Source organism: Dehalococcoidia bacterium (assembly GCA_035310145.1).
Classification (GTDB): Bacteria; Chloroflexota; Dehalococcoidia; order CAUJGQ01; family CAUJGQ01; genus CALFMN01.
The window spans coordinates 1-54,406 of record DATGEL010000115.1; the positions used below are offsets into that span (position 1 = coordinate 1).

49 protein-coding genes and 1 pseudogene are annotated in these 54,406 nt (G+C 69.6%); 32 read left to right on the plus strand and 18 right to left on the minus strand.

The genetic code is table 11. The features are described from left to right. Window positions 1-72: 72 nt before the first annotated feature. The 4 genes from VKV26_21500 to VKV26_21515 form a co-directional block, all read right to left on the minus strand. On the minus strand, window positions 73-2,418 hold the full coding sequence (locus VKV26_21500) for a xanthine dehydrogenase family protein molybdopterin-binding subunit (GenBank protein HLZ72490.1): 2,346 nt from the start codon (window positions 2,416-2,418) through the stop codon (window positions 73-75). A gap of 148 nt (window positions 2,419-2,566) precedes the next feature. After that, window positions 2,567-3,508, minus strand: coding sequence for an alpha/beta hydrolase (locus tag VKV26_21505; GenBank protein ID HLZ72491.1), 942 nt, complete (start codon window positions 3,506-3,508; stop codon window positions 2,567-2,569). A gap of 157 nt (window positions 3,509-3,665) precedes the next feature. Continuing rightward, window positions 3,666-5,201, minus strand: a complete 1,536-nt coding sequence (locus tag VKV26_21510) for a sulfatase-like hydrolase/transferase (protein HLZ72492.1) — start codon at window positions 5,199-5,201, stop codon at window positions 3,666-3,668. A gap of 47 nt (window positions 5,202-5,248) precedes the next feature. After that, on the minus strand, window positions 5,249-6,658 hold the full coding sequence (locus tag VKV26_21515) for an amidase (protein HLZ72493.1): 1,410 nt from the start codon (window positions 6,656-6,658) through the stop codon (window positions 5,249-5,251). A 205-nt stretch (window positions 6,659-6,863) separates the two neighbouring features. On the opposite strand from VKV26_21515, the gene VKV26_21520 reads away from it, so the two are divergent. The 3 genes from VKV26_21520 (at window position 6,864) to VKV26_21530 (ending at window position 11,203) form a co-directional block, all read left to right on the plus strand. Continuing rightward, entirely contained in the window at window positions 6,864-7,268 is a 405-nt protein-coding gene (locus VKV26_21520; protein ID HLZ72494.1) for a hypothetical protein, read from the plus strand. 116 nt (window positions 7,269-7,384) lie between these two features. After that, window positions 7,385-9,703, plus strand: coding sequence for a DEAD/DEAH box helicase (locus VKV26_21525; GenBank protein ID HLZ72495.1), 2,319 nt, complete (start codon window positions 7,385-7,387; stop codon window positions 9,701-9,703). A 126-nt stretch (window positions 9,704-9,829) separates the two neighbouring features. Further along, window positions 9,830-11,203 carry a ribonuclease H-like domain-containing protein gene (locus VKV26_21530; GenBank protein ID HLZ72496.1) on the plus strand — a complete coding sequence of 458 codons (1,374 nt, stop codon included), beginning with the start codon at window positions 9,830-9,832 and terminating at the stop codon, window positions 11,201-11,203. 24 nt (window positions 11,204-11,227) lie between these two features. Here the strand turns inward: VKV26_21530 and VKV26_21535 are convergent, their stop codons facing one another. Next, window positions 11,228-11,647 carry a nitroreductase family deazaflavin-dependent oxidoreductase gene (locus tag VKV26_21535; GenBank protein ID HLZ72497.1) on the minus strand — a complete coding sequence of 140 codons (420 nt, stop codon included), beginning with the start codon at window positions 11,645-11,647 and terminating at the stop codon, window positions 11,228-11,230. Between the two features lie 202 nt (window positions 11,648-11,849). Between VKV26_21535 and tmk the strand changes: the two genes are divergently transcribed. Then, complete coding sequence (gene tmk / locus VKV26_21540; protein ID HLZ72498.1) at window positions 11,850-12,551, plus strand: dTMP kinase; 702 nt, start codon at window positions 11,850-11,852, stop codon at window positions 12,549-12,551. 3 nt (window positions 12,552-12,554) lie between these two features. On the opposite strand, the gene VKV26_21545 is transcribed toward tmk, so the two are convergent. Then, window positions 12,555-13,526: a DMT family transporter gene (locus VKV26_21545; protein ID HLZ72499.1), complete on the minus strand. Its 972-nt coding sequence runs from the start codon at window positions 13,524-13,526 to the stop codon at window positions 12,555-12,557. Between the two features lie 307 nt (window positions 13,527-13,833). Here VKV26_21545 and VKV26_21550 point away from each other — a divergent pair, with 307 nt between their 5' ends. Beyond that, window positions 13,834-13,974 carry a hypothetical protein gene (locus VKV26_21550; GenBank protein HLZ72500.1) on the plus strand — a complete coding sequence of 47 codons (141 nt, stop codon included), beginning with the start codon at window positions 13,834-13,836 and terminating at the stop codon, window positions 13,972-13,974. A 38-nt stretch (window positions 13,975-14,012) separates the two neighbouring features. Here the strand turns inward: VKV26_21550 and VKV26_21555 are convergent, their stop codons facing one another. Further along, a complete protein-coding gene (locus tag VKV26_21555; GenBank protein ID HLZ72501.1) occupies window positions 14,013-14,546 on the minus strand; it encodes a DinB family protein in 534 nt (177 codons plus the stop codon). A 217-nt stretch (window positions 14,547-14,763) separates the two neighbouring features. Here VKV26_21555 and VKV26_21560 point away from each other — a divergent pair, with 217 nt between their 5' ends. Together VKV26_21560 and VKV26_21565 are read left to right on the plus strand one after the other, a co-directional pair. After that, a complete protein-coding gene (locus VKV26_21560; GenBank protein HLZ72502.1) occupies window positions 14,764-15,951 on the plus strand; it encodes an acyl-CoA dehydrogenase family protein in 1,188 nt (395 codons plus the stop codon). A gap of 123 nt (window positions 15,952-16,074) precedes the next feature. Further along, on the plus strand, window positions 16,075-16,338 hold the full coding sequence (locus VKV26_21565) for a DUF3303 family protein (protein ID HLZ72503.1): 264 nt from the start codon (window positions 16,075-16,077) through the stop codon (window positions 16,336-16,338). 46 nt (window positions 16,339-16,384) lie between these two features. Here the strand turns inward: VKV26_21565 and VKV26_21570 are convergent, their stop codons facing one another. Continuing rightward, complete coding sequence (locus VKV26_21570; GenBank protein HLZ72504.1) at window positions 16,385-17,341, minus strand: hypothetical protein; 957 nt, start codon at window positions 17,339-17,341, stop codon at window positions 16,385-16,387. A 67-nt stretch (window positions 17,342-17,408) separates the two neighbouring features. On the opposite strand from VKV26_21570, the gene VKV26_21575 reads away from it, so the two are divergent. The 10 genes and pseudogenes from VKV26_21575 (at window position 17,409) to VKV26_21620 (ending at window position 25,590) form a co-directional block, all read left to right on the plus strand. After that, entirely contained in the window at window positions 17,409-17,648 is a 240-nt protein-coding gene (locus VKV26_21575) for a hypothetical protein (protein ID HLZ72505.1), read from the plus strand. 127 nt (window positions 17,649-17,775) lie between these two features. Further along, complete coding sequence (locus VKV26_21580) at window positions 17,776-18,300, plus strand: DUF3090 family protein (protein ID HLZ72506.1); 525 nt, start codon at window positions 17,776-17,778, stop codon at window positions 18,298-18,300. 39 nt (window positions 18,301-18,339) lie between these two features. Further along, window positions 18,340-19,137, plus strand: a complete 798-nt coding sequence (locus tag VKV26_21585; GenBank protein ID HLZ72507.1) for an alpha/beta hydrolase — start codon at window positions 18,340-18,342, stop codon at window positions 19,135-19,137. A gap of 36 nt (window positions 19,138-19,173) precedes the next feature. After that, window positions 19,174-19,695, plus strand: a pseudogene (locus VKV26_21590) (NAD(P)-binding domain-containing protein). After that, entirely contained in the window at window positions 19,681-20,112 is a 432-nt protein-coding gene (locus VKV26_21595; protein ID HLZ72508.1) for an NAD(P)-dependent oxidoreductase, read from the plus strand. Before VKV26_21590 ends, VKV26_21595 begins: the two are co-directional and overlap by 15 nt. Before the next feature lie 368 nt (window positions 20,113-20,480). Next, complete coding sequence (locus tag VKV26_21600; GenBank protein ID HLZ72509.1) at window positions 20,481-21,206, plus strand: sugar transferase; 726 nt, start codon at window positions 20,481-20,483, stop codon at window positions 21,204-21,206. A gap of 130 nt (window positions 21,207-21,336) precedes the next feature. Then, window positions 21,337-22,170, plus strand: a complete 834-nt coding sequence (locus VKV26_21605) for an ABC transporter permease (protein HLZ72510.1) — start codon at window positions 21,337-21,339, stop codon at window positions 22,168-22,170. Beyond that, window positions 22,160-23,470: a polysaccharide ABC transporter ATP-binding protein gene (locus tag VKV26_21610; GenBank protein ID HLZ72511.1), complete on the plus strand. Its 1,311-nt coding sequence runs from the start codon at window positions 22,160-22,162 to the stop codon at window positions 23,468-23,470. Before VKV26_21605 ends, VKV26_21610 begins: the two co-directional genes overlap by 11 nt. Window positions 23,471-23,534: 64 nt before the next feature. Beyond that, window positions 23,535-24,815 carry a glycosyltransferase family 1 protein gene (locus VKV26_21615; GenBank protein ID HLZ72512.1) on the plus strand — a complete coding sequence of 427 codons (1,281 nt, stop codon included), beginning with the start codon at window positions 23,535-23,537 and terminating at the stop codon, window positions 24,813-24,815. An 85-nt stretch (window positions 24,816-24,900) separates the two neighbouring features. Next, the gene (locus tag VKV26_21620) at window positions 24,901-25,590 is read left to right on the plus strand and encodes a DUF1698 domain-containing protein (GenBank protein HLZ72513.1); all 690 of its coding nucleotides are present in this window, start codon (window positions 24,901-24,903) and stop codon (window positions 25,588-25,590) included. Between the two features lie 105 nt (window positions 25,591-25,695). Here the strand turns inward: VKV26_21620 and VKV26_21625 are convergent, their stop codons facing one another. Together VKV26_21625 and VKV26_21630 are read right to left on the minus strand one after the other, a co-directional pair. After that, window positions 25,696-27,519 (minus strand): hypothetical protein, encoded by a 1,824-nt coding sequence (locus VKV26_21625; GenBank protein HLZ72514.1) that lies wholly within the window; start codon window positions 27,517-27,519, stop codon window positions 25,696-25,698. Between the two features lie 126 nt (window positions 27,520-27,645). Then, entirely contained in the window at window positions 27,646-28,797 is a 1,152-nt protein-coding gene (locus tag VKV26_21630; GenBank protein ID HLZ72515.1) for a hypothetical protein, read from the minus strand. 219 nt (window positions 28,798-29,016) lie between these two features. On the opposite strand from VKV26_21630, the gene VKV26_21635 reads away from it, so the two are divergent. Next, window positions 29,017-29,907 carry a hypothetical protein gene (locus tag VKV26_21635; GenBank protein HLZ72516.1) on the plus strand — a complete coding sequence of 297 codons (891 nt, stop codon included), beginning with the start codon at window positions 29,017-29,019 and terminating at the stop codon, window positions 29,905-29,907. Window positions 29,908-29,913: 6 nt separating this feature from the next. On the opposite strand, the gene VKV26_21640 is transcribed toward VKV26_21635, so the two are convergent. Genes VKV26_21640 through VKV26_21655 form a run of 4 tightly spaced genes read right to left on the minus strand, consistent with a single transcriptional unit; the run spans window position 29,914 to window position 33,461 of the window. Next, window positions 29,914-30,465 (minus strand): dTDP-4-dehydrorhamnose 3,5-epimerase family protein, encoded by a 552-nt coding sequence (locus VKV26_21640; GenBank protein ID HLZ72517.1) that lies wholly within the window; start codon window positions 30,463-30,465, stop codon window positions 29,914-29,916. Between the two features lie 16 nt (window positions 30,466-30,481). Then, complete coding sequence (gene rfbD / locus VKV26_21645; GenBank protein HLZ72518.1) at window positions 30,482-31,360, minus strand: dTDP-4-dehydrorhamnose reductase; 879 nt, start codon at window positions 31,358-31,360, stop codon at window positions 30,482-30,484. Beyond that, on the minus strand, window positions 31,353-32,372 hold the full coding sequence (gene rfbB, locus VKV26_21650) for a dTDP-glucose 4,6-dehydratase (GenBank protein HLZ72519.1): 1,020 nt from the start codon (window positions 32,370-32,372) through the stop codon (window positions 31,353-31,355). The genes rfbD and rfbB overlap by 8 nt, the downstream gene beginning before the upstream one ends. A gap of 21 nt (window positions 32,373-32,393) precedes the next feature. Beyond that, a complete protein-coding gene (locus VKV26_21655; GenBank protein HLZ72520.1) occupies window positions 32,394-33,461 on the minus strand; it encodes a glucose-1-phosphate thymidylyltransferase in 1,068 nt (355 codons plus the stop codon). 145 nt (window positions 33,462-33,606) lie between these two features. Between VKV26_21655 and VKV26_21660 the strand changes: the two genes are divergently transcribed. From VKV26_21660 to VKV26_21715, 12 genes are all read left to right on the plus strand, one after another. Continuing rightward, entirely contained in the window at window positions 33,607-34,764 is a 1,158-nt protein-coding gene (locus VKV26_21660) for a glycosyltransferase (protein HLZ72521.1), read from the plus strand. A gap of 140 nt (window positions 34,765-34,904) precedes the next feature. Then, window positions 34,905-37,742, plus strand: a complete 2,838-nt coding sequence (locus VKV26_21665; protein HLZ72522.1) for a glycosyltransferase family 2 protein — start codon at window positions 34,905-34,907, stop codon at window positions 37,740-37,742. A gap of 105 nt (window positions 37,743-37,847) precedes the next feature. Then, window positions 37,848-39,107 carry a methyltransferase domain-containing protein gene (locus VKV26_21670; GenBank protein ID HLZ72523.1) on the plus strand — a complete coding sequence of 420 codons (1,260 nt, stop codon included), beginning with the start codon at window positions 37,848-37,850 and terminating at the stop codon, window positions 39,105-39,107. A gap of 69 nt (window positions 39,108-39,176) precedes the next feature. Beyond that, entirely contained in the window at window positions 39,177-39,398 is a 222-nt protein-coding gene (locus VKV26_21675) for a hypothetical protein (protein HLZ72524.1), read from the plus strand. A 4-nt stretch (window positions 39,399-39,402) separates the two neighbouring features. Next, window positions 39,403-42,408: a YfhO family protein gene (locus VKV26_21680; GenBank protein HLZ72525.1), complete on the plus strand. Its 3,006-nt coding sequence runs from the start codon at window positions 39,403-39,405 to the stop codon at window positions 42,406-42,408. Window positions 42,409-42,488: 80 nt separating this feature from the next. Beyond that, on the plus strand, window positions 42,489-43,235 hold the full coding sequence (locus VKV26_21685; protein HLZ72526.1) for a class I SAM-dependent methyltransferase: 747 nt from the start codon (window positions 42,489-42,491) through the stop codon (window positions 43,233-43,235). A 164-nt stretch (window positions 43,236-43,399) separates the two neighbouring features. After that, complete coding sequence (locus tag VKV26_21690) at window positions 43,400-44,329, plus strand: glycosyltransferase family 2 protein (GenBank protein ID HLZ72527.1); 930 nt, start codon at window positions 43,400-43,402, stop codon at window positions 44,327-44,329. A 31-nt stretch (window positions 44,330-44,360) separates the two neighbouring features. Beyond that, window positions 44,361-44,846 carry a GtrA family protein gene (locus VKV26_21695; protein ID HLZ72528.1) on the plus strand — a complete coding sequence of 162 codons (486 nt, stop codon included), beginning with the start codon at window positions 44,361-44,363 and terminating at the stop codon, window positions 44,844-44,846. 124 nt (window positions 44,847-44,970) lie between these two features. Beyond that, window positions 44,971-46,971: a DUF4012 domain-containing protein gene (locus VKV26_21700; protein HLZ72529.1), complete on the plus strand. Its 2,001-nt coding sequence runs from the start codon at window positions 44,971-44,973 to the stop codon at window positions 46,969-46,971. 67 nt (window positions 46,972-47,038) lie between these two features. Continuing rightward, window positions 47,039-47,803 carry a hypothetical protein gene (locus tag VKV26_21705; GenBank protein HLZ72530.1) on the plus strand — a complete coding sequence of 255 codons (765 nt, stop codon included), beginning with the start codon at window positions 47,039-47,041 and terminating at the stop codon, window positions 47,801-47,803. Further along, window positions 47,800-48,966, plus strand: coding sequence for a methyltransferase domain-containing protein (locus VKV26_21710; protein ID HLZ72531.1), 1,167 nt, complete (start codon window positions 47,800-47,802; stop codon window positions 48,964-48,966). Before VKV26_21705 ends, VKV26_21710 begins: the two co-directional genes overlap by 4 nt. A 255-nt stretch (window positions 48,967-49,221) precedes the next feature. Then, a complete protein-coding gene (locus VKV26_21715) occupies window positions 49,222-50,223 on the plus strand; it encodes a glycosyl hydrolase (GenBank protein HLZ72532.1) in 1,002 nt (333 codons plus the stop codon). A gap of 156 nt (window positions 50,224-50,379) precedes the next feature. On the opposite strand, the gene VKV26_21720 is transcribed toward VKV26_21715, so the two are convergent. From VKV26_21720 to VKV26_21735, 4 genes are all read right to left on the minus strand, one after another. After that, on the minus strand, window positions 50,380-51,168 hold the full coding sequence (locus VKV26_21720) for a short-chain dehydrogenase/reductase (protein ID HLZ72533.1): 789 nt from the start codon (window positions 51,166-51,168) through the stop codon (window positions 50,380-50,382). A gap of 91 nt (window positions 51,169-51,259) precedes the next feature. Continuing rightward, window positions 51,260-51,526, minus strand: a complete 267-nt coding sequence (locus VKV26_21725) for a hypothetical protein (protein ID HLZ72534.1) — start codon at window positions 51,524-51,526, stop codon at window positions 51,260-51,262. A 6-nt stretch (window positions 51,527-51,532) separates the two neighbouring features. Then, window positions 51,533-52,549, minus strand: coding sequence for an LLM class flavin-dependent oxidoreductase (locus VKV26_21730; protein HLZ72535.1), 1,017 nt, complete (start codon window positions 52,547-52,549; stop codon window positions 51,533-51,535). Between the two features lie 53 nt (window positions 52,550-52,602). Next, entirely contained in the window at window positions 52,603-53,040 is a 438-nt protein-coding gene (locus tag VKV26_21735) for a thioesterase family protein (protein ID HLZ72536.1), read from the minus strand. Window positions 53,041-53,296: 256 nt separating this feature from the next. On the opposite strand from VKV26_21735, the gene VKV26_21740 reads away from it, so the two are divergent. Continuing rightward, window positions 53,297-53,857 carry a hypothetical protein gene (locus tag VKV26_21740; protein ID HLZ72537.1) on the plus strand — a complete coding sequence of 187 codons (561 nt, stop codon included), beginning with the start codon at window positions 53,297-53,299 and terminating at the stop codon, window positions 53,855-53,857. A 10-nt stretch (window positions 53,858-53,867) separates the two neighbouring features. After that, a partial coding sequence (locus VKV26_21745; GenBank protein HLZ72538.1) for a hypothetical protein occupies window positions 53,868-54,406 on the plus strand: 539 nt, incomplete at its 3' end.

Genomic DNA, 54,406 nt, shown 5'->3' on the forward strand with positions numbered 1-54,406 from the left:
AAATCGGGACGAGGAAATAGAAAAGAGGGGTACGAGCGCGAGGTCCGCCGGCTATTTCCTATTTCCTTCATTCTATTTCCTGTCTCCTCCTATTTCCTCGTTCCTCCCCGCCAGCGCGTTCCAGACCCGCAGCGGCGTGAGCGGCAGGTCGATGTGGCGGATGCCCAGCGGCGCCAGCGCGTCCATCACCGCGTTGGCGATCGCCGGCACGCTGCCGATCGTGCCCGCCTCGCCCACGCCCTTGATGCCCAGCGGATTGATCGGCGAGGGCGTGACCGTGTGGCCGATCGAGAGGCGCGGCAGGTCTTCGCTGTGCGGGATGGCGTAGTCCAGGAAGCTGCCGGCGATCGGTTGGCCGCTCTCGTCGTAGACCGCTTCTTCGAAGAGCGCCTGGCCCACGCCCTGGGCGATGCCGCCGTGCACCTGGCCGGCGACGATCAGCGGGTTGATCACCGGGCCGCAGTCGTCCACGCCGTCGAAGCGCAGGAACTGAATCGCGCCCGTGTCGCGGTCGACTTCGACCATCGCCAGATACGCGCCGAAGGGGAAGGTTGTGCCCTCGCCCTGGTAAAACGTCTCGGCCGCCAGCCCCGGTTCGACGCCGGCCGCGCCGCCGTAGGCCCGCGCCGCGACCTGGGCGAAGCGCAGGCCGCGGTCCGGCGCGTCCACCGGCTCAATGCGGCTGTTGACGAAGCGCAGATCGTCGGGGCTGGCGTCGAGCATGTCGGCGGCGATGCGGCGCATCTTCTCCTCGACCTGGCGCAGCGCCAGGTAGACGGCGGAGCCGCCCATCACCATGCTGCGGCTGCCCATCGTGCCGGTGCCTTCGGCGACGAGGGCCGTGTCGCCCTCGTGGATCGTGACGCTGTCCATGGATACGCCCAGCACCTCGGCCGCGATCTGCGAGAGGGTGGTCTGGTGGCCCTGGCCGTGCGCCGAGATGCCGGTGGCGATCGCGACCGCGCCCGTGCGGTCCACGCGCACGGAGGCATACTCCCAGCCGCCCACCTGGCCGCCGGTGCTCTCCACGTAGCAGGAGAGGCCGAGGCCGACCAGCCGCCCCGCGGCGCGGGCCGCGTCACGCTCGCGCAGCAGCGCCGCGTAGTCGCACTGCTCCAGCAGCGTATCCAGCGCCTTGCGGTAGTCGCCGCTGTCGTAGGTGAGGCCGGTGACGGTCGTGAAGGGGAAGGCGTCGGCGGGGATGAAGTTCTTGCGGCGCAGCTCGACCGGGTCCATCGGCAGCTCGCGCGCCAGCAGGTCGATCGCGCGCTCCATAAAGTAGACGGCTTCGGGCCGGCCGGCGCCGCGATAGGGGCCGGTCGGCGGCTTGTTGGTGAAGACCTCGGTGAGCAGCACGTGTGCCGCGTCGAAGCGGTAGACGTTCGGCGCGAGGCGCACGGTCTGGTGCGGCCAGCCGGCGGTGATCATATTGCAGGTGTAGCCCAGATCCGCGATCACGCGCAGCCTGAAGCCGAGCAGCGTGCCGTCGCGCTTCGCCGCCAGCTCGACGTAGCCGACCTGGCCGCGGCCGTGCTGCGTGGTGGAGAAGGACTCGCTGCGCGTCTCGATCCACTTGATCGGCCGGCCCAGCCGCTGGCTCAGCAGGCAGGCGATCGTCTCTTCGTTGTAGGTGTTGCCCTTGGCGCCGAAGCCGCCGCCCATCTCCGGCACGATCACGCGGATGCGGCCTTCGGGCAGCTCGGTCAGGCGCGAGAGCACCCAGCGCATGCGGTGCGGCGCCTGCGTCGTGCTCCAGACGGTGAGCGAGTTCTCCCAGGGCTGGAAGGCGGCCACGACGCCGCGCGTCTCGATCGCACAGATCGCCAGGCGCGGGCAGGTCATGCGCTGGCGCACGATCACGTCGGCCCCGGAAAAGGCGGCGTCGATCTCGCCGCTGCCCGCCGGCTGGTCGCGGATCAGTGTGTTGCCGGGGAAGTCGGGCCAGAGCTGCGGCGCGTCCGGCGCGAGCGCCGCCTCGGCGTCGACCAGCGCCGGCAGCGGATCGTAGTCGATCGCGATCGTGTCGGCGGCGTCGACGGCCTGGGCGCGGGTTTCGGCCAGCACCACGGCCACCGGCTCGCCCACCATGCGCACGATGTCGCGGGCGATCAGGTAGCGCGGCGGCTGCTTCGGGCCGGGGTTGGGCGGGAAGGGCGGGATCGTGGTTTTGGCTTCGTCCGCGGTGATCACCTCGACCACACCGGGCATCGCCCGTGCGGCCGCGGCGTCGAACGCGGTGATGTGCGCGTGGGCGTAGGGCGAGCGCACGACGGCCATGTGCAGCATGCCCGGCAGGGTGATGTCGTCCACGAAGATCCCGTGGCCGGTGATCAGCTTCGGGTCTTCGCGCCGCTTGATCGGCGTGCCGTACCAGCGGGCGTGCAGGAAGGGGCCGGCCGCGTGCTCGGCTGTGGTCACGATGTAGACCTCTCCGTGGTGTGCAGTAGCGCGGTAGTGGTTCGAGCCTCGGGGCAGGGAACCAGGAAGTAGGAACGAGAAAATAGGAAATAGGGAGCACCTGGCCGCGCCATCGTCCCCCTATTTTCCATTTCCTTCATGCTATTTCCTAGTTCCTCGTTCCTATTTCCTCTCTCGTCTCCTCGTCCACCCTCAGCGGCTCCAGCGTCGCGTCGCCGGTGAGGAAGCGCAGGACGACGCGGTTGTGTTCGTTGGCGTGCTCGAACTGCGCCCAGTGGCCCGTGTCTTCCGCGCAGTAGTAGCAGGCGCCGGGAATCGCGGCGGCCAGCCGCTCGCCCATCGCCGGCGGCACCATGTTGTGGTCGCCCCAGTAGACGAGTGTGGGCGCCGTGATCCGGCCCAGCTCCTTCTCGGTCATCAGGTACTTTTGCGAGGGCAGCTCCGGCCCGCCGCCGTAGTGCGCTACGACCTGGCGCAGGGAGGCGTTGGTGGCGGGGTTGCTGTAGAGCTTCTGGCGCAGGGCGATCAGCTCGTCGGTCAGCCGGTCGGGGTTGGCGAGCAAGGGCAGCATGCGCCTGCGGATGTTCTCCCAGCTCGGGTCATCCAGGTAGGCAAGCTGGCGTGTGCCGGCGGTGCGCGATGGAGTGGCTGCCGCCGGCTCGCTGCCCGGCGCCGGCGCCAGCTTGAACCCCTGGGCCGTGGTCAGCACCAGCTTGCGCAGCCGATCGGGGTGCTCGTAGGCGAGGCGCTGCGCCGTCCAGCCGCCCATCGACTGGCCCTCGATGTTGGCCGCGGCGATGCCCTGCCAGTCAAGGAAGTCCACGACCTGGTCGACGTAGGTGGGGATCAGCTCCGGGTTGAAGGGCGGCTGCGGGCCGAGGCCGTGCCAGACGCAGTCGAGCGCGAAGACGTGGAAGTGCTGGGCGTAGGGCATCAAGTTGCGGCTGAAGTTCTCGACGTGGCCGCCGCCGCCGTGCAGCAGCAGCAGCGGCTCGGCCCTGGGCGAACCGGCCTCAAGGAAGCGGCCGGGATACTTGCGGCCGTCGAAGCGCACCCGCGCCCCCAGCAAATCGACCCAGATCGAGGCCATGCTGCACCTCTCTGCGGCTCAAGCGATGCGCCCGCGCTACGGCGTCGTAGCGCGGGTGCGACGATCATCTCTGCAGCGCAGCATGCAACGCATCGGTGGCCCGCCACAACTTGCGCCGGCCGGATATGTGGCCGGCGCGCGCGGCCGGCTGGCGTCTTCAGGCGAGGCCCAGGCGCACGAGCTGGTCGTCCGGCGCCTCGATCGCCTGCAGCGCCTGGCGCAGGCGGTCGGCGTAGTCGCGCTCCAGCGGCGTGCCGGCGAGGTTTTCCTCCTGGGCGGGGTCGTTGCCGAGATGATAGAGCTGGTTGCCGCTGAACGGCCCGGCCGCCCAGTAGGGCAGCAGGTCGCCGGCCTGAAACGGCTGGCGGATCACCGGGATGCGCGTGCCCGGCATGTGATCGAGCGCGGCGCGTTCGTCGGGCGGCGGCAGGCGCAGCCGCGGCTGCGAGGGCACCGGCATCGTCGTCCAGCGGTTCGACCAGAGCGAGAGCGGCGCGTTGGCGCCCGCCGGCGCCCGGCCGTACGTCAGCTCGCCGTCGATCAGGTTCACCTCGCGCCCCCAGACGCCGGCGAGGGCGTAGTCACGCACCTGCCGCGCCCGGCCCTCGATCAGCGGCAGCAGCGAGACGCCGTGCGTGCGCTGTGCGGGCGTGACCCCGAAGATCGCACAGAGGGTGGCGAAGATGTCGGCCGTGGTGGTGAGGGCGGCGACGTCGTGCGGCGCCACGCCCGGCCAGGCGATCAGCAGGGGGATGTGCCCCAGCGGCTCGTAGAGCGGCGAGCGCGGCTTGCCCCAGATGTCCTTCTCGCCCAGGTAGTGGCCGTGGTCGGTGAGCACGATCACGGCGGTGTCTTCCCACAGCGCCCGCCGGTCGATGGCGTCGAGCATGCGGCCGAACCAGGCGTCGATCAGCGTCAGCTTGGCGCCGTACTGGGCGCGGAGCTGCCGCGCCTGGCGGTCGTTGATGATGCCCTTCGCGACGGCGCCGACGGCGTAGGGCGGCCAGATCAGGTGCGGCCCCTGCCAGCTCTCGTCGTAGCGGCGGGCGTAGGACTCGGGCGTGTCGAAGGGCTCGTGCGGGTCGAACTCATCCACGAAGAGGAAGAAGCGATCGTGGGGCGGCGCGTGCTGGTCCAGCCAGCGGGCAGCGGCGCGCATCGTGCGCGGGCCGGGGAAGTCGTCCTCGTCGCGGAAGTAGCCGCGCGAGTTGTCGTAGGGCATGAAGCTGCGGCCGAACAGCGGCGCGCCCAGCCAGGAGGGATCGGGCCGCGTCTTCCAGGGGTCGGACTCGTGCCCGCGCTCGTACTCCCAGGCGGAGAAGTCGGTGTGGTAGTTCTCGCCGCCGACTTCGAAAAGGTGCGGGTGGTCGGAGATCAGCAGGCTCGTCACGCCCGCCTCGCGCAGCGAGAGCGTGATCGCCTGCTCCCAGACTTCGATCGAGCCCCAGGGTTTCCAGAGGAAGTCGAGGGCGCCGCAGAGCAGGTCGTGGCGCGCGGGAATGCAGGGCAGCGAGCCGGTGTAGTGCTTCGTGAAGGTCAGCGCCCGCCGGGCGAAGCGGTCGAGGTTCGGCGTCGCGAACTCTGTGCCGCCGTAGGCGCCGAGCATGTGCCGGTTGAGGCTGTCGAGCAGGATCACGATCGCGCGCGCGGGCAGCGCCGCCTGTGTCTCGTTCCCGCTGCCGTTCGTGGCCATCGCCGTCCTCGCGCTTCGTTCTCTGGCAGCCGCGCCGGGCGTTCCGCTCAGCCGCGCGGGTCGATCGGCGTGCGCGGCGGCTCGTGCGCCTCGATGATCTCGCCGGCGTCGAGGCAGAGGTCCTCGCGGTAGCGGCGGGAGGCGATCTGCACGCCCAGCGGCTGTCCCCCGTGCTCCCCGACCGGCACGGCAAGGCCGGGCAGACCGAGCACGGGCAGCGTGAGCTGGAAGAGCAGCGCGTCGAGCATGCGCAGAGCGCCGGCAGTGCCCTGGGTGTCGGCGTCGGCCGGCAGGCCGACTTCGCCGCAGGCGGGCATGACGATGAGCGGATAGGTCTCCATGAAGAGCTGCCAGCGCCGCAGCAGCGTGTCGCGTTCGGCCAGTGCCAGCAGATACTCATCGAGGCCGGCACCACCCTTCAGCTCGCACCAGTTGGTGATGAACTGCGTCAGGCCGGGGTCGTCGATCTCCGCCAGCAGCGGCCGCAGCGAGGCGTTCAGGTCGGAGAGGCCGATCGGGTGCCAGAGGTCCGCCACGCGTTTCAGGTCGGGCGGCTCGATCTCCTCGACCTGCCAGCCGGCGGCGGCGAGACAGGCGCCCGCCCGGCGCACGGCCGCGGCGACGGGCGGCTGCACCGCGATGCCGGCCGGCTCGGCCACGATCGCGACGCGCAGTGGCCGGGACAGCGGCTCACCTGTAAGCGGCGCCGGCGTCCACAGCGGATCGCGCGGATCGCGCACCGCCATCGCCGCCAGGGCGAGGCGCAGGTCGCGCACGCTGCGCGCCAGCGGCCCGTTCACCGCCATCAGCTGGCCGGACATGCGCCGCGGCGCCGTGGCCGTGGCGTTGAAGGAAGCGACGCGGCCTGGACTGGGGCGCAGGCCGGCGACGCCGTTGCAGTAGGCCGGCCAGCGGATCGAGCCGCCGATGTCGTTGCCCTGGGCGATGGCGCCGATGCCGGCGGCGAGCGCAGCGCCGGCGCCGCCGCTGGAGCCGCCGCAGGTGACCGCCGGGTTCCAGGGGTTCAGCGTGCGGCCGTGCAGGCGGTTCTCGGTCATGCCGCGCATCGACATCGCCGGCGCGTTCGTGCGGCCGATCACGATCGCGCCGGCGCGGCGCAGGCTGCCCACCTGTGGGCTGTCCTCCGTGGCGATCAGGTCCTTGAATTTCACCACGCCGTTGTCGGTGGGGCAGCCGGCCTGGTCTGAGTTGATCTTGGTGGTGACGGGCACGCCGTGGAGCGGGCCGAGCGCCTCGCCGGCCCGCCGGCGGGCGTCCGCCTGATCGGCCTGCGCCAGCGCCTCGTCGGTGAGCACGCGCACCACGGCGTTGATGTGCGGATTCACCGCCTGCAGGCGTTCCAGGTGCGAGGCGACGGCCTCGCGGGCGCTGACGCGGCCGCCGCGAATCAGCGCGGCGAGCGCGGTGGCGTCGAGCCGCCAGAGTTCGTCCGTCATGCTGCACCTCGCTCGGGCGGAGGGCCGAGGCGGGTGGCGCTTGCCCCGCCGGTCAGCCGGCCCGCGGCTGGAGCATACACCGCGCGGCCCCGGCCGCGCAGCCGGCGCATGTCGGGCCAATATGTCAAGTCGCGTTCGTCGTGTCGATGCTCATCGCGGGCGCAATCCGGTGACATGGTCTCCGCGCGGGCGTAGTCTGAACGGCATGGACGCGATAGAGGAGGGGCTGATCGAAGAACTGCGGGACGAGGTCGCCTTCCTGCGTCGACTCACCGAACACCAGGCCGAGGTGATCGCCCAGCTTACGGCGCGGGTGCCGCCGTTGCCGCAGCAGGATCCGCCCGCCGGTCATCCCAACGGTGCCAGGGCTGACGAGAAGCGGTCTGCGACGGCGCAGAGGATCCCACCGTCGGCGTGGCAGCGCTGGCGCGAGGCGCGTGCCGGGCTCGGCGCCAGCTTAACGATCACGGGAGTAGTCGCGGGCCTTGCCGGCCTGTTGCTTCACGTCGCCCTGCGGAATCAGGTCATCGACACCTCCGTTCACCTGGGCTACATCATCGGACTCAGCGGCCTGCTGCTGCTGCTGGCCGGGCTGTTCATCATCTTCTGAATGCGCCCGCGCCCTTCGCCGTATGCCCTCGCATTGACATCCCATAACAGCCGCTCGTACGATGCGGAGCGAATGGCGAACAGGTGTGCGCCTTTGCGGGAGGCTGCGCGGTGGCGCTGCTCGAGACGCTGCAACGCCTGCGCACCGGCCGCGAGCACGCCGGCAACTTCGCCGCCTGGCGCACGCTGCCCGCCCGCGCCGCCGAGTTTGCCGGCTTTCCCGACTGGCTCGACGCCCGGCTGGCCGAGGCGCTGCGCTCGCGCGGCATCGCCTCGCTCTACAGCCACCAGCGCGCCGCGGCCGAGGCGGCGCACGCCGGCCGCAACCTCGTCGTCGTCACGCCCACCGCCTCCGGCAAGACGCTCTGCTACAACCTGCCCGTCCTGCAGGCCATGCTCGACGACCCGGAGGCGCGGGCGCTCTATCTCTTCCCCACCAAGGCGCTCTCGCAGGACCAGTACGCCGAGCTGCACAGCCTGATCGACGCCCTGGGCGCCGAGATCAAGACCCACACCTACGACGGTGACACGCCCGGCGAGGTCCGCCGCGCCGTGCGTTCGGCGGGCCACATCGTCGTCACCAACCCGGACATGCTGCACACCGGCGTGCTGCCGCACCACACCAAGTGGGTGAAGCTGTTCGAGAACCTGCGCTTCGTCGTGATCGACGAGCTGCACACCTACCGCGGCGTCTTCGGCAGCCACCTGGCCAACCTGGTCCGCCGGCTGCGGCGTATCTGCCGTTTCTACGGCTCCGACCCGGTCTTCATCTGCTGCTCGGCCACGATCGCCAACCCACGCGAGCTGGCCGAGACGCTGCTCGCCGCGCCGGTCGAGCTGATCGACCGCAACGGCGCCCCGTCGGGCCAGAAGATCGTCGCCATCTACAACCCGCCGGTCGTCAACCGCCAGCTCGGCATCCGCCGCAGCTCGGCCTTCGCCGTGCGCAGCATCGCCTCGGAGCTGCTGCGTTCCGGCGCGCAGACGATCGTCTTCTCGCCCTCCCGGAGTTCGGTCGAGGTCTTGCTGACGTATCTGCGCGGCGCCTTGAAGCAGCTCCCCGGCGCGCCGGAGCGCGTGCGCGGCTACCGTGGCGGCTATCTACCGCTGGAACGCCGCGCGATCGAGCGCGGCCTGCGCGACGGCAGCGTGCGCGGCGTGGTGGCGACGAACGCGCTGGAGCTGGGCATCGATATCGGCGGCCTGGAAGCTTCCGTTCTGCACGGCTACCCCGGCTCGCTGGCCAGCACCTGGCAGCAGTTCGGCCGGGCCGGGCGGCGCGGCACGCTCTCCTTCGCCGTGCTCGTCGCCACCTCAAGCCCGCTGAACCAGTACATCGCCACCCACCCGGAGTTCGTCTTCGAGGGCGTGCCGGAGGCGGGGCGCATCAACCCGGACAACCTGATCATTTTGTCCAGCCACCTGAAGTGCGCCGCCTTCGAGCTGCCCTTCGCCGCCGACGAGCAGTTCGGGGCGCAGACGGCGGAGCTGCTGGAGCTGCTGGCGGATGAAGAGGTGCTCTACCGCTCCGGCGACCGCTACCACTGGAGCGCGGAGTCGTTTCCAGCCGAGTCGATCAGCCTGCGCAGCGCCGCGATCGACAACTTCGTGGTGATCGACACCGGGCAGGGGCCGCCCGGACCGGACGGCGGGCCGAAGCCGCGCGTGATCGGCGAGGTCGACCGACCCTCCGCGCCGACGCTGATCCACGATGAGGCGATCTACATGCACGGCGGCGAGCAGTATCACGTCGATCGCCTCGACTGGGAGGAGAAGAAGGCGTACGTCCATCGCGTCGACGTGGACTACTACACCGACGCCAACCTGGCCGTCGATCTGAAGGTGCTGGAGGCGTTCGAGAGCGGCGAGGCCGGCGCCGCGACGCGCTATCACGGCGAGGTGGCGCTGAGCTTCGTCGCCACGGTCTTCAAGAAGATCAAGCTGGACACGCACGAGAACGTCGGCTGGGGCAAGATCCACCTGCCGCAGGAGGACCTGCACACCGCGGCCTACTGGTTCGCGCTCGGTCCCGAGGCGACGGGCGAGCTGCGCGGCGACGAGCTGCAGGGCGGGCTCTGGGCCGTGGGCAACCTGCTGGTCAACGTGGCGCCGCTCTTCCTGCTCTGCGACCCGCGCGACGTGCGCGCCGTGGCGCAGGTGAAGTCGCCCTTCAGCGGCGCGCCGACCGTCTTTCTCTACGAGAACCACCCCGGCGGTGTCGGCTTTTCGGACCGGCTCTACACCGAGCACGAACGCCTGCTCACCGCGGCCCGCGCCCTGGCCCGCGCCTGTCCCTGCCAGAGCGGCTGCCCGTCCTGCGTCGGCCCGGCGAACGAGCTCTCCGGCGACCCGAAGGCGGCGGCGCTGGCGCTGCTCGCCCGCGCGAGCGAGGAACGAGGAAAGAGGATGAAGGAAATAGAAAATAGGAGTGGCTAACCGTCACTGTTTCCTATTTCCTCAGCACAGGGAAGAGGGACAAAGGAGACGAGGAACAAGGAAAGCGGAACGAAGAGCGGCTAACCATCACTATTTCCTATTTCCTCGTTCCTATTTCCTCGGCACATGGACGAACCTGTCAGCAGTAACCTGTCATCTGTCACCTCGCCCGGCCGCTCCCTGCGGGAGAAGCTGCGCGGCCTCGGCGCCCTCCCCGCCGCGCCGCCGATCACCCGTCACCCTGCGCCCTACGCCCCACGCCCTGCGTCCTCCCCGGACATCGCCGAGCTGATGCCCGGCTTCTGGCAGGATACGCCGGACGGCCGCATCTTCATCGTCGAGCAGCGCTTCGAGCTGGACCACCTGCACGGCGCGATTCCCCTGCGGCGCACGCTGGCGGTGCGCGGCGCCGTGGTGGCGCGTATCGGCCGCAACCCGGCGCTGGACGGCATCGCCGCGGAGCGGGTGCTCTACCTGGACACGGAGACGACCGGCCTCTCCGGCGGCACGGGCACGTACGCCTTTCTCGTGGGCATCGGCCACTTTTGCGACGGCGGCTTCCGCCTGCGCCAGTACTTCCAGACCGATTTCGGCCAGGAGCCGGCGCTGCTGCGGGCGCTGGCCGACTACCTGCCCGCCTTCGATGCGGTCGTGACCTTCAACGGCAAGAGCTTCGACCTGCCGCTTCTGGAGACGCGCTTCACGATCAACGGCCTGCTGCGCGGCAAGGCGCATGGCCCCAACGTGCGCGAGCTGCCGCACCTCGACCTGCTGCACCCGGCGCGGCGCATCTACCGCGACCGCTTCGGCTCCTGCCGGCTAGGCGAGCTTGAGCAGCAGGTGCTCGGCCTGACGCGGGTGGAAGACGTGCCGAGCTGGGAGATCCCTGCGCTCTACTTCCGTTATGTGCGCACGCGCCGCTTCCGCGCGGTGCAGCCCGTCTTCGATCACAACGCGCTGGACGTGCTCTCGCTGGTGACGCTGCAGGCGCACCTCTGCGACCTGTTCGGCGGCGACGGCGCCCGCTGCGCCGAGGACCGCCTGGCACTGGGCCGCGCCTGCGAAGCCGACGGCCTGGCGGCCGAGGCGATCGCCAACTACCGCGCGGCGCTGGAGATCGGCCTGGGTCCGGCCCTGCGGCACGACTGCGAGCGGCGGCTCTCCCTGCTCCTGCGCAAGCTCGGCCGCTGGGAGGAGGCGGTCGAGCTCTGGCAGGCGGTGATCGCGCGCCCGCGCAACCAGCAGCTCTACGCCTACGTCGAGCTGGCCAAGTTCCACGAGCGCGCGGCCCGCGACTTTTGTGGTGCGATCGAGTGCACGCGGCAGGCGCTGGCGCTATTGGAACGCCACCACCTGCGCTACGGCGCCGCCAACGCCGCCGACCGCGAGGCGCTGCTCGCCCGCATCGCCCGCCTCGAAGCGCGGGCCGAGAAGGCCGCGGCCGTGGCGGCGCGGCCGGCCCGGGTGCGACGGCGGGAGGCGGCCGGCCAGGCGGAGTGAGCGAGAGCGGGTGCGAAGGCGCGGTCAGCCGGCGCGACGCTCCAGCGCGACGACCGGAATCCGGCGCGATGTCTTGGCCTGGTATCCGGCGAAGGCGGGGCGCAGCCGCGCCTGCTCGGCGTACAGGCGGTCGCGTTCCTCGCCCGTGAGCACGGTGGCCTTGACCGGGATCGTCTCCGTGCCGACCTCGATCGTGGTCTCGGGATGCGCCACCAGGTTGTGGTACCAGGCCGGGTGGTTCGGCGCGCCGCCTTTGGAGGCGATGATCACGTAGCGGCCGTCGCTGGGGAGATAGACGAGCGGCGTGGTGCGGCGCGTGCCGCTCTTCGCGCCCGTCGTCGTCAGCAGCAGCATCGGCGCGCCGGCGAAGGGCTCGCCCACGCGGCCGGCGTTGGCGCGGAACTCCGCGATGATGCGCTCGTTGAAGTCGTTCTGGGTTGTCATCCGTTCATCCCCTGTGCCTCGGCCGTGGTGCTGGAACGCTCCGTTTTGGCGCGGGTGTCGGCTGAAATCATACCCGCCGCGGGCCTTCAGCGGGCGGCATGGCTGCTTCCGGGTCCTCATCACCGTACCTCACCGGACCGCGCGCCGGCGGCTGCGCTCGGCGAGATATCCCGCGTATCCTGCTCACGAGGTGCAACGCCCCGTGACCGAACAAGCCCCACTGCCCGGCCTCCTCCCCTTCATCAGCTTCGAGGGCGGCGAAGGCAGCGGCAAATCGACGCAGGCGCGGCTGCTGGCGGAGCGGCTGCGCGAGCATGGCCGCGAGGTCGTGCTCACGCGCGAGCCGGGCGGCACGCCGATCGGCGAGCAGTTGCGGGCGCTCGCCCGCAAACCGGCGCTGGCGCGGCGCTTTCACCGTGAGCTGACCGGCGGCGACTGGCAGCGGCTCGACCCGCTGGCCGAGCTGTTCCTGATGGAGGCCTCGCGCGCCCAACTCGTGGCCGAGCTGATCCTGCCCGCGCTCGCACGCGGCGCCGCCGTGATCAGCGACCGCTTCGACGACTCGACGCTGGCCTACCAGGGCGGCGGGCGCGGCCTCGATGTCGAGCGCTTGAAGCTGGTGAACGCGGTGGCGACGCGTGGGCTGCGGCCGGCGCTGACCGTGCTGATCGATGTGCCGCCGGAGATCGGACTGCAACGCAAGCGCGCTGAGCAGGGCCGCGACGCGATCGGCGGCGAGACGCTGGCCTTTCACACGCGCGTGCGCGAGGCGTATCTGCGTTTGGCCGCGGCCGAGCCGGAGCGCTGGCTGGTGCTCGACGGTACGGCATCGCTGGAGAGCCTGGCCGCCGGGGTCTGGGAGCGTGTTTCGGCCGTGCCGGCGTTGCGGGTCCGTGCGGACTGAGGCTCAGCCGATCACCAGCCACAGCCCGCCCAGCGCCAGCGCCGTGCCAGCCATCGTCAGCCGCGTCAGCGACTCGCGCAGGTAGATCGCGGCCAGCGGCAGCGCGAACAGCGGCGAGAGCGAGTTGAGCAGGGCGCTGCGCCCCGCCCCCGCCTCTTTGAGCGCGTAGACGTAGAGCAGGGAGCCGAGGCCGCTGCCCACCAGCCCCGCCGCGCCGAGCAGGGCGAGGTCTTGCCGGCGGTAGCTGCGCGGCCGCAGCAGGCCGCGGTTCCAGGCCACGCCGCCGATCAGCAGCAGCGCTACGGGCACACGCACGCTGTTGACCACCAGCAGGCTCGCGTCGGCGGTGAGCGTCTGCAGCCAGACGGTGGAGAGCGCCCAGGCGACCGCGGCGATCAGCACGAGCGCCAGCCCCGCGGCCGAGACACCCTGTTGCCGGCGCTGCGCGAGCTGCACGGGCGCCGCGGCGCCCGATACCGTGTGCGTGCACAGCGGCTCAACCTCGGCTACCTCGGGCACGGCCGCGGCTCCGCCGGGGCGCGCCACGATCAACACGATGCCGCCCAGCACCAGCGCCGTGCCCATCGCCGTGCGCAGCGAAACCGTCTCGCTCAGCAGCGCCCAGGCGAGCGCCAGCGTGAGCACGGGATACGACGTCACGCTGATCGGTGAGGCGCGGCTGACGCCGATCGCCTGCATGCCGTAGATGTAGAGCGTATCGCCGAAGCCCAGCGACAGGATCGCGCTTGCGCCCAGGGCCAGCGCGGTTGCGGGGCTGAGCCGCAGCAGATCGCCGGTCTGGCCCGTGGCCAGCAGCAGCACGACGTAGAAGATCACGCCGAAGACGAGGCGCAGGGCGCTGACCGCGATCGCCGGCATCCGCCGCGAGACGCCCGCCATTGCCAGGCTGGAGAAGGCCCACAGCGCGGCGCTGGCGATAGCGGCCAGCTCGCCGGCGAGTTCGCCGGAGGGCATCGCTGGACTCCACCCACGCGGGAACGCCCCGTGGGCGGCGCGCGGTCGATCTCGGTGCGGGAAGCAAGGCCTGCCCCAGTAACGTGTACCGTGCCCGGCAGCCTGAGGCAACCGGCAACGTTGCCGGCGTTCGCGTCGACCGGGCGGCTCTGGGAAACTACGGTTGCAAAGGGCGCCGGCGCCGGTCTCGCTTCAAGGGAGGGGCGCCATGCGGCACTGATACACACTGATAGACAGGGGAGGTGAACCCCATGGAAGAGACTCGATCCTGAGCCGCGCGCCGCGTAATCCCAACACGGGCGGCGTGGTGCCGCAGCCTCCCCCGCGCGGCCAGCAGAACGGCCTGCCGGAGGGGATCCTCTGCACCAACGGCGCCTACGGCATGAACGTGCCGATGGGCGCGCCGAGCCCGGTGTACGGCGACCCCTTCGCCTGCTTCAGCCACTGACCGCGCGGCGGCAGCCGCAACCCACGGCGGGGCTCCGCTCAGGCGCGGCCGTGCTTGCGCAGTTGATCGTCGCGCTGCGCGGCCACGGCTTCGTAGGTGCGGTCGAAGATCTGCGCCACCGGCCAGCCGTTGAGGCCCGCGTAGGTGTCGATCTGCGAGCGGTGATGGATGTCGTGCTCGACCATCATCAGCAGCGCCCGCCAGCCGGCGATCGTGGCGCTGGGCGTGTCGATCAGCTCGATGCGCCGCTCCAGCCACTCGTTCGGCGTGCCGGAAAGCCGCTCGCAGAACTGCTCGCAGGAGTGCTCCAGCGCGGGCACCCAGCTCGCCTGGCCGTGCAGGTCCTCGGGCCAGCGCACGGCGGTCCAGCCCTCGTTCAGATAGGCGTGGGCGAAGTAGAGGCGCGAGCCGCACATGTGCGCCACGAGCTGGCGGATGTCCCAGGCGTTTTCGCCTTCACCGGCGGGCGGCCGCCAGCTCGCGGCCGCGGCCGGCAAGGTGCCGACATCGCGCATGGCGCGGCGGTTCACGGCCCGGAAGTAGCGCAGAAACGTCTCGACGTCGGTGAGCATAGGACTTCTCCTCCGGCGTAGGCGCCGTGCGGGTTTTCAATTGGTGGCGCAAATGATGCAGGCAGGATAGCGCGTTTCTGCTTCCGAGAGCGTGCGGCCGGCGCCTGGATTGGCCGGCGTGTCCGGCTCCGCCGACACGCCCCGCTTGCGAAGGGCCGCGCGATGCCGCCATGATCGGGGTTGCCGGGCGTTGTTTCGCCCGCGAGGAGGCGCCGCCGTGGAGTTTCGCGATTCAGCGCCGGATGCGGCCTTCCGCGCCGAGGTGCGCGGCTTCATCGAGGCGGAGCTGCCGGCGGCGCTGCGCCACGTCGAGCCGGAGTGGGGTTCTTTCAACACCCGCCGCGGCCGCGGACTGGAGAGCGCGCCGATGCGCGAGTGGCGGCACAAGCTCGCCGCGCGGCACTGGCTGGCGCCGCACTGGCCGCGCGCGTACGGCGGCGCCGGGCTGGACATCGGCCAGCAGTTCATCTTCAACGAGGAGATGGCGTTGCACCGCGCCCCCGGCGTCGGCGGCATCGGCGTGGGCTGGGCCGGCCCGACGATTATGCTCTACGGCACGGAGGAGCAGAAGCAGCGCTTTCTTCCCCGCATCGTCAGCGGCGACGAGACCTGGTGCCAGGGCTTCTCTGAGCCCGGCTCCGGCTCCGATCTCGCCAGCCTGCAGACGCGGGCCGTACGCGACGGTGACGACTACGTGGTGAACGGCCAGAAGATCTGGACCAGCGGCGCCCATCACTCGCAGTGGATGATCTTGCTCGCCCGCACGGACCCGGACGCGCCCAAGCACAAGGGCATCTCCTACTTCTTGCTGGAGATGAAGACGCCGGGCATCACCCTGCAGCCGCTGGTCAACATGCTCGACGACCACAGCTTCAACCAGGTCTTCTTCGACAACGTGCGCGTGCCGAAGGAGAACCTGCTGGGCGAGGAGAACCGCGGCTGGTACATCGGCGCCACGACGCTCGACTTTGAGCGCAGCAGCATCGCCGCCTCGACCTCGATGGCGCTGATCGTGCGCGATCTCGCCGACTGGGTGCGCGAGAGCCGGCGCATGCTGACGCCGGTGCAGCGCGCCGAGCTGGCCGAGCGCGCGGTGGAAGCGGAGATCGGCCGTCTGCTCTCCTACCAGGTGATCTCGCTGCAGCGCCGCGGCCTGATTCCCAACAAAGAGGCCTCGATCGCCAAGCTCTACAACGGCGAGCTGGACCAGCGCATCGCCGCCACGGGTATGCGCATCCTCGGCCTGCAGGGCAACCTGGCCGGCTCGACCTCAACGGCTGCGCCGCTGCACGGCCGCATTCCGCGCCACTACCTGGCCGCCTCGGCCACCACGATCGGCGGCGGCACCAGCGAAATCCAGCGCGGCATCATCGCCACGCGCGGCCTGGGCATGCCGCGAGGCTAGGGAATCTGGGGAATAGAGAACAGGGAACAGGGACAGGACCCCGCCGTCCCTACACCCTGCGCCCTCCCCTGTCGCCTGTTACCTGCCATCTGTAACCTGTAACCTCGGTGGGCGATGCTGTACATGGTGATCGAGCACTTTGCCGAGGGCGCGGCGGCGGGAATCTACCGCAACCTGCGTGATCACGGCCGCCGCTTGCCTGCCGGCCTCGAATATATCGAGAGCTGGGTGGACCTCGACTACTGGCGCTGTTTCCAGCTCATGCGCACCGACGACCCGGCACTCTTCGACGAGTGGACGAACGCGTGGGGCGAGGTCGGCCAGTTCGAAGTGATCCCGGTGCGCACCTCGGCCGAAGCCCAGGCGCAGATCGCCGACCAGCTCTGACCGGCCGTCCGCCCTACGCCCTCTATTTCCTGTTCCCTGTCACCTGTCACCTGTCACCTACCGTGATGATCCAGGCCGGATGGATCTCCAGCCAGCCGTGATCGCGGTCGAGCACGAAGGCGCCGGTGACCTGCACATGCTCGCCCGTGCGCGGCGGCGCCACCAGCGCCTGGTCGGCGGGGATCACCTCGACCACCAGGCCGCCGTGCTGCACGGTCACGTTGCGCTGGTTCAGGGATTCCTGGTAGCCGGCGTCGGGCCGAATGTTGACGTGGTAGTCGCCGTCGGCTTCCACGCGCACGCTGGCCACCGTGCCGCTCACGCTGCGGCAGGCGTCCATGAGTTGCAGGCGCGACGGCTTCCAGACGCCGGCGAGCACATCGCCCGTGCGGCAGCCCGCATCATCCAGCGAGCCGACCGGACCGACCGGGATGTCCGCGGTCTCCGGCTCCTGCTCGCCGGCGCTAGCATCGGCGATGCCGATCGTCAGCAGGGCGCCGTCCTGGCTGAAGGCCAGCGCCCCCTGGCCGGGCAGCAGCGAGCTGACCGCGTGGTAGCCGCGACCGGGGTCGAAGGTGAAGAGCGCGTCGGCGCCGCTCACCGGGGCGGTGCGCAGGCCGCTCGGGTTGCCGACCAGCACCCATTGACCCGGCGGCAGTTGCACGGTGACAAACGGCTGGCCGTCGGGCAACGGCACGCTGCGCGAGACGCCGAAGTAGACCCAGTAGCCCGCGCCTGCCACGGCCGGCGTGCCCGCCGGAAGCGATTCGTAGGCCGTGTCGCCTGGCTGCAGGGTGAAGATCGGGCCGTCGGCTCCGGCATAGCGCGTGCCGTCTGGTCCGCCGACCAGGTTCCAGCCGGCATGGTAGGTGACGCTGTTCACCGCGCCGGAGCTGCCGGCCGAGGTCAGCACCAGCACCGCCAGCGTGCCCAGCAGGGTAAGCGCGGGCCAGCGCGGCGCCCGGCCGGCGGTTTTCGCGAGATGGGAGGCATGAGTGAGCACGCGCCGGCTCCGGCGGGAGTTGGGGCGCCGGCGTTAGCATAGCCGAAGCAGCAGCGGGAGGCAGGCCGTGCGCTGGAACGCGGCGCGCTTCGAGTGGGAGGGCGAGGCCGAGGACGGCACGCCGATCGCCGTGGACGGCGAAGCGTTCATGCAGGCGGTGGCGGAGTATCTGCTCGCCGTCTACGGCACGGCCGAGAACGGCTACAGCGCGGCCCAGCGCGACGCGGCGAACGCGGTGCTGCACGAAGCCGGCGCCTGGCAGCTCGGCATGGCCGGCGTGCGCCCGCTTTACGAGCGCGAGCCGTGACCACGCGAGGGCGCCGCGTGGCGGTTCGCCTGTGACGCCGCGGTACCCCGGCCGCACGGTCGATTGCCCCTCACCGGGGGCCAAACGATAATGGCCCTGCGCCGCCGGCCGGCGCGCGAGGGGGCGGATGGCGGAGAGCAGCAACGACTTCGGGCTGGTGGAGGGGGTGGGCGCGGAGGCAGTCGGCCAGCCGGGCCAACGCACCTTCCGCCTCGTCGCCCGCGGCAGCGGCCGCTACGCCTCGCTCTGGATGGAGAAAGAACAGCTCAGCGCCCTGGGCACCGCCTTGCAGCAGCAGATCGTACGCCTCGGCCGGCCGGCGCTGCGCGAACGGCCGGCGCCGCTGCTGGGCGGCGGCGACGTGCCCGCCCGCGCCGATGTGGACTTCCGCTGCGGCCAGCTCGGCCTTGGCTTCGACGAGGGCCGCAGCGAGTTCGTGGTCTTCGCCTACAACGCCGAGGCCGAAGAGCCGGAGACGGCAGCCTGGAGCGGCCGCCTCTCGTTGGCGCAGGCGCGGGCGCTCAGCCGCGAGATCGACGCCGTGGTCAACGCGGGCCGGCCCAAGTGTCCACTCTGCGGCGCGGTGATGGACGAGCCGGTGCACATCTGCCCGCGGGCCAACGGTCATGCGAAGGAGCTCTCCAACGGCTGAAGCCGCGCGGCCGCGCCGGCGCGGACGGGGAACGTGCCCATGCCCGAGGTCGAGGTCAACGGCGCCACGTTTCACTACGAAGCGTCCGGCTCGGGCGAGCCGCTGCTGTTGCTGCACGGCGGCGGCGGCACGGCGCTGCTGCACTTCCGCCGTGAGATCGCCAGGCTGAGCCAGCGCTACCGCGTGATCGCCCCCGACATGCGCGGCTACGGCGCCTCCTCCCCGCCGCGGCTGTTCGAGGGCGACTTCTACGGCCAGGACGGCCGCGACGCCGCCGCGCTGCTCGAAGCGCTCGACGCGGTTCCCGCGCACCTCTGCGGCTGGAGCGACGGCTCGGTCGTGGCGCTGATCGTGGCCGCCGACCGGCCGGAACTGGTGCGTACCCTCTGCGTCTGGGGCGCGGAAGGCCGCATTCTGCCGCACGAGCGGGGGCTGTGGCGCAACGTCAGCAACTGGCAGGCGTGGCCGGAATCGACGCGCGAACGCTACGCCCGGGCGCAGGGGCCGCTCAACTGGCCGGGTCTGCTCGAGCGCATGGTGAGCGGCTACGGCCGCGTGCTCGATGCCGGCGGCATGATCGTCGCCGATCGCCTCCACCGCGTGCGCTGCCCCACGCTGATTTTGCACGGCGACGAGGACGACGTGGTGCCCGTTGCGCATGCGTATGAGCTGCACCGGCTGATCCGCGGCTCCGAGCTGCGCATTTTCCACGGCGCGGGCCACGCGTTGCATCGCGAGCACCACGTCGAGCTGATGGAAACGATCACCTCGTTCATCGCGCGGCAGCAGGACGCGGGCGCGGGCGCCGGCGAGCTGGAGAGCATTCCCGGCGGCTGAGCGCGGCGCAGAACGGGACGCGGCGCGGTCACGGCCCAACCCTGGAGACGAGGAGAAGGAGACGTTATGAGCGAGAACGGAGCGCTGCGCATCGGCTGCGTGGGGCTGGGGATCATGGGCCGGCCGATGGCGCTGAACGTGCTCAAGGCCGGCTTTGCCGTGACGGCCTGGAACCGCAGCGCCAACGCGCGCTTCGACGAGGTGATCGCTGCCGGGGCGCGGCGCGCCGGCGCGCCGCGCGAGGTGGCCGAGCACGCCGACGTCGTGATCACCAACGTGACCGACTCGCCCGATGTCGAGGCCGTGATTCTCGGCGAGCAGGGCGTGCTCCAGGGGGCGAAGCCGGGCACGATCGTGATCGACTGCAGCACGATCTCGCCGGACGTGACGCGCGCCATCGCCGCCCGCTTGCAGGAACGCGATGTGACGCTGCTCGACGCGCCGGTGAGCGGCGGCGAGCGCGGCGCGATCGAGGGCACGCTCTCGATCATGGTCGGCGGCGAGGGCTGGGCGTTGGAGAAGGTGCGGCCCGTGCTCGAAGCGATGGGCAAGCGCATTGTGCACTGCGGGCCGGCGGGCGCGGGGCAGACGGTGAAGCTCTGCAACCAGGTGGTCGTCGGCCTGCACAACCTGGCGATGAGCGAGGCGCTGGTGCTGGCGGCGAAGGCCGGCATCAGCGTGGACCGCATGCTGGAGGCGGTTTCGGCCGGCGCCGCGGGCTCGTGGGCGCTCTCCAACCTGGCGCCGCGCGTGCTCAAGCGCGACTTCGCGCCCGGCTTCAAGATCGGCCTGCAGCAGAAGGATCTGAAGCTGGCGCTGGAGGCCGGCCGCAGCGCCCGAGCGCCGCTGCCGGGCACGGCGCTGGTGCACCAGCTCTACACGGCGCTGGAGGCAGCCGGCCTCGCCGACGAGGGCAACCAGGCGCTGGTGAAGGCGCTGGAGCAGCTGGCCGGCGTTGAAGTTCGCGGCGAGTGAACGGATGAGGGAGCAGGGAACGGGGAAGGGGAATGTGTGGTGCAACGCGGCGTGCCGGCGCGGCGTGCAGAGGGCGGAAGGCGGGCGATCGGGGGCACTGTCTCGCTGGTGATAGCTGAGATTATGCTTAGCAGGCGGTATGGGCGCATTGAAGTGCCAGGGCGCGATCGAGTAGCGTGATGGCGTGGCGCTCATCCGCGCAAGGAGTACTGTGCCTCCCTGGCGTCGGCGACTCTGCCGTCGCCTTCGATCGCCGGTGCGGCGTGGCCAGCCGGCGGAACATCTGCCGGGCGGCGGAGAGATGAATTGCCGGGCACGAGCATTTCATCGTTGGATTCCGCGAACGCCGGCAGCCGGATGGGGTGACGATGCAGGATGTGCAGGTGAAGGTGAGCGCCTACGACGCCGCCGCGTTCGACAGCGTGCTGGAGCATGAAGCCGGCTCCGGTGCAGCCCCACGGCAAGCGGTGGTGCGGCGGATCCACGGCCGCCCTGGCTATGCATTCTCAAAACGCTGCTTTGACCTGGTGTTTGGCATGCTTTTGCTGGTCGGTTCGCTGCCGCTCTGGTTGCTCGCGGCCGTCTTAATCCGGCTCAGCTCGCGCGGGCCGGTGGTCTACGGGCAGATACGGATCGGCAAAGACGGTGAGCCCTTCACCTGCTACAAGTTTCGCACGATGATCGAGGGCGCCCACGAGCAGCGGCACGAGCTGCTCTGCCAGAATCAAATGGACGGCCCCGTGTTCAAGACGCCGGACGATCCCCGCGTCACACGGGTGGGGCGCTGGCTGCGCAAGGCGAGCATCGACGAACTGCCGCAGTTCATCAACGTGCTGCGCGGTGAGATGAGCATCGTGGGGCCGCGCCCGCAGTCGCCTGAAGAAGTCGAACGGTACGGGCCGCTCGATTGGGGCCGGCTGGCGGTCAAGCCGGGGATGACCTGCATCTGGCAGGTGTCCGGACGCTGCCTGGTGGGCGAGACCGCACGCATGCAGATGGACCTGGAGTACGTGCGCCGCGCCGGTTTTCTGTTCGACTGCGGCCTTGTCTTGCGCACCGTGCCCGCCGTGATCAGCGCGCGGGGCGCCTACTGATCGCTTCCGTGCTCCGGGGTGTCGCACGGCGGCGGGCGAGGCTCGCCCGCCGCCGCGGATGGGTGGTGCCTGCCTGCCGCTCCCGCTACACTACCGGGAGATGCATGCCACCCTGCAGACGGAGCGGCCGTTGCGACAGGCAACCAGGCCATACCAGGACATCGGCCCCGGCGCCTCCTGGCAGATCCTCGACCCGCGCGAACTCTGGCACTTCCGTGACCTGCTCGCCACCCTTGCCGGACGCGACGTGAAGCTGCGCTACCGGCAGACGGCGCTGGGCGTGATCTGGGATTTCATCCAGCCGGTGGTGCCGTCGTTCATCCTGGCCATCGTCTTCGGGCAGATCGCCAAAGTGCCCAGCGGCGGCGTGCCGGCCTTCGTCTTCGTCTACGCCGGGATGCTCGGTTGGAACGCCTTCAACAACACGCTGATGAAGGCGAGCAGCTCGCTGGTGGTGGATGCGGGGCTGCTGTCGAAGGTCTACTTCCCGCGCCTGGTGCTGCCGCTGTCCACGATCCTCTCCACGTTTGTGGACTTCGCGATCACCGCCCTGCTCCTGCCCGTGCTCTTCGCCGTGAACGGCATCCACCCAGGACTGGGCCTGCTGCTGCTGCCGGTCTGGTTGCTGATGCTGATCGGGCTGGCCTTCGGCCTTGGCCTGTGGATGTCGGCCTGGATGGTGACCTACCGCGACGTCAAGTACGCGTTGCCGGTGTTGCTGACTTTCTTGATGTACGCCTCGCCCATCGCCTATCCTGCCAGCGCGATTCCGCCGACGCTGCGCACGTACTTTCTGATCAATCCGCTGGCGCCGCTGATCGAGGGCATGCGCTGGTCGCTGTTCGATCGCGGCACGCTGCTCTGGGGCAACATCGCCTACGCGGGGGTGTTCATGGTCGTGGCGCTGGTACTCGGGGCGTTCATCTTCAGCAAGCTGGAGCGGAGGTTCGCGGATGTCGTCTAGCGATCTCGCCGTCTCCATCCGCGGCATCTCCAAGGCGTTTCAGATCGCCCCGAACGGCCAGGCGGCGACCACCCTGCGCGAGGCGATCGTGCAGAAGGCGCGACACCCCTTCCAGCGCACGGCAACCGATACGTTCTGGGCTTTGAAAGACGTCTCGCTCGACATACATGCGGGCGAGGTGGTCGGGCTGATCGGCCGCAACGGCGCCGGCAAGAGCACGTTGCTCAAGGTGCTGAGCCGCATCACGCGGCCGACCGCGGGCCGGGTGCGCCTCTACGGGCGGGTGGGCAGCCTGCTGGAGGCCGGCGCCGGCTTCCATTCCGAGCTGACCGGGCGCGAGAACGTCTACATGAACGGCGTGATCCTGGGCATGAAGCGCCGGGAGATCGACCGCAAGTTCGACGCGATCGTGGAGTTTGCGGGCATCGGGCCGTTCCTCGACGTGCCGGTAAAGCGCTACAGCAGCGGCATGTACGTGCGGCTGGCCTTCGCCGTGGCCGCGCACCTGCAGCCGGAGATCCTGCTGGTGGACGAGGTGCTGGCGGTTGGCGACGCCGACTTCCAGAAGAAGTGCCTGGGCACGATGCACGACGTGGCCGAGAGCGGCCGCACCGTCGTCTTCGTCTCGCACAACATGGGTGCGGTGGCCAGCCTGTGCCGGCGGGCGGTCGTGCTGCAGCGGGGACGGCACATCTTCGACGGCCCCGCCGGCGAGGCCGTGGATTACTACCTGCGCTCCGGCCAGGTGGCTACAGCCTCGCGCGAGTGGCCGGACCTGGCCGACGCGCCGGGCGACGACGTGGTGCGCCTGCGCGCGGTGCGCCTGCGCACGGTGGACGGCGATGCCGGCATGAGCATCGACGTGCGCGACGCCGTCGGCGTGGAGCTGGCGTACGACGTGCTCTGCGCCGGGACGGTGCTGGCGCCCGGCATCCAGCTCTACAACGACAGCGGCACGCTGGTCTTCGTCGCCTACGACCAGGGCGAGCCCTGGCGGCGCGGTCCGCGGGCGCCGGGACGCTACACCAGCACGGTCTGGATCCCCGGAAACTTCCTCAGCGACTGCGGCTACGCGCTGAGCGCCTGTGTGGTCACGATGAGCCCCGGCGAGCCGATCGTGCATTGCAACGAGGACAACGCCGTGGCCTTCCGCATCGTCGAGAGCCTGGACGGCACCACGGCGCGCGGCGATTACGGCGGCCGTATGCCGGGCGTGGTGCGCCCGCTGCTGACGTGGAACACGGACTGGACGCCGGCGACGAGCGCCGCGGCGCGGGTGGCGGCGGCGCAGACGGTGTAGGCTGCCTCCGGAACGACCGCTGCACTGGGGGCTGCACGCTTGGCGGTACCGGCGCGAGGGCTCGGTGAACACGCTCTACGAAGTTTCGTATCTGGGCTACAACTACGCGGATCCGAGATTCCATACCGGCATTCCTCGCGTGATCATGACCTTTCTCGACCATCTGGCGGAGCAGCCGGAAGTTGAGCCGCGCTTCGTCGCCTTTGAGGAGTACATCGCGCAGCTCGGCTTCGAGAACTACATCGACCGCTGCACGCCGTTTTCGCAGGAGCAGGTGATCAGGGCGTGGTCGCGCCGCTTTGCCCCTGAGCGTGTGTGCCGCCTGCTGACGCGGCAGTTCCCCTACCGCGACCAGTCCCGTGCCCGCGAGCCGCGCTACCGGCGGGGGCTGCGCCGTCTGTTTCGGCTGATCCAGCACGAGGCCGTGCGCGGGGCCGTGCGCGAGCCGGTCGATGTCTATCATTCGCTCTATTTCGCGCTGCCGCGGGACGAGCGCGTGCGGGCGAAGGTGCGCGTGCTTTCCGTGTATGACCTGATTCCCGTGCGCTTTCCCCAGTTCTTTCCACGCAGCTTTGACACGGACTACTTCGCCGCGATCATGAAGAGCGCCTGCCGCGAGTCCGACTGGGTGCTCTGTATCTCGGAATCGACGCGCCGCGACTTTTGCGCGTTCACGGGCAAGGATCCGCGTCAGGTCGTCGCGGTGCCGCTGGGCGCGGATCGGCGTATCTTTCACCGGGAAACCGATCCCGCCAGGCTCGCGGCGGTGCGAGCGAGGTACGCGCTGCCGCAGGGCCAGTACGCGCTGGGGCTGTTCACGATCGAGCCGCGTAAGAACGTGCAGCACCTGATCGAGACGTTCGTCGCACTCATCGAGCAGGAGCGGCTGCCGGACACGCATCTGGTGCTGGTTGGCGCGAAGGGCTGGGACGTCGAGCACATCTACCGTGGGATCGCCGCGAAGCCGGCCTATCGCGATCGCGTGCGCTTCACCGGGCGGATACCCGACGCCGACCTGGCGGCGGTGTACTCGGGCGCGTCGTTCTTCGTCTACCCCTCGCTGTACGAGGGCTTCGGCCTGCCGCCGCTGGAGGCGATGCAGTGCGGCGTGCCGGTGCTGACCTCCGACAGCAGCTCGCTGCCGGAAGTGGTGGGCAACGCGGGGCTGATGGTCGATCCGACAGATGGTCCGGCGCTGGCGCAGGCGATGCTGACGCTCTTCCGCGATGCCGAGCTGCGCTGCCGGCTAAGCGCCGCGGGCCTGGTGCGGGCGCAGCAGTTCTCCTGGAGCCGCCACGCCGCGGGCACGGTCGACGTCTATCGGCAGGCGCTGGCCGCATGCTAGCGTAGGTGCCGGCGAGCACGGTGCGGGCACCGAATCGCGGTTCCCCACCGGACCCCGCCTGGGCGACCCGGTTCGGCGCAGGACAATGCTGAGCGACGAGCAGATTCAGGCTGTGCAGCGGATCCGCTGGTATCACCGCATCGAGCTCGGCGACGGTGTTGTGACGCCGGGAGTGGACGACTCGGTTGCAACCTTCGGTCGCATTCGTATGCCGGATGACCTCACCGGCAAGAGCGTGCTGGATATCGGCGCCTGGGACGGCTTTTATTCGTTCGAGGCAGAGCGGCGCGGCGCACGACGCGTGCTGGCCACCGATTCCTACTGCTGGAGTGGTCCGGGCTGGGGTTCGCAGGATGGCTTCAACCTCGCCCGAAAAATCCTGCACTCACGGGTAGAGGATCAAGAGATCGATGTGATGGAACTGGCGCCGGAGCGGATCGGCGTCTTCGACGTCGTGCTCCTGCTCGGCGTGCTGTATCACATGCGCTATCCGATGCTGGCGCTAGACCGGGTCGCCAGCGTGACGGGCGAGTTGCTGATCGTCTCGACGCAGGTGGACATGATCGACGTGCCGCGGCCGGCGCTCGCCTTCTATCCGGGGATGGAGTTGGAGCAGGATCCGACCAACTGGTTCGCGCCGAATCCGGCGGCGATGGAGGGCATGCTGCGCGCGGTAGGTTTCCAGCGCGTGGAGATGGTCTCGCCGCCCGACCTGGTCGAAGCCACCCCGGAGCAGGTGGTCTCGCGCGCGGCGGCCTTCCATGCGTGGAAGTAGGCGCCCGTGCGGACCTGCACGATTGGCGTGCGAGGATGAGCCATCTGCTTCCCAGCGCAGCGCAGTGGCGGCAGGCAGGGGAAACGGCGCCGAGGCGGCGCCCACTCAATTGCCCGCCGGTTTCCGCCCCAGCACGGCAGAAGCGCCGGATTGGTAGAGCACCGCGAAGTCGGATCGGAGTTGCGGCGGCAGCAGCGCCAAGTTCTCAATGATGATGTATGGCTGCGCCAGCTCGCGCGGCCAGCGCTGGCTGCTGTCGAGACTGATTTCACCGACAACCGCGACGGAACGTGGCACGACGCGCGGATTGCCGAGCACATCGGTCTGAAGCCAGTAGGCCGTGCTGCCGTAAGCGGTCAGGAATCCCACGGAATCCGGCGGAAGATGCAGGCGCGACCAGTGCCCGGTGTCATACAGCGCCGTTGTGAACGGACGCTCGCGGTGGCGGTCGATCGCATGAATGCCGGGGGAGACGCAGAGCAGACCCAACCCCGCGGTGAGCACCGCCGGCATGATTGGCCTGCGCGAATCGATCAAGCGTGCCGCTGCACGCGCCAGCGTCTGGATTCCCACGGCTGCGAAGAGTGCGAGCGGGAACACGAGGACGAAAGGGACCTTTTCGGCGATGTACGTGGCGATGGTTCCATGATGAGCGAGTTCCTTCATCACCGCGTACAAGACCAGGACCACCGCGAGAAAGAAAAACACCACGGCGTAACTGCGTCTGCGCATGGACTCCGCGGCTCCGATGAGGGCAAGCACGAAAAATATCAGCGATCGGCTATTCAAGGCGATCGTCTGTATTCCCCCCTCAGAGGTCAACACCCCCTGGTCCTTTACTCCGTACCGAATGATGTAGGCCGCGGCAATAAGAATCAAGACCAGACCGACGGAGCCAATAAGGCTGACTCTTACTCGCCACGAGATTCGGCCATCAGAGAACACACTTAATGCGAAGATACTCGCCGGAATCAAGCCGAGAATTGGCCATGACAGCACACACGCCGCGATGCTCAGCGTCATCGGAGCCAACAGCCAGGTCTGCATATGCTGGCGGAAGAGTACCAGAAACCATACTGTATATAAGAGAAACATGATGGACGCGACGGATGAATAGAAAAAGTCATATCTGAGTACCGCATCGGTGAAGAAGTTCGCCGGGTTAACGCTATGGATCTTCCCGATCGGCAGAAGCAGCAGCCCCACCGCCAGACACGACAGCACCATGCGACTCAGTCGACCTTCTCCCGCGGGCAACAGGCGGTAGGCGAGCAGAAACGTCAGCGCGGCCTGACTGACGACGATGCCGAGTGTGACCGGACCGATGGCTCGATACCCGGGAAGGGAAAGCAGGTCCGCGTAGAACACGACCAGCAGGTGGCTGCCCGCCGGATATGTCGACATCTCTCCCAGTTGTGCCCACAAAGCTGGCCAGCGCGGCAGATGCTCCGCGCTGCGGATTGCGTTAACCAGGAGAAGGTGGTGGACTGCGTCCGGCGAGAATGACGCGGGCAACAGCGCCCGTCCGCTGAACCAGGCGAGATATCCGGCCAGCGCCAGGGCGATGAACGCCAGGCCGGCAAGCTCGACGATGTCCAGGCGCACCGCTATCAGGCGGAGCCGCAGGGCCGCGGCCCCGCTCAGCGCGACGACGATCAGAACGACGGGAACAAACGTGTGCTCGCTGAGCGGAATCCGCAAAACATCCAATGTGTAACCGCAGATCACGATCAGCGCCTGCGGCCAGAGCAAGGCCGCAACCAGCGCCTCGCCAACGGTCAGGTGTAGTCTGCCCGCGGCCGGCTGGCGATACGTCGCGAGCGGCCACCGCGCGACCTGGCGCCAGGAAGGTCTCCGCGCGGCGGCGTGCGCATCAGCCATGCCTGGATGGGTGGTTGGTCCCGCGGCGTGGGGGCTGATCTCGGCCACGTCGTGACTCATCGGCGCCTCAACGCGAAATTCTGCTCACCTCGTGTGCCCGGACCCCACTTTGGCGCTGGTCGCGCTCCTTCCACCTGATGCAGCCGTGCTTTCGCACTCTAGCGCCATCGCGGCTTAGCGTGCACGCAGCGGCGCGGCCGTGCAGGAGGGCGTGGCTCTCACGCTCAGGGCGGCGAGTGCACGCCTCGCGGTCACCGGCCAATCGAAGCACTGCGCGTACAGCGCGCGTGCCGCCGCCCCCATCTGCAGGCGGCGGCCAGGTTCACGAGCCAGGTTCAGCGCCGCCGCCGCGAATGCATCCGCGTCGGTGACGTAGGTCAGACGAACAGCGTCCGACGCCGTGCGTAAGGCGCGGTCGGTGGCACCACCCGAGGTGCCCAGGACGGTTACGCCCTGCTGCAGGGCGGCCATGACGGTCGTGCGGCGGGTGGAGACGCCGTCGGCGAAGGGCGCGAGGAAGATGTCCGTGGCGGCGATCATCCCGGCGAGCGCGTCCGCCGGCAGGAAGCCGGGCCGCAGCACGCGGATGCCGGCGTCCAGCCCGCGCAGCTCGGGCGTGTTGCCGCCGAGGTTGAGAAACAGCACCGGCCGCCCGGCGCGGGCCACGCCGTTCACGGCGTGTGCGGTGTAGCCGTACAGCCGCCACGGGCTGTCGTCGGTGCCGAAGGCCGTCATCACGATCGTCTCGGGGCCCGCGCCCAGCCGCAGCCGCTCGGTCTCGCGCGCCTGCCGGCGATCCGGCAGGTTCGATCCGACCGGCAGATGCACGGCCGGTCGCCGCGGCCAGCGTCGCGCCAGTTCGGCCACCCAGGGCTCGACCGAGGCGAAGAGCACGTCGGCCGGCAGGCGGAAGCCGACGTGCTGCACGCGCTGCCACGCCTTCTTCACCTGCCAGCGCCAGGTGTGAAAGGGCAGATGCAGCTCGTGGAACATCACGCCGATCCTGATCCGCGGCGCGGTGCGCTTCAGCCGCAGCAGCCGCGCCGGCAGCCAGGGTACGAAGCCGCTGCGGCCGTAGCGGAAGACGTCGTACTGCACGATCAGGGCGTCGTAGCCCGCCAGTTCACGCCAAACCTCGCGCGATACGGACGGCTGAAGCTCGTCGCGGTCGCCGGGGGTCTTCGTCCACGTGCCGGCGGGAGACCACCAGAAGAGGTCTGCCCATGCCAACCCATTTTCGTGGAGTGCCTGCGTGAGGCGAAGCGAGTAGTCGCGCACACCGTCGCCGGAGACGACGAAGTAGACGTCGCCTCCCAGAACCGCCACGCGAGGGATCACGCGCTCACCTCGTGCCTTGCGGCTCCTACCCAGCGGCGGGAGCCTGTGCGACTGCAGTGTGCAGTGTATTGAAGCGCGCCGGAACAGAGAAGCTTCCGCCAGCGAGCGACGCCGGCCGCCGAGTGCTCATCCTTCGCCGGTCGTGTACTATCCCGCTGGCGGACCGATGCCGCGGCCACGTCTCGATCTGACAGGTGGAGCTTCGCAATGAAGCTAGAGTTTCGCGGCCGCCAGTTGCCGCCGCTGTCCGAGTTGCGCGGCGCCGGCACGCTGCGGCGTCTCGGCAAGCGGCTGGCGGGGCGGCAGCTGCGCCGGGCGCAGCGGGAGCTGCTGTACGCGCGGCCGCAGCGGGTGGACGGCCCCGCCGGCTGCTACTGGTACCACACCATGGATCTGCCCGGCCTCGGTACGGTATGGGGCGAGTGGGACCTGCGCGGCCGCTTCGACGACTACACCGGCCACCTGGCGCTGCGCGGCAAGCGCGTGCTCGACGTGGGCACGGCGTCGGGTTTCCTGACCTTCGAGGCGGAGGCGCGTGGCGCCGAGGTCGTCAGCCTGGACATGGACCACGCGCGGCGCTGGGCCTATCTGCCCTTCGCCGGGAACCCCGCCTGGACCGACCCCGCCGGCTTCGCGCGGGAGCGGCAGCGCTGGTACCGGCAGCTGCAGCGCGGTTACTGGCTGGCGCACCGCCGCTTCCGCTCGCGGGCGCGCGTCTACTACGGCGACGTCTACTCTGTGCCGACGGGGCTGGGCATGTTCGACGTGGTGATCGTCGGCGCCCTGCTGGAGCATCTCTCGGACCCGGTGCGGGCGCTCGCGGTGCTGGCGCGGCGCAGCTCGCGCATGCTGGTGATCACCAACTACGTGCGCCCCGACGCGGAGCCGCTGGCGGCCTTCGTCGGCCGCTCCGATCAGCCCTGGCAGCAGACAACCTGGTGGTCTCTGTCGCTGCCGCTCTACCGCGAGGTGCTGGGCATGCTCGGCTTCTACATCCGTTCGGTGAGCGAGCAGACGTACCCCTGGCTGCGCGACGGCCCGCGGCAGCCGCCGGTGCAGCAGAGCATGCACACGATCGTCGCCGATCGGCCGGGCTGATCCGTCTCAGCCCGGCTGCGGCTGCCAGAACTCGGCGCCGAGCGTGTCCCAGGGCAGGCGCTGCTCGTCGGGCTGCCGCGGATCGAACTGGGCGCTGGTGAAGTAGAGGATCGCCGCCGCCGCAGGACCCGGGTTCGCCGCCCCGTGCGCCACACCGGCGGGGATGTAGAGCAGCTGCGCCCGCCCGCCGCCCATCACGAAGCGCATGTTCACACCGCACGATTTCGAGCCCTCGCGCACGTCCAGCAGGCCGATCAGCAGGCGCTGCGAGGATGGCACGAACCAGAGGTCGTCCTGGGCGCGGTGCAGGTGCCAGGCCTTGATCGCGCCGGGCTGCAGCTCGGAGTAGCTGGACTGTGCGACGCGGAACTCCGGCAGCGCCTCGACCGTGGCGTCGGCGCGCAGGCGCACGAGCTCGTTGAACGAGCCGCCGTCGTCGAGAAAGAGGGTGAGATCGACGATGCGCACGCCCTCAATGCGCGGACGCGGGCTGTAGTCCTGGACGGAGACGTGCTCGGCGTACGGCGCGGCGACGCGGTAGCCGGTTCCCTGTGCCATCCGATCCTCCCGGCGGTTATGCGCTGGAAGCTGCGTGCTCCTTCCGGTCCGCCATGTAGCGGGCGAAGACGGTGTGCCACGGCTGCTGCTGAATGCCGAGCTGCTCGGCGCGGGCCGTGCTCAGCACCGAGTACGGCGGCTTCGGCGCCGTGGCGGGGAAGTCGGCGAGCCGTGCCGGGCGCACGCGTTCCGGGTCTTCGCCGCTGAGCCGCAGGATCGCACGCGCCCACTCGAAGCGCGAGGCGGCGCCGGCGTTGGTCACGTGCAGGATGCCGCTCGGCCGTTCCCGCAGGCAGAGCGCCAGCGCGGCGGCGAGCGAGGTGCAGGCGGTGGGCGTGGCGACCTCGTCCGTGACGACCGAAAGCTCCGGCTGCCGCGCCGCCCAGCCGAGCACGCGGGCGATGAAGTTCTGCGTGCCCTCGCCGTAGAGCCAGGCGGTGCGCACGACGAGCGACCGGGGCGCGGCGCTGAGCACGAACTCCTCGCCGGCGCGCTTGGAGCGGGCGTAGGCGCTGAGCGGCCGCGTGGGCGCGTCCTCGGCGTACGGCTGCGAGGCGGCGCCGTCGAACACCTCGTTGCTGGAGATCTGGACCAGGTAACAGCCAACCGCCTGGCAGGCCTCCGCCAGCGCCGCCGGCGCCCGCGCGTTGATCGCGTCGGCCAGCGCCGGCTCGCGCTCGCAGCGGGCGGTGTCGGTGAGGGCGGCGCAGTTGACCACGGCGGCCGGGCGCTGCTCGCGCAGCAGGGGAAGAAACGTCTCGGGGCGGGCGAGATCGAGCACATCGCGCCCGGGGCCGATCACCCGCCACGCCGGTGCGCAGGCCGCGGCCACGGCGCGGCCGAGCTGTCCGCCCGCGCCGGTGAGCAGCAGCGCCGGCTTCTCCCGCTCAGCCACGGGCGCCGTACTGCGCGGTGTAGTAGTCGTCGAAGGCGCGGTCGCGCGCCCGCCGGCACCAGTCCGGGTTCTCGGCGTACCAGCGCACCGTGCGCGGGAAGGCCTCTTCCCAGACCTGCGCCGGCTGCCAGCCGAGGGCGCGGATCCTGGCGGCGCTCATCGCGTAGCGCAGGTCGTGGCCCGGGCGGTCGGCGACGTGGGCGATCAGCGACTCGGGCCGGCCGAGCACGGCGAGCAGCCGGCGCACGACCTCGATGTTCAGGCGCACGTTTTCGGCCGTGACGTTGTAGGCTGCGCCGGGCTCGCCCCGCTCGAGCACGAGCTCGATCGCGGCGCAGGCGTCTTCGACGGCGGTCCAGTCGCGCTGCTGCAGCCCGTCGCCGTAGACGGGCAGCGGACGGCCGGCGAGGGCGTTGGTGACGAACAGCGGGATCAGCTTCTCGGGGAACTGGTTGGCGCCGTAGACGTTGGAGCAGCGCACGACGAGCACGGGCAGGCCGTAGCTCTGCACATAGGCGCGGCAGAGCAGCTCGGCCCCGGCCTTGGCGGCGGCGTAGGGGCTGCGCGGCTGCAGGGGGTCCTCCTCGACGCTGGTGCGCGGCGCGGGAATGTCGCCGTAGACCTCGTCGGTGGACATGTGCAGGAAGCGCTGCACGCCGGCCTCGCGCGCCGCGGCGAGCAGCACAGCGGTGCCCTCGACGTTGGTGCGCACGAAGGGCCGCGCATCCAGCAGCGAGCGGTCGACGTGGCTCTCCGCGGCGAAGTGCACGACCGTATCGCAGCCGGCCATGGCGCGGCCCACCGCCTCGGCGTCGCTCACGTCGCCGTGGACGAAGCGGTAGCGGGGATCGCCGGCCATGTCCGCCAGGTTGTCGGGGTTGCCGGCGTACGTCAGCAGGTCGAGGTTGACGACCTCGCGCCGCGGGTGTGCCTGCAGGTGGCCGCGGATGAAGTGGCTGCCGATGAAGCCGCAGCCGCCGGTCACCAGTGTTCGCCCTGCCAAAGTCGTCACACGCTCTCCGATCTCTGGCGCTCAGCCGGGGATAGCGATGCGCGAGTGGTCGCCCAGCATAAGCTGATACACGCGCGGCCGGCGGTCAACGCCGGCGACCACGACGTCGCGGCCGATCAGGCTCTCTTCCAGGCGGCCGGGCACCAGCTCCAGGCGGCAGTGGTCGAGCACGATGCTGTCGGCGATCTCCGTGCCGCGCACCACGCTGCCGCGGTCGATCGCGGTGAAGGGGCCGATGTAGGCGTCCTCGATCCGGCAGTCGGGCGCGATGATCGCCGGACCCTTGATCACGCTGCGGCGCACGCTGGCGCCGGCGCCGACGACGACGGCGCCGACGATGCTGCTTTCGGCATCGACCTCGCCGGCGATCGCGCGCTCGAGCTTCGCCAGCACGAGCCGGTTCGCCTCGAGGATGTCGGCCATCTTGCCGGTGTCGATCCACGGTCCCGTGAGCAGGGCGTGGCCGACGCGCGCCTCGCCCTCCAGCAGGGCTTGAATGGCGTCGGTGATCTCCAGCTCGCCGCGCGCCGAGGGCCGCAGGGCGGCGATCACGGGGAAGACGGCGGGCGAGAAGTAGTAGATGCCGGTGATCGCCAGGTCGCTGGGCGGGACGGCGGGCTTCTCTACCACGCGCACGAGGCGCTCGCCGGCGAACTCGGCCACGCCGAAGGCCTGGGGGTTGGGCACGCGGCTGAGCACGACGCCGCAGTCGAGGTTGGCCGCGCGGAAGGCGTCGATCGGCTCGCGGATGCCGTCGCGGGCGAAGTTGTCGCCGAGCACGACGACGAAGTCGTGGGCGCCGACGAACTCGCGGCAGAGGCCGACGGCGTGGGCGATGCCGCGGGGGGCGTCCTGCTGGACGTAGCTGAGGCAAAGGCCGAATTGGCTGCCGTCGCCGAGGGCGGCGCGGACCTGGTCGCCGGTCTCGCCGACGACGACGGCGACCTCGTGCACGCCGAGGGCGGTGAGCTGTTCGAGGGCGTAGAAGAGCACGGGTTTGTTGGCGATCGGGATCAGCTGCTTGGCGCCGGTGTAGGTGAAGGGCCGCAGGCGGCTGCCCTTCCCCCCCGCCAGCACGACTGCCTTCATCGCGCGCTTCCGATCGTTCGCGGCGCCGCGGACGTTGCTCAGCGAGGCGCCGTGCACCCGCGCTACAGTACCGCCCGCTGCCACGCTTTTGCTACCATAGCGAACCAACGGGGCAACGCTCAACAGGGCGTGGGCGGAGGCGCCGATGGCGCCAGCAGTTGATCTCGCCAGTTCACCGGCGCCACGCGTCTCGATCGTGGTGCTCGGCTGGCGCGAGGCGCCGTATCTCCTCGATTGCCTCGAATCGTTGGGACGCAACTGCCCGGGATCGATCCCGTTCGAGCTGCTGCTGTTCCTCAACGAGCCGGCGCCGGAGCTGAGGGAGCGAGTCCGGGATCAGGTGCGCGGCGCCCACGTGGCCGAATCGCCGGTGAACCTGGGCTTCGGCGGCGGCAATAACTCGGCGGCCGCGGCGGCGCGCGGGGAGTTCATTGTCCTGCTGAACGACGATGCAGTCGTGGAGCCGGGCTGGCTGGAGGCGCTGGTCGAAGCGGCTGAATCCCACCCCGCCGCCGGGGCAGTCGGCAGCCGCGTGCTGGCCTGGGACGGGACGATTCAGGAAGCCGGCGGACAGCTCTGGCAGGACGCATCGGTGACGCCGCTCGGGTACGGCTTGCCGGCGGAGAGCAGCGAGTTCGCCGGCGTGAGGGTGGTCGACTTCGCGTCGGGCTGCTCGCTGCTGGTGCGCCGCGATGCCTGGACGGCGCTCGGTGGCTTCGACGAACGCTTCTTTCCCGCGTACTACGAGGATGTCGATCTCTGCCTGCGCCTGCGGATGCGCGGGCTTGATGTGCTGTGCGCGGGGCGATCCGTTGTTCGGCACCGGCACAGCAGCAGCCTGAACAGCCGCTTCAAGCGCTTTCTGCTGGCCCGGCATGCGGCGCTGCTGCGCGCGTTGCACGCCGGGGAGCTTGCGAGCCGCCCGCCGCCGCCGGAGGAGCTATACGTCGTTCGCGAACGGGCGCCGCTGGCGGGGGCGACGGACATTCCGCGGCTGGCGGCTTCGGCCGGCGGCGTCGAGCGAGCGCTGCTGCTTGAGCGCAGCGTGCGCGGCGAGTACGTTGACGTGCTGGAGGCTGAGGCCGACGCGCGCGAGGGGACGCTGCTGGCGGAGGTCGAACGGCTGCGCGACTGGGCGAGCGAGCTGGAGCAGCGCGTTCTCCAGCAAGAAGCAGAACTGCGGCGGCTCGGCCAGGAGCGGGCGCAGATGCAGGCACGGCTGGCACGCAGGGAGGTGCGGGCGGCGCTTGCCGCGGGCGGCCGGCTCCGCGCCGCTCGCTCGCGGCTACGGCGGCCGCCGTGATCCTTTTACCGCACTGCGAGGTTCGTGTTATTCTATCGCTCGGCACACAGGCGCGTGCAGGTTTGGCTCCTGTCCGTTCACCATGCGATCGTCCGATTAGGCAGAGGTAAGTGCAGCCCCTAGCCCTCCGAGGAACCCGCATGTCTCGCTCGCGCTACTGGTGGATCCCCGAACCGCTGAAGCCGCACCTGCGCAGGCTGCGCGACCACTTGCACCGTGCGGGCGTGCCGTTGCCGCGCGCCGTACAGCCGGCCGATCCGGCGTTCCGCTGCGCCATCGATCCGATTCCCGAGACGATCGGCGTGGGCCGCGGCTCGGTGCTGCTGATCACCGGCTACTGCTTCCACCTGCGCCGCAAGCTGAAGCGCGTGGAGATCGAGCTGAACGGCGTGCGGCACCCGGTGAACGCGCAGGGCATGCCGCGCAGCGACATTCGGGATGAGTTTATGGCGCGGGCCGCCTCGCCGGAGCTGCCGTTCTACAGCGGCTTCTGGGCGATCGTGCCGCTGCCGGGCACCGAACAGCCGATGAGCATGACGATCAACGTCGTGGGGCGCTTTGCGGGAGGCGCGCGCCGAACGCTGCACGTGGGCACGCACACGTTGACCCGGCGGGCGCCGGACGCGCCCCAGCCGCTGACGCCGGCCGACTTCGGCCTGGAGCAGGCGCCGAGCGTCGTGATCTGCATGGCGACCTACAACCCGCCGATGGAGCTGTTTGAGGCGCAGATCCGCTCGATCCAGGCGCAGACCTACGACGACTGGGTCTGCATCATCAGCGACGACTGCTCGCGGCCCGATCTGTACGTAAAGATTCAGCGGATTGTCCGTAACGACAAGCGATTCCTTCTACTCAGAAACTCCTCGAATCTTGGCTATTACTACAACTTTGAACGTTGCTTGGCCTATGTTCCAGCAGACGCTAGATTCATTGCGATGGCCGACCAGGACGACAAATGGTATCCGTGGAAGCTTGCCGCCCTGATTGAGAGGTTCAGACCGGGCGTGATGCTGGCCTACAGCGATATGCGAATCGTCAACCGGGATGGCAAGGTTCTCGCGCCGAGTTACTGGATGCGGCGCGGCAATAACTTTCGCGACCTTCCCCGACTGGTGTTGGAGAATTGCATTACCGGCGCGGCATCGATGTTTCGTCGCGAACTACTTGCCAATGCCCTACCGTTCCCTCCCAAAGTCGGCTCGATTTTTCATGACCACTGGCTGGGTTGTGCGGCGCTGGCGGGCGGAAGGATCGCGTACGTCGCACGGCCGCTGTACGACTATGTGCAGCATGACGAGAACGTGATCGGCGTCTGGAATGCACCTGCCCACGCGCGACGGAGCTTCTGGCTGGAGTTCGGCGCGCACCGGCAGACCGCCGCGATCAGCCGCTTGCTTCCGGTGGATGATCATCGCAACGATCACGCCGTCGTCGCGGGGTGGCGGCAAGTGTACTTCAGCGATCTCCTGCCACGCGAGGTGATGGCCCACATCTTGCTGACACGGTTCGCGTCGAGGCTGTCCGGACGCACGCGGGGAGCCTTGCGCCGCCTTATAGCGCTCGAAACCAAGCGAACCGGCGCGGCCTGGCTGGTCTGGCAGACGCTAATTTGGAGCGTTCATCGTGGCGGGCGGACTGGCGCGGAGATGCAGCTACTCAAGGGTGTGCTCTGGAAGCGGTCGGCGGCGCAGACCGATTCATACATCCAGCCAGTGCTCGACACCGGCGTGGTGGCCGGGGACCTCGGCGGGCCGCTGGGCGAGCGAGCGCGCTGGATTCGCGGCAAGATGAAACCGCTAGCCTTGCGGGTTCACCGTCGAGCAGCGCGTCGTATCAACATCCTCGTGCAGATGTTGAACTCTAGCTACTTCTACGGAGGCTATATCACGGTCGGCGGGCTGGCAGTGGCACTGGCCGGCGAAGGGTACAGTGTGCGCATCGTCGCGCTAGAAGCGGCCGGCGAGGTGCCGGCCAGCGAGCGACGCAAGATCGAGTCGTTCTCGGGACTGTCCGAACTGTTCTCGCGCGTGGAAGTCGTGCAGATGCTCGGCCGCACCGAACCGCTGGACGCCAGCGATGGCGACCTCTTCATCGCTACCTCGACCTGGACTGCCTGGGTCGCGCACGCGGCGGCCCAGCGCCTGGGCAAGGAGAATTTTCTCTTCCTGGTGCAGGAGTATGAGCCACTTTTCCACGCAGCCGGGGCGCTTTCGGCCTTCACGCGGTCGGCCTATGCCCTGCCGCATCGCGCCATCTTTTCGACGGCGTTGCTCCGCGACTACTTCATGAGGCGGCGCATCGGCGTCTTCTGCCGCGGCCCGGAGTATGGCATGGAGCATTCCATGTTGATGCTGAACCCCGTGACGGACGTGGGGACGGTTAGCCACGAGCCGCTGCGGCGGCGTTCGAGCCGCCGCGTGCTGGTCTATGCCCGGCCTGAGCAGCACGCCGAGCGCAACATGTTCGAGCTGGCGGTGCTCGGGCTTTCGGCGGCGATCGATCGCGGCGTGTTCGATCGATCCTGGGAGTTCTTCGGGGTGGGCAAACAGGATGGGCCGGGCAGATTGCGGCTGGCCGGCGGACGTGAGTTGCACCTGGTGCCACGGCTGGATCAGGACGCGTACCGCGATCTGCTCCGTGAGCACGATGTTGGGCTGAGCCTCATGGACACTCCGCACCCGAGCCTCGTGCCGATTGAAATGGCGACCGCGGGCATGTTGGTGGTGACCAGCACGTTCGCTAACAAGACGGCCGCAGCACTAGCGGAGATCTCGGCGAACCTGATCGGCGTTGAGCCGACGGTGGACTGCATCGTGAGCGGGCTGGCCGTGGCCGTCCGGCGCGTGGACGACATCGATGCGCGGGTGGCCGGCGCGCAACTCGACTGGCCGCGCTCGGCCGCGGCCGCGTTCGACGCCTCGTTTATGGCGGGGTTTGAGCGACTGCTTTCAATCAGCGATATGGCTGTGGCGAATTGACGGCTTGGCCGACGCGTGCGCGACCCCTCGACCTCTGTGCATGATGGAAGCAACCGGGTCGCGGCCGAGCCTCTTTGACGTCCTGGGCGCTCTCCAGGAGATTCGATGGCGGCCTCGCGCTACACTGCCCCCATTGATTTGGCGAATTTGAACGAATCGCACTCGCTCGGAGTCCTGAGCGTGCCCGAGGGCGCGCAGGTGCTTGATGTCGGCGCGGCCGATGGCTCTGTGGCCTCGGTGCTTCAGGCGCGGGGCTGTACCGTCTGGGCGGTCGAGCAGGATCCCGCCGCGGCAGAGGCCGCCCGCCGATACTGCGAACGCGTGGTTCAGGCCGACGTAGAGGCGATCGACCTCCGGGCCGAATTCGCGCCGCTGCACTTCGACGCGATCCTGTTTCTCGACGTGCTCGAGCATCTGCGCGAGCCGGAGCGTGTTCTGCGCTCCGCCGTAGAGCTGCTGGCAGGCGACGGCCGCATCGTGGCTTCGATTCCGAACGTCGCGCACGCCGATCTTCGCCTGCACCTGCTGCAGGGAGCGTTTCGCTACCGGGAGACCGGTCTGCTGGACCGTACGCATCTGCGCTTCTTTGACAAGGAGGCGGTCCAGGCACTCTTCGCCGGTGCTGGTCTAGAGATCATCGAGGATCTGCGCGTGACCGCGCCGCTGGGCGGAACCGATCTGGGCGTCGACCCGCATGCGTTTGCTCCCGAGATTCTGCAGGCGGCGACGGCGGACCCAGAGGCGGAGACGTTTCAGTTTGTGGTCGTGGCTCGACGCAAGAGGCGCGGACGTGTGACTACCGAGAGAGCCGACCTGGCCACGCTGTTGCAGCGCCGGAACCGGGAGCTGGAGCGGACCGCGCGCGACGGCGCCGGGCACGTGCAAGCGCTTCAGGGTGAGCTGGCCGAGCGGGGACAGCGAATCGAGGCGCTTCAAGCAACGCTGGCGGAGCGCGAGGCGCGATTGCAGGCGACAGAGGTGGCGCATGCGAGACGGGTCGCGGAGCTGGAGCGTTGCCTGACGCAACGCGCCGCCGAGCTTGACGCTCTGAATGGAGCTATTGAGGGACTGCGTAACGAGCTGGCGATCACGGAGGGCCGCGGCACGGCGTTGCACGAGGAGCTATCGGCGATGACCCTCCGTCACGAGCAGCAGACGGCCTGGGCGAGCGGACTGGAGGCGCAGCTTGCGGCGAAGAATGCGCACATCCGCTGGCTGGAGGCATTGCTGCAGGAGCAGACTGCCCTCGCCGCCGCGGCGGTGCAAACGGCGCGGGGCGCGAAGCCGAAGATTGCCGGCGGCATACGCCGATTTCCGCCGGTCTCTCGAGCGGCTCACTGGGTGCATCGCAAAGTCCGGAACTGACTCGAGGCGACCTTTAGCCAGGCGAGCTGGGCGGTTTCCGAAACATGCGAGAAGACAGAGGAGCAATGGATGATGTCGAATGAGCCGGCTTCGAATGCTTTGGGCGGCAGCGGCACCGAGTTGCGGCGCTGGCTGGGGGTGGCGCTGACGCCGGCCGTGGCGGCGCTCGACGCGTGCGCGGCCGGCGCGCGGTTCGACTGGCCCTATTCGGCAGCGGCCGCCTTCGATGCCTCGCTGATGGCGGAGTTCCAACGGTTGCTGTCGATCAGCAATGCGGTTCCGGCGACTTAGCGGCGTGGCGCAACGAATCCTCGCGACGGCTGCGAGGACCGAGGTTCCTCCAGACGGCCATCTTGCAACGCCTCCGGGCCGGGCGGTTCCGCGCTGGCGCCGGTTGCTGCTCCGCGACCCCGGCCGCTGGCTGTACCCGGTGGCGCTGGCGCTCTTGTGCGTGACGTATTTCGCCATGCCGCTCACGCATGGCGAGATCTCGCCGCCCTTGGACGTCATAACCACGAACTACCCGTGGAATCAGCAGCCGGAATTCGCGATGCTGGCGAGAACCGGATCGAAGAACCCTCTTATGAGTGATGCTGTCGACCAATTCATACCGTGGTACCTCTTCACGCGAACGGAACTGCACCACGGCCGGCTCCCGCTGTGGTATCCGTATTCACTCGGCGGGGAGCCTCATATGGCACGAGCTCAGCCGGCTGTGCTATATCCAATCACCATCCTGTCGCTCTTGATGCCACTCAAAGTTGGCATGCAGTTCATGCTCATGGTGAAGCCGCTGATTGCTGGCCTCGGCATGTATGCCTTTCTACTCGTCCTGGGCCTTCGCAGACCGTCAGCATTTTTCGGTGCCATTGCCTTCATGTTCAGCAGCTACTTCTTCATCTGGCTCAATCATCCGCACACTGCTGTAGCTGATTGGTTACCGTGGATATTTCTCTGTCTGGAGGCGTTGCTGCAAAAGAAGAGCCGAGCACATCTCTGGGTAAGCGCCCTGTCGATCATCACCGCGACTCAGTTTCTCGGTGGCCACATCGAATCTTCGCTTCATATCCTTCTCTTTTCGACGATATACCTCGGCATTCGCTCTGTACAGAGATATCTGCGATTCATGACACAAAGTCAGATATACTCGGTCGTAATACCTGGCATATTGTGTTTTACTGGCTTAGTCGGCGGTGTGGCGATTGCAGCAGTTCAATTGTTGCCCACTGTCATGCTGGTCCTCGGAGGCCCAACGTCAACGGTTCGTGCGCATCAGCCGCTTTATCATATCCCATTCACCGATATCAGCTCGTGGATCGTGCCGAATCTGCGTGGAAGTCCGGCGTATAACTCCTTCAACCTCTGGCCTAATGGCTTCGACTATGCCGAAGAGGTCGGTTATTGCGGAGTGGTCACCCTTGTCCTCGCTGGAGTCGCACTGCTGCGCAGTCCAAGGCGAGATCGAGAATACACCCTGACTTTTCTCCTCCTCGGATTGCTCGCGGCTGCGATCGTGTATGGCGTGCAGCCCGTGTTCACCGTCGCACGTCTGCCGGGGCTGCGATTGCTGGCCAACCATCGCCTTGTATTCGTCGTGGCGTTCTTTGTCAGCTGCCTGGCCGCAATTGGTGTGGATGCTCTCCTGGACGCCGCGACGACCAGATGGCCGTCGGTTCCGCCAGAAGCTCGCCGCCGTGCCGTGTGGTTAGGCTGGGGATGCTTCGCACTGGCGACTCTGTTCGCATGCACATCGGCACTTCTCACCAGGATGGGAATCGTGAGAGTCGCGCGGTTCTTCCTGGAAACGAAGGGCGCGGTGACGCTTGAGGCGTGGGCGCAATCGTGGGTCATCTTCGCGGGAGTCATGATCGTCATATCCGCGGCGCTGCTCGTGTTGCTCAAGCGCGCCTGGATTGCCCCGCCAGCAGGAGCAACTGCTCTTGCGCTGCTGCTGGCAGGCGATGTGTTTACCGTCGGGGCCACGTACAACCCTGGTGTGCTGCCCGCGAATCTTTATCCCGGCGCCGATGCGATTGGCGCAATGCGGACCCATATCGCTGACGGTAAGCTGGCGCTGCCGGCCGGGCCGTTGCACGGCGGCTTGATCCTGCCGTTCGGTCTGCCGCAGCTTGGCACTAACTCGGAAAACGTATTCCTCTCGCGCCCGCTGAGGTTCTCGGCTGCGCTGAACCGCCATGGACCCGACCCGAGCACCATCGCCTACGTCGTGACTAATCAGACACCGGATAGGCGCATGCTGGCGATTGCCAACGCCTCCCTGCTCTTGGTGCCCACCGGCGACATGGAACTACCCGGGTCCGGTGCTCATCTTGTCGCACAGCAGGAGGACGCCGCGGACCAGCCTGTCCTCGCGATCGCGCCGGGCGAGACGGTGACGCAGGAGATGGCGAGCGTGGGCGCGCAGATCTCGGCGGTGGCGGTGTTCGTGGCGACCGACGGACTGCAACCGGGGCCAGCGTTGGCGTTGCGGTTGCTGGATGCGGGCAGCGGCGCCGTACTCGGAACGGCCTCCTTGCCTGTTGCGGCAACCACAAGCGGTTCATGGCTGAGCGCGAGCTTCCCGGCGGCAAATGTCCAGCCGGGACAACGGCTGCGCCTGGAGGTCAGCCGCCCGGCCGACGACACATCGGGGCGGGCTATCCGCCTGTTCGGCACAACGCGGCCGCTTCTGCAGGGAGCGCGGTTTCTCCACAACGGCCAGCCGGCACCCGGCGCTCTCCGGCTACGGCTCTACGAGCCGGCCGCTGCCGACACGCTCACCCCCGTCTGGCACGATAACGTCACCACGCTTTACCGTGTGGAGGGCTTCCGACCGCGCGTTTACGTCGCCGACGGCGTGATCGCCACGCAGGGCGACGCCGCCACGCTCGCCGCGCTCGATCAGTTGCACGTCCCAGGCGCCGACGCCGTGGTCGAGTCGCGTACGCCGATCGCCAGCAACGGCGGCCAGGCGACGATCGTGCGCGATCTCGCCGGGGATATTACGGTCAAGGCGAACATGCCGGCGCCGGGCGTGTTGGTTCTGAACGAGGGCTACGGCGATGGCGGCTGGCAGGTAACGGTCGATGGCAAGCAGCGCCACGATCTGCGGGCCAACTATATCTACCAGGGGGTGGAGTTGGACGCCGGGCAGCACACGGTCCATTTCTCCTACCGGCCGCCCACGTGGACTGTCAGCCTGCTGATCTCGCTCGTGGGCGTCCTGATTACAATCGGGCTGTTCGCGTGGCCGTTGCTGCGACGGTTGTACAAGCGGCGCTTCGCGGCGGGGCCGGCATGAGTGCGCGCCGGGCTCGGCAGACAGTCGTTAGCCGTGCGCCGCGGCGCGAGCGGTGCGCTGCAATTACGGAGAGCAGTTGAATGCTTCGCTCCATCATTAAGAGGAACCAGGCGTGGTCGGCGCGGCTGGAACGGCGGCTGCCTCAGGCCAAAGACGATCCGCTGAAGGTCTACGACCGCACGGTAGTGAAGTGCGCCAGCCGGCTGAAGGCGCCCGTGATTGTCGACGTGGGCGGCGGCAAGCGCTGTACATTCGCGCCGCTCATCGACAAGGGCACCGGCGCCAGGATCATCGCGGTAGATGTCTCCGAGGAAGAGCTGCGCCACAACACCGACGTCGACGACAAGCGGGTGGCAGATGCCGCGCAGGGGTTGCCGTTTGCCGATGGCGAAGTCGATCTGATCGCCTCGCGGCTGGTGCTCGAGCACGTGGCCGACGTGGAGGCTTTCGTCGCGCATTCGGCCCGTGTGCTCCGCAAGGGCGGATACTCGATCCACCTGATGCCGGGCAGGTTCGCGCTGTTCGCCATTGCCGCCCGTATATTGCCCTTCAATTTTGCGAAGAGCGTCGTGCACGTTCTCCGGCCACAGACCGTCGGAGTTATTGAGTTCCCAGTCTTCTATGATAAGTGCTATTATACTGCGCTTCACGAGACATTCACCAGACAAGGCTATGAAAAAGTGCGTGTACTGCCGTTTTATTACTCATCAGACTACTACGATGCGTTCTTCCCCGCCTATTGCCTGAGTGCGCTGTACGAAATGGTCGTGCGCAAGCTGCGCCTGCGAAACTTGGCCGGCTACATTTTGGTCGTGGCCCAGCGATAGCCGGTTGCCTGGCTTCGGCCCGCTGTGCCGTCCGGGTCGCGACCCGCTATCATCTTCGCAACGCCGAGGGTTCGCCGCGCGGGCGGGCCGAGAGGAGCAGGCGCATGGCGATCACGGCATCCCCTGCCGCCGCCGTTGCGGCGTCGGGCGAGTACCTTGAGCAGATGCTGCGGCGGGTCAGGGTCGCGGTCCTCGTGCCCTGCTACAACGAGGCGGCGACGGTCGCCCAGGTCGTCTCCGGCTTCCGCGCCGCCCTCCCCGCCGCCACGGTCTACGTCTACGACAACAACTCCACGGACGGCACGCCCGAGCTGGCCCGCGCCGCCGGCGCAGAGGTGCGCGCCGAGCGGCTGCAGGGCAAGGGCAACGTCGTGCGGCGCATGTTCGCGGACGTCGATGCCGATGTCTACGTGCTCGTGGACGGCGACAGCACCTACGATCCTGCCCTGGCGCCGCGGCTGGTCGAGCGGCTGGTGGCGGAACGGCTCGATATGGTCGTCGGCTGCCGCGCCAGCAGCGCCGACGAGGCGTACCGCGCGGGCCATCGCCTGGGCAACCGCCTGCTCACGCGCTCCATCAGCCTGCTGTTCGGCCAGTCGTTCACCGATATCCTCTCCGGCTACCGCGTGCTCTCGCGCCGCTTCGTCAAGTCCTTCCCCGCCATGTCCCCCGGCTTCGAAATCGAGACGGAACTCACGGTGCACGCGCTTAAGCTGCGCATGCCCGCGGCGGAGATCATCGGCGCCTACGGGGCACGCCCGGACGGCTCAGCGAGCAAGCTCAACACCTATGGCGACGGCCTGAAGATCCTGCGCACGGTGCTCAGGCTCTTCCGCGACGAGCGCCCGCTGGCGTTCTTCGGCATCATCTTTCTGTGCCTCGCCGCAATCTCGCTGGCACTCGGTGTTCCCGTCGTGGTCGGGTTCGTCCAAACCGGGCTGGTCAAGCGCTTCCCGACCGCGATCCTGGCCACGGGTATCATGGTGCTGGCCGTGATCAGCCTCATGTGCGGCCTGGTGCTGGACAGTGTGGCCAAGGGCCGCCGCGAGGTGAAGCGCCTCGCCTATCTGGGCATCCCGCCGGTCGGCGGCTGAGCCGGCGGCAGTTCGTGCAGGAGGGCGCTGGTTGCACATCCGACAGCAGAGACTATTGCGCCTCGAGCGCGGCATCACGCGCGGCGCCGCCGTTGCCGAGGCATGGCTCGCCACGCGCTACGCCGTCGTCGGCGGCCTGGCGGGCCTGCTCTACTTGGTTCTAGCGATCGTGCTCGAACGCACGGCGCACATTGGGCCGCAGGCCGCTTCGGCGCTCGCCCTAACCGCCGCCGCGGCCTTCGCCTACGTCGGGCACCACACCATCACCTTCAGCGCGGATGGACGCCACGGTCACTACGCGCCGCGCTTCCTCACACTCGCCCTGGCGGCCTACGGCGTGAGCTATCTCCTGATCAGGCTGCTCGTCGAGACCCACACCGCACCCTACATGATCGCCGCCCTGCTGGTGGCCGTGGCCAACGCCGCGATCTCATACCTCTGCAATCGCCTGCTCGTCTTTCGGCCGGCGCTCGCAGCCCGCGAATCTGGTATCTACGAGCCAGAGCGGCGGCGGTGAGGCGCCGGCGCCGGTGCAACATCTGCATCGGCTCGAACGTCTCACAGCGTGGGGCCGGGGCGGCCGGGCGACGACGCCTTGGGACGGGTGGGAAACCGCCGCGACTTCCTGTGAAAGGCACGACGTGATCGCGAGGCTGTGGCCGCGCTGGCCGTGCGGCGCTGAGTGGCGGCGCTGGCTTGGCGCCGCGCTGCTGCGGGCGCTGCCGCTCATAATCGCGGCGCTGGCGCTTGGCGCGGTCGTCGCGCGCGATGCGCTTGCGGCGGCGCGGCAGGTGCAGACGGCCGAGCAGCAGGTCGGCGGTCTGCTGCAGGGCGACCTCGGTCCGGCCACGCGCGGCCGCGTGCAAGCGGCGGGCCACACGCTGGATGAGGCCTCCGGCCGGCTGCAGCGCGACCGCCTGCTGCTCTCGCCCGCCACGCCGCTGCTGCGCCTGCTCGGCTGGGTGCCGCTCGTCGGCCAACCCCTGGCCGAGGCGCCCGATCTGATCGCCGCCGGCGCCGAGGTGGCCAGCGGCGGCGCCCGCCTCGCCCATGGCCTCGCCCCGCTGCTCGCCGAGACGAACGCGCCGCCCGACGCTGCCACACCGCCCGCCCAGCGCCTCGTCGCCGCGCTCGACGCGGGCGCGCCGGCGCTGCGCCACGGGGACAAGGACCTGCAGGCGGCCCTGGCCCGGCGCGCCCGCCTCCATCCCGAGGTGTACCGCGGCCCCTTCCATGGCCTGCGATCGCAGCTCGCGGCCTTCGATGCCAGCGTGCCCGGCGTCGCGCGGCAGGCGCGGGCGCTGGCGCTGCTGCCCGCCGCCGCCACGGCGCTGCTCGGCTTCGACGGGCCGCGCACCTATCTCGTGCTCGGCCAGGACTCGGCCGAGCTGCGCCCCACCGGCGGCTTCATCGGCAGCGCCGGCCTGATCACGCTCGAACGCGGCCGCCTCGCCTTCCAGGAGTACCGCTCCAGTTACGACTTCGACGCGCCCAACGCCGCGCCGCTGCCGGCGCCCGCCCCCTTGCAGCAGTACCTCGGCACGCCCGTCTGGAGCCTGCGCGACGCCAACTGGTCGCCCGACTTCCCCGCCTCTGCCCGGCAGGTGCTCGCCTTCCTCCAGCGCGACCTCGGCATCACGCCCGACGGCGTGCTCGCCTTCGATAACGACGCCGTCAGCGCCCTGCTCGCCGCCCTCGGCCCGCTGCCCGTCGCCGGCTTCGCGCAGCCGCTCACCGCGCAGGACTGGTTCGACCAGACGACGCAGGCGCTGATCACCGCCCCCGGCTCGCTGCTGAGCCAGCTGCAGAACGCCAACGCGGCGAAGGGCACGGGCCTCAGCGCCGTGCTGAAGGCCGTTCTGGCCAGCGTGAACAGCGCCGCCGGCGAGCAGCAAACGCGCGCCCTGCAGGCGCTGCGCGTCTCGGCCCGCGCCGGCGATCTCTTGCTCTACACGCCCGAGCCGCCCGCCGCGGCCTGGGTGCAGAGCGCGGGCGCCGGCGGCGCGCTCACGCCCCCGCCCGCCGGCGATGTCCTCGGCGCCTTCGACGCGAATCTGGGCTACACGAAGATCGGTCCCTACATCCACCGCTCGCTGCAATACGAGGTCTGGCTGGGAGAAGACGGCCGCGCCCAGCGAGCGCAACTGCAGCTCACCTACAGCAACACCGCCACGCCGGCACAGGTCGCCGATCCGGCGAAGCGGCTGCTCGGCGCCCGCTGGCTGCCGCGGGAGGGCCGCTTCGAAGCGGCGCCGGGCCTCTTCGGCGATTACCTGCGCGTGCTGCTGCCGCCCGGATCGGCCCTCAGCTCCGCCGGCGGCCTGCCGGACGCGCCGCGGGTCGCGCAGGAGGCCGGCTACACCAGCCTCGCGCAGTTCATCCCCCTCGGCCCGCAGGAGACGCAAACCCTGACGTTCGACCTGAAGCCGGGCTTCGCGCCGCCCGCGCCAGACGAATACCGCCTGACCCTGCTCAAGCAGCCGGGCGTGGGCCAGCAATCGGTGCGGGTCAGCGTGCACCTGCCGCCGGGCCGCACGGCGCAGGCGGTCTCCGCCAGCGGCGTGGTGCAGGGCCAAACGGTGGTCTGGAGCCTCGACCTGGCGGGAGCCAGCACGTTCGAGCTGCGGCTCGGCGGGCGGTAAGGCCGCCGGCTCTGCTAGCATGCGACCGGACAGCCCCATGCTCGCAGACTCCCGACGGGATGGCCGCATGCACCTGATCCGGACGCCGTTGCCGCGGCCGGGCGCCGTTGCGCTCGCGATCGGCGCGGCGCTGGCTGTCGCCTGCTCGTCCGGCGGCAGCGCCCGCCCTCGCCCCACGCCTTTCGCCGCCGGCAGCTTCGATCCCCGCAGCGTGCCCACCGTCGCCACGCCCTCGTCGCAGGAGACGGCCGCGGCCCGCGCCGCCGCCGGCAACGCTCTGCAGGCGCTGGCGGGCGCCTCCGGCGGTGCCGTGCACCTGCTCGATCCCGCGATTCTCTCCGGCGCCTCGGTGGTGGATGTGCTGCGCGTGAGCGCCCCCGCCGGCATCGGCGCCGACCAGGCGCGCATGCGCCTGCCCGCCCTCGGCTGGCGCTGGCTGGTGAGCTGGAGCGCGGTCGAGGCGAGCGCCGCGCGCTACCGCGAGTGGCGCGTGGAGCTGTTCGGCTTCGCCAGCGCGGCGAACGCCGGCCGCTACGCCGCGGAGCCGTTTCTCGAACCGGCGCCGCTGCTCGCCGCCGGCAAGCAGCCGCCGCCGGACGGCGCTGCGTCGGATGCGGCGCTCTACCGTGCGGCCGACGCGATCACGCCGCCGTTGCAAGCCGTCACGCCGGCGCCCGGCGAACGCGGCGTGCTGATCTGGCGCCGCGGCCGCATCGTCGCCGCCGTCTCCGAGGCGCAAACGCCCGCCGGTCTCGACCTGCCGCGGCTGGCAGCGCTCAGCCGCTCGCTCGACGCGGGGCTGCTGCAGGTACCAGGGAGCCTCGACCAGTGAGCGCCGCCGCCTCACCACTGCTGGTCTGCCCCCTCACCCGGCAGCCCCTGCGCCTGCTGCCGGCCGTGGCGCTGTCTGCCGGGCGCGATGCTCAGGGCGCGCTGCAGCTTCTGCGCGACGGCGAACCACTGCCCGCCGCGCCAACGGAGCGTGTGCTGCTGCGCGAGGACGGGCGGGTCGCCTATCCGGTGGTGGACGGAATCCCGCTGCTGCTCGGTCCCGAGGCGATCGCCGTTGCGCCGGCGGCCGCGGGGCGCGTGCCGGCCGTTGCCACGCCCGCGGCGCCGGTCCTTCCGGCGGGCGGGCGCTACGCCGAAGCCTACGCCGAGATGGCGCATTACAACGCCGTGGCCGCGGCCCACCGGCGCGCCCTCGCCGGCTCGGCGGTCGCCGCGTCGGTGGCGCCGGCGCGCCGGGCGAGCGCGGCCGATCGGCGCACCTTTCCCGACCCCGCCCTGCGCTGGCTCGACCTGCTGTACGACCTGCCGGCGCAGCACCGCGCCTACCGCCATCTGGCGCCCCTGGCGGGACGGCGGCTGCTGCAAGCCGGCGGCTCGGGCGTGCAGGCGGTCGTGCTGCTGCTCGCGGGCGCGGCCGAGGCCTGGCTGGCCAGCCCGATGCTCGACGAGCTGCGCCTGGCGAACGCGCTTGCGGAGAGCGTGGGCGTGGCCGATCGCCTGTTCTGCGTCGCGGCGATCGGGGAGGAGCTGCCGTTCATGGCAGAGAGCTTCGACGGCGCCTTCTGCCCCGGCTCGCTGCACCACATGGACACCGCCGCCGCCCTGCCGGAGTTCGCCCGCGTGCTGCGTCCCGGCGGCCGCTTCGCCGCCTGCGAGCCGTGGCGGGCGCCGCTCTACGGCCTCGGCACGCGCCTCTTCGGCAAGGTCGAACCCGGCGTGCACTGCGAGGTGTTCACGGCGCCGCGCCTGCGGCCGCTGTTCACGGCTTTTCCCGGCGCACGCGTGGAACATCACGGCGCGCTCACGCGTTATCCCCTCGTGGCGCTGCAAAAGTTTGGACTGCGGCCGGGACGCCGGCTGGCCTGGGCGATCGCCCGCGCCGACGATGGCGTCTGCTCGCGCCTGCCGTGGCTGGCGAGGCAGGGCAGCAGCCTGGCGCTGCTGGGCACACGGCCGGCGCCCGGCTTGCCGGGGCACTGCTGATCCGCTGTTGCGCTCGTTGTGGCGCAAAGCTGGCCATCGGGCGTTATACTATGACGTACGGACCAGCCGTGCAGCGAGCAACCGCCCCGCCGTGCGGCGGCGAAGCTGCGAGGAGTTGAGCGGCCCGGCGTCGTACGGCCAGCCCCGCACCCGGTCCACGCCACACCTGTTCCCCTGTTCTGCGTGATTCGGTCAGAAGAGTTCGGTCATTCGGTCATTCGGTCATCCGGTCAGATGAGAAGGGAGCCAGCCAGCATGGGTGTATGGACGAAGCTCGCGGCAGGCGGTCTGGCGGTGTTGTTCAGTCTGGCGGTCGTGCGGCCCGCGGCGCCCGGCGCCCGCGCCGCGACCCGCCAGGCGGCGCCCACCGACCTGATCGGCGTGCTCGCCAACGGCGATCCGTCGGCGCTGCCGCGGCTCGGCGCGACCTGGTTTCTGACCGACGGCGCCGGCGTCGGCGAAGTGGCGGGCATGACCCGGGCCTCGATTATCCGCCTCAATCCGCCGCAGCCGGTCGACGAAGTCATGGCGGCCGTCGCCTCACGGCCCGGCGGCGCCTGGCTGGTCGGCAACGAGCCGAACGTGCCCACCACCAACTCTTCCGACGCGCTCAGCCCCTCGGACTACGCCGTCGCCCTGCACGACTGGGAGGCGCGCATCCACACCGCCGACCCGACGGCGATCATCGTCGGCCCCAACGTGCTCAACTGGTCGCAGACCTGCAACGGCTGCCCCGGCTACACGCTCGGCCTGGACTGGACCACGGAGTTCTACAACGACTACGTGAACATGTACGGCGTGCGGCCGCCGATCGATAAGTGGGCCGTGCACACCTATGAGCTCGATTGGGTGAACCTGCCCACGCTCTCCACGGACTGGCACAAGCAGCAACTTCGCGACTTCCGCGCCTGGCTGGATGCCATTCCCGACGAGGCCGGCCGCCCGATCTGGGACACCGAGGTCGGCTTCCACTGGGCCTTCCCCGGCGACGAGCTGGTCGGCAACAAGCTGGTGCCGACCGGGCCGTACGACACGGCCGGCGTGCAGGCCTGGATGTCGGACATGCTCAGCTTCTTTACGAACGAGGGCGTGCAGCTCGGCGTCGAGCGCTCCTTCTTTTACGCGCAGTGGGGGGCGCTGGAAGGCTTCTCCGACAGCTACGGCGGCCTGGCCTTTTTCGACGGCCCGCAGATCGACGCCTCGCTGACGCCGTCGGGGCAGCAGTTGCAGGCGTTCTTCCAGGGCGCCGGACAGTAGGCAGCAGGCGCCCGGCTCAGGCCGCCGTCACGGTGCAGAACGGACACCGGGCGCGGCCTGCGCTGCGCGCCGGCGGAACGGCTCAGCCGCTGGAGACGGTTCAAGACGGTTGTCGGGCGCGCGGCGCCCGCAGGCTCGGGCGGCGGCATCCGCGCGTTACATGGCCATCGTGCCGCCGCCTTCGACCGGCACGACGCAGCCGTTGACGTAGCCGGCGCGGTCGCTGGCCAGGAAGACCGCGACATCGGCGACCTCCTGCACCTCGCCCACCCGCTTGAGCGGAATGCCGGCGCCCGCCTGCACCCGCTCCTCTTCGACCGGCACGCCGCGGGCGCGGGCGCGGCTGAGAACCAGCTCCTCGTGGCGGTCGGTGCGGATCGGGCCGGGGTTGATCGCGACCGCGCGAACGCCGTGCGGCCCGCCCTCCTGCGCCAGGCCGGCGGTGAAGTTCATCAGGCCGGCGTTGGCGATGCCGCCGGCGATGTAGCCCGCGCTCGGCCGTTTGCCCGCGTTGCCGATGATGTTGACGATCACGCCGGAGCCCTGCTGCTTCATGCCCGGCAGCAGCGCCTTGCTCAGCCGCACGTAGCCCCACAGCTTCAGGTCGTAGGCACGATGCCAGGTCTCGTCGTCGATGCTCTCGATCGTGCCGCCGGGAATCGCGCCGGCGTTGTTCACCAGCACGTCCACGCGGCCCAGCTTCTCCGCGCCGAACGCGGCGAGCGCCGCCACGCCCTCCGCCGTGGAGAGGTCCGCCGCGCAGGCGTAGGCGTTGACGCCGTGAGCGTCGGCGATCTCGGCGGCGGCGCGCTGCAGCGCCTCCTGCGAGCGGGCGCAGAGCACGACGTCGGCGCCCTCGGCGGCGAAGGCGCGGGCGATGCCCAGGCCGATGCCTTTGCTGGCGCCGGTGACGATGACCTTCTTGCCGCGAAGGTGCAGGTCCATGGGGTGGCTCCTTTCAGCCGCCAGGGCACAGGGCGTAGGGATTCGGAAGACCGCGGTGGTGTTGGCCCCTTCGATACTGGTTATCATGCCGCTAAATCGCAAGATCGCCCTCGCCGGTGAAGGTGGCCGTGGCGCCGGGCTCGAGCGTGAGCTTGATGCGTGCGGTGCGGCCGCCGGGCAGGCGCAGGAGATACGGCCCGTCGTGCATCGGCTGCTCGGCGACGATCTTGCTGAGCGTGCCGCCCCACCGCGTGCGGGAGAACGGTTCCACGTCGATGTAGAGCAGGCACTCCGCCGCCGCCGCGCGGGCGCCGGCGATGGTGTAGAGACGGATCGCCGCCGTGAAGGTCCGTCGCACGCGATCTCAGCCAGCCGCCACGCGCGCTGGCGCCAGCGCCTCCAGCGTCTCGCGCACTATCTGCTCGCCCGCGCCGTGCGGGAAGGAGACGCAGGGCGCCTGCACGCCGCGGGCACGGTACTCGGCCATGCGCTCGCGGCAGTGCGCTGGCGTGCCGCTGATCGTGAGCGCCTCGACCATCGCGTCCGTGACATAACTGGCGGCGCGGGCACGGTCGCGCTCGGCCCAGGCCAGGCGGATGCGTTCGGCCTCTTCCACGAAGCCGTAGTTCGTGATCAGCCGGTGATAGTAGACGCCCATGCCGCCGACGTAATAGGCGATGTGCGCCCGCATCAGGTCGCGCGCCGCATCGCCGTCGGCCGAGGCGGCGGTGAGGATGTAGGGGCTGATCGTGATCTCGGAGAAAGCGCGGCCGGCCTTTGCGGCGCCGGCGCGGATCGGCGCGGTGAGCTGGTCGAAGCGCTCCGGCCAGAAGTAGATCGGCAGCCAGCCGTCGGCCAGCTCGCCGGTGATCTCCAGGCTGCGGCCGGCGAGCGTGGCGAGGTAGATCGGGATCTGCGGCCGCAGCGGCTTGAACGGCAGCGGGAAGCCGCGGCCCATGTGAAAGATCGCGCCTTCGTAGTTCAGCCGCTCGCCGCGCAGGATCTGCTGCACGATCTCAACGTACTCACGCATCCGCGTCACCGGCTTCTCGTAGCGCAGGCCGTGCCAGTGCTCGATCACGTTGGCGCCGCTGGTGCCAAGGCCGAGGATCAGGCGCCCGCCGCACAGCTCATCCACGGTCGCGGCGGTCTGCCCGATCAGCGCGGGGCTGCGACTGAAGACGTTGACGATGCCCGTGCCGAACTGGATACGCTCCGTCGCCGTCGCCATGTAGGTGATCAGCGAGAAGGCGTCGCGCCCCCACGACTCGCCCACCCAGACGGTTTCGTAGCCCAGTTCTTCGGCGCGGCGGGCGAAGTCGCGCATCGCCGCGGGCGAAGGGTCTTCGCGCGAGCCGAGCTGCGTGCCGGTCCTCTCCATCGCTCGCTCCTTCTGTGCGGCGTACGCATACGCGGCAGCAGGGATCCTCCATCCTATGCCCCGCCCCCTTCGCCCTCCAGCCTGAGCATGCCCGTGCAGGCGAGCACGGCCTTCCGCACCGAGTCCGGCACCCCGACGAGCCGCTGCCGGCGCGTGTCGAAGAAGGCGAAGTCGGTGTGGCCGCGGGCCAGCAGCTCCTCCTCGCCGGCGCGGCGCACCTCGTACTCCACGACGCAGCGGGCTTTGGTGAGGCGGGTGACGAAGACGGCGATCGCCAGATCGTCGTCCATCGCCGTGGGCCTGTAGAACTCGGCGCCGATCTTCGTGACGACGAAGGCGATGCCCTCGCGGTCCGTCATCTCCCAGTGGAAGCCCGCGCGGCGAAACGCTTCCGTCCGCGCCTCCTCGAACAGCTCGAAGTAGCGGCCGTGAAAGGCGCCGCCGACAAGATCGGTGTGATACATGCGAATGCGCACGCGGCTGACGTTCATGGGGGCATGAGCGGAGTCGCTCCGGGTGCTGTCAACTGACAGGGCTTTGGCGTCCATGGCGTCGATTCTACGGGCAGGCGGCAGGTGGACGGTAGACGATGCGAGGCGGGCCGCCGCGATGCGCGAGGAGAGGAGGTGAGCGCTCGACACGCACTCCATGCGTATCCGTATCTGCAGTTGACAGCACAGGTATACTCCGCACTATCGGCTGACTGAGTGTAGACAGGAGGACCCCGTGTTCAAAACGCGATGGCCGATGACCCGAGTGAACCGAAGGACGGCGCTGCGCGCGGCCGTGCCCCTCGCGGCCGGTGGCGCCGGGCTTGCCCTGGCCGGCCGCGGTGCGACCGGCGCCGTCGCGCAGTCCTCTGCCTGGAACGCGATGCACCTGGAGCTCGACTTCATCGCCACCTCTGCCGGACCGGTGAGCATCACGCTCGCCGGCAGCGGCCCGCCGCAGCGCGGCGACTGGTTCTACGTCGATGCGGATGTCTTCGCCTCGGGCGATGCGGGAGGCGCGAAGATTGGCGTCTACCAGTGCTTCGGCGCCTGGACACACGCCGGCACGGACACCATGGCCCCGGATCAGCGACTCACGATCATTCAATTCCACCTCGACAGCCGGGGCGCGATCATGGGCCTGGTCAACGAGGCTGGAGCGATGGCGGCTGATCTGGTCGGCACGGTCATCGGCGGCACCGGCGAGTTTCTCGGCGCGATCGGCAGCTTCCGTCAGCCGATCATCCAGCCGGCGGCGGGCGGGAATCCGCAGATCAATCGCGGCATCTTCGATCTGCTGCTGCCGAACATGGGATAGGAGGCGTGAGATGGACGGGCAACGCCGCAGCCTCACGCGCCGCCGGCTGCTGCGCCTCTCGGGCGCACTGGGCGCCGGCATGGCTGCCTCGGCCGTGATCGCGGGCCGCGGCCATGCACGCGCCCAGGAGACGATGCTGACCGTGTCGGGCGCCGGCGTAAACGTGAAGCAGATGCCCGCCGCCGGCGGCAGCGGCACGGTGCCGCTGCGCGAGTCGTTCAGCTTCGACGCGCACTACGCCCAGTGCATCATCGAAGACAACCCCTCGGCCTTTGCGATGGACACCTTCGCCATGGGCAAGGTGACGATCGAGGCGCACCAGTTCTTCATGGGCATGTACGCCAACGACGTGGCGCTGGTCAGCATCAAGCGCAACGCCGCCGGCCTGCTGGTGGCGAAGCTCACGGGCACGCTCGGCTGCGCCACCTACGCCGGCACGGCGGATACCACGGTCGGCTCGCGCACGGCGACGGAGCCGGCCTTCTACGAGATCGAGGCGGTCGACGGCGGCGAGGGCGGCGGCGACGCGGGCGACAGCTTCACCTTCAA

Bases quoted from the DNA above. Each gene is read 5' to 3' on its own strand.
- VKV26_21720 (HLZ72533.1), bottom strand. From the start codon at position 51,168: ATGGACCTGCACCTTCGCGGCAAGAAGGTCATCGTCACCGGCGCCAGC.
- VKV26_21610 (HLZ72511.1), top strand. From the start codon at position 22,160: ATGTCGTCTAGCGATCTCGCCGTCTCCATCCGCGGCATCTCCAAGGCG.
- VKV26_21520 (HLZ72494.1), top strand. From the start codon at position 6,864: ATGGACGCGATAGAGGAGGGGCTGATCGAAGAACTGCGGGACGAGGTC.
- VKV26_21670 (HLZ72523.1), top strand. From the start codon at position 37,848: ATGGCGGCCTCGCGCTACACTGCCCCCATTGATTTGGCGAATTTGAAC.
- VKV26_21730 (HLZ72535.1), bottom strand. From the start codon at position 52,549: ATGGAGAGGACCGGCACGCAGCTCGGCTCGCGCGAAGACCCTTCGCCC.
- VKV26_21740 (HLZ72537.1), top strand. From the start codon at position 53,297: ATGACCCGAGTGAACCGAAGGACGGCGCTGCGCGCGGCCGTGCCCCTC.
- VKV26_21665 (HLZ72522.1), top strand. From the start codon at position 34,905: ATGTCTCGCTCGCGCTACTGGTGGATCCCCGAACCGCTGAAGCCGCAC.
- VKV26_21555 (HLZ72501.1), bottom strand. From the start codon at position 14,546: ATGCTCACCGACGTCGAGACGTTTCTGCGCTACTTCCGGGCCGTGAAC.
- VKV26_21735 (HLZ72536.1), bottom strand. From the start codon at position 53,040: ATGAACGTCAGCCGCGTGCGCATTCGCATGTATCACACCGATCTTGTC.
- VKV26_21655 (HLZ72520.1), bottom strand. From the start codon at position 33,461: ATGAAGGCAGTCGTGCTGGCGGGGGGGAAGGGCAGCCGCCTGCGGCCC.
- VKV26_21685 (HLZ72526.1), top strand. From the start codon at position 42,489: ATGCTTCGCTCCATCATTAAGAGGAACCAGGCGTGGTCGGCGCGGCTG.
- VKV26_21600 (HLZ72509.1), top strand. From the start codon at position 20,481: ATGCAGGATGTGCAGGTGAAGGTGAGCGCCTACGACGCCGCCGCGTTC.
- VKV26_21565 (HLZ72503.1), top strand. From the start codon at position 16,075: ATGGTGATCGAGCACTTTGCCGAGGGCGCGGCGGCGGGAATCTACCGC.
- VKV26_21595 (HLZ72508.1), top strand. From the start codon at position 19,681: ATGGGCAAGCGCATTGTGCACTGCGGGCCGGCGGGCGCGGGGCAGACG.
- VKV26_21530 (HLZ72496.1), top strand. From the start codon at position 9,830: ATGGACGAACCTGTCAGCAGTAACCTGTCATCTGTCACCTCGCCCGGC.
- VKV26_21505 (HLZ72491.1), bottom strand. From the start codon at position 3,508: ATGGCCTCGATCTGGGTCGATTTGCTGGGGGCGCGGGTGCGCTTCGAC.
- VKV26_21640 (HLZ72517.1), bottom strand. From the start codon at position 30,465: ATGGCACAGGGAACCGGCTACCGCGTCGCCGCGCCGTACGCCGAGCAC.
- VKV26_21580 (HLZ72506.1), top strand. From the start codon at position 17,776: ATGGCGGAGAGCAGCAACGACTTCGGGCTGGTGGAGGGGGTGGGCGCG.
- VKV26_21675 (HLZ72524.1), top strand. From the start codon at position 39,177: ATGATGTCGAATGAGCCGGCTTCGAATGCTTTGGGCGGCAGCGGCACC.
- VKV26_21635 (HLZ72516.1), top strand. From the start codon at position 29,017: ATGAAGCTAGAGTTTCGCGGCCGCCAGTTGCCGCCGCTGTCCGAGTTG.
- VKV26_21715 (HLZ72532.1), top strand. From the start codon at position 49,222: ATGGGTGTATGGACGAAGCTCGCGGCAGGCGGTCTGGCGGTGTTGTTC.
- VKV26_21660 (HLZ72521.1), top strand. From the start codon at position 33,607: ATGGCGCCAGCAGTTGATCTCGCCAGTTCACCGGCGCCACGCGTCTCG.
- VKV26_21620 (HLZ72513.1), top strand. From the start codon at position 24,901: ATGCTGAGCGACGAGCAGATTCAGGCTGTGCAGCGGATCCGCTGGTAT.
- VKV26_21515 (HLZ72493.1), bottom strand. From the start codon at position 6,658: ATGACGGACGAACTCTGGCGGCTCGACGCCACCGCGCTCGCCGCGCTG.
- VKV26_21585 (HLZ72507.1), top strand. From the start codon at position 18,340: ATGCCCGAGGTCGAGGTCAACGGCGCCACGTTTCACTACGAAGCGTCC.
- VKV26_21510 (HLZ72492.1), bottom strand. From the start codon at position 5,201: ATGGCCACGAACGGCAGCGGGAACGAGACACAGGCGGCGCTGCCCGCG.
- VKV26_21535 (HLZ72497.1), bottom strand. From the start codon at position 11,647: ATGACAACCCAGAACGACTTCAACGAGCGCATCATCGCGGAGTTCCGC.
- VKV26_21690 (HLZ72527.1), top strand. From the start codon at position 43,400: ATGCTGCGGCGGGTCAGGGTCGCGGTCCTCGTGCCCTGCTACAACGAG.
- VKV26_21545 (HLZ72499.1), bottom strand. From the start codon at position 13,526: ATGCCCTCCGGCGAACTCGCCGGCGAGCTGGCCGCTATCGCCAGCGCC.
- VKV26_21705 (HLZ72530.1), top strand. From the start codon at position 47,039: ATGCACCTGATCCGGACGCCGTTGCCGCGGCCGGGCGCCGTTGCGCTC.